Annotated in this window: 53 protein-coding genes, 1 tRNA gene and 2 rRNA genes (2 of these 56 cut by a window edge); 7 read left to right on the top strand and 49 right to left on the bottom strand. The window is 29.5% G+C overall.

Annotation, left to right across the window (positions count from 1 at the left end):
- From HH195_RS01795 to HH195_RS01715, 17 genes are all read right to left on the bottom strand, one after another.
- A protein-coding gene (locus tag HH195_RS01795) for a YfhO family protein (RefSeq protein ID WP_196371353.1) crosses the window boundary here: on the bottom strand, positions 1-1,464 show its 5' portion. It extends 1,143 nt beyond the left edge of the window; the window shows 1,464 of its 2,607 coding nt (coding positions 1-1,464); its start codon is at positions 1,462-1,464; its stop codon lies off the left edge, out of view.
- Between the two features lie 9 nt (positions 1,465-1,473).
- Positions 1,474-2,421: a glycosyltransferase family 2 protein gene (locus HH195_RS01790; RefSeq protein WP_055258140.1), complete on the bottom strand. Its 948-nt coding sequence runs from the start codon at positions 2,419-2,421 to the stop codon at positions 1,474-1,476.
- A gap of 52 nt (positions 2,422-2,473) precedes the next feature.
- Positions 2,474-2,818 (bottom strand): EamA family transporter, encoded by a 345-nt coding sequence (locus tag HH195_RS01785; RefSeq protein ID WP_196371352.1) that lies wholly within the window; start codon positions 2,816-2,818, stop codon positions 2,474-2,476.
- Complete coding sequence (locus tag HH195_RS01780) at positions 2,811-3,149, bottom strand: EamA family transporter (protein WP_055258135.1); 339 nt, start codon at positions 3,147-3,149, stop codon at positions 2,811-2,813. Before HH195_RS01780 ends, HH195_RS01785 begins: the two co-directional genes overlap by 8 nt.
- Positions 3,150-3,399: 250 nt before the next feature.
- Positions 3,400-4,122, bottom strand: coding sequence for an amino acid ABC transporter ATP-binding protein (locus tag HH195_RS01775; RefSeq protein WP_195923940.1), 723 nt, complete (start codon positions 4,120-4,122; stop codon positions 3,400-3,402).
- Positions 4,106-4,783, bottom strand: a complete 678-nt coding sequence (locus tag HH195_RS01770) for an amino acid ABC transporter permease (RefSeq protein WP_196371351.1) — start codon at positions 4,781-4,783, stop codon at positions 4,106-4,108. Before HH195_RS01770 ends, HH195_RS01775 begins: the two co-directional genes overlap by 17 nt.
- Before the next feature lie 29 nt (positions 4,784-4,812).
- On the bottom strand, positions 4,813-5,652 hold the full coding sequence (locus HH195_RS01765; protein WP_196371350.1) for a transporter substrate-binding domain-containing protein: 840 nt from the start codon (positions 5,650-5,652) through the stop codon (positions 4,813-4,815).
- Positions 5,653-5,842: 190 nt separating this feature from the next.
- Entirely contained in the window at positions 5,843-7,960 is a 2,118-nt protein-coding gene (locus HH195_RS01760; RefSeq protein ID WP_196371349.1) for a HelD family protein, read from the bottom strand.
- A gap of 155 nt (positions 7,961-8,115) precedes the next feature.
- Positions 8,116-10,236, bottom strand: a complete 2,121-nt coding sequence (ftsH, locus tag HH195_RS01755) for an ATP-dependent zinc metalloprotease FtsH (protein ID WP_055258127.1) — start codon at positions 10,234-10,236, stop codon at positions 8,116-8,118.
- 42 nt (positions 10,237-10,278) lie between these two features.
- Positions 10,279-10,815: a signal peptidase I gene (gene lepB, locus HH195_RS01750; protein WP_055258126.1), complete on the bottom strand. Its 537-nt coding sequence runs from the start codon at positions 10,813-10,815 to the stop codon at positions 10,279-10,281.
- Positions 10,808-11,032 (bottom strand): DUF3006 domain-containing protein, encoded by a 225-nt coding sequence (locus HH195_RS01745; RefSeq protein ID WP_055258124.1) that lies wholly within the window; start codon positions 11,030-11,032, stop codon positions 10,808-10,810. Before HH195_RS01745 ends, lepB begins: the two co-directional genes overlap by 8 nt.
- A gap of 116 nt (positions 11,033-11,148) precedes the next feature.
- Positions 11,149-12,444 carry a diaminopimelate decarboxylase gene (gene lysA, locus HH195_RS01740; RefSeq protein ID WP_196371348.1) on the bottom strand — a complete coding sequence of 432 codons (1,296 nt, stop codon included), beginning with the start codon at positions 12,442-12,444 and terminating at the stop codon, positions 11,149-11,151.
- A gap of 54 nt (positions 12,445-12,498) precedes the next feature.
- Positions 12,499-12,996, bottom strand: coding sequence for an NAD(+) diphosphatase (locus HH195_RS01735; protein WP_055258120.1), 498 nt, complete (start codon positions 12,994-12,996; stop codon positions 12,499-12,501).
- 285 nt (positions 12,997-13,281) lie between these two features.
- Positions 13,282-13,356 (bottom strand) — tRNA-Glu (locus HH195_RS01730).
- A 63-nt stretch (positions 13,357-13,419) separates the two neighbouring features.
- Positions 13,420-16,323, bottom strand: a 23S ribosomal RNA gene (locus HH195_RS01725).
- A gap of 198 nt (positions 16,324-16,521) precedes the next feature.
- Positions 16,522-18,031 (bottom strand): 16S ribosomal RNA (locus HH195_RS01720).
- The 16S and 23S rRNA genes sit together here with 1 tRNA gene alongside, the layout of an rRNA operon.
- A 284-nt stretch (positions 18,032-18,315) precedes the next feature.
- Complete coding sequence (locus HH195_RS01715; RefSeq protein WP_196371347.1) at positions 18,316-18,942, bottom strand: cysteine hydrolase family protein; 627 nt, start codon at positions 18,940-18,942, stop codon at positions 18,316-18,318.
- A 298-nt stretch (positions 18,943-19,240) separates the two neighbouring features.
- On the opposite strand from HH195_RS01715, the gene HH195_RS01710 reads away from it, so the two are divergent.
- A complete protein-coding gene (locus tag HH195_RS01710) occupies positions 19,241-20,335 on the top strand; it encodes an AI-2E family transporter (RefSeq protein ID WP_196371346.1) in 1,095 nt (364 codons plus the stop codon).
- A 113-nt stretch (positions 20,336-20,448) separates the two neighbouring features.
- Here the strand turns inward: HH195_RS01710 and HH195_RS01705 are convergent, their stop codons facing one another.
- Positions 20,449-20,781, bottom strand: a complete 333-nt coding sequence (locus HH195_RS01705) for a hypothetical protein (RefSeq protein WP_196371345.1) — start codon at positions 20,779-20,781, stop codon at positions 20,449-20,451.
- 317 nt (positions 20,782-21,098) lie between these two features.
- Between HH195_RS01705 and HH195_RS01700 the strand changes: the two genes are divergently transcribed.
- The 4 genes from HH195_RS01700 (at position 21,099) to HH195_RS01685 (ending at position 25,887) form a co-directional block, all read left to right on the top strand.
- On the top strand, positions 21,099-21,845 hold the full coding sequence (locus HH195_RS01700) for a DeoR/GlpR family DNA-binding transcription regulator (RefSeq protein WP_196371344.1): 747 nt from the start codon (positions 21,099-21,101) through the stop codon (positions 21,843-21,845).
- A complete protein-coding gene (gene pfkB, locus HH195_RS01695; protein WP_196371343.1) occupies positions 21,845-22,762 on the top strand; it encodes a 1-phosphofructokinase in 918 nt (305 codons plus the stop codon). Before HH195_RS01700 ends, pfkB begins: the two co-directional genes overlap by 1 nt.
- 17 nt (positions 22,763-22,779) lie before the next feature.
- Complete coding sequence (locus HH195_RS01690) at positions 22,780-24,684, top strand: PTS fructose transporter subunit IIABC (protein WP_196371342.1); 1,905 nt, start codon at positions 22,780-22,782, stop codon at positions 24,682-24,684.
- 396 nt (positions 24,685-25,080) lie between these two features.
- On the top strand, positions 25,081-25,887 hold the full coding sequence (locus HH195_RS01685) for a cation diffusion facilitator family transporter (RefSeq protein ID WP_196371341.1): 807 nt from the start codon (positions 25,081-25,083) through the stop codon (positions 25,885-25,887).
- 42 nt (positions 25,888-25,929) lie between these two features.
- Here HH195_RS01685 and HH195_RS01680 read toward each other — a convergent pair whose 3' ends face one another.
- From HH195_RS01680 to HH195_RS01645, 8 genes are all read right to left on the bottom strand, one after another.
- Complete coding sequence (locus HH195_RS01680) at positions 25,930-26,325, bottom strand: RrF2 family transcriptional regulator (protein WP_055260177.1); 396 nt, start codon at positions 26,323-26,325, stop codon at positions 25,930-25,932.
- A 98-nt stretch (positions 26,326-26,423) separates the two neighbouring features.
- Positions 26,424-27,203 carry a TMEM164 family acyltransferase gene (locus HH195_RS01675; protein WP_196371340.1) on the bottom strand — a complete coding sequence of 260 codons (780 nt, stop codon included), beginning with the start codon at positions 27,201-27,203 and terminating at the stop codon, positions 26,424-26,426.
- Between the two features lie 73 nt (positions 27,204-27,276).
- A complete protein-coding gene (locus HH195_RS01670) occupies positions 27,277-28,143 on the bottom strand; it encodes a DUF4434 domain-containing protein (protein WP_196371339.1) in 867 nt (288 codons plus the stop codon).
- 184 nt (positions 28,144-28,327) lie between these two features.
- Positions 28,328-28,582, bottom strand: a complete 255-nt coding sequence (locus HH195_RS01665) for an SHOCT domain-containing protein (protein WP_055260174.1) — start codon at positions 28,580-28,582, stop codon at positions 28,328-28,330.
- 164 nt (positions 28,583-28,746) lie between these two features.
- Positions 28,747-30,390 (bottom strand): hydroxylamine reductase, encoded by a 1,644-nt coding sequence (gene hcp, locus HH195_RS01660; RefSeq protein WP_196371338.1) that lies wholly within the window; start codon positions 30,388-30,390, stop codon positions 28,747-28,749.
- A 196-nt stretch (positions 30,391-30,586) separates the two neighbouring features.
- Entirely contained in the window at positions 30,587-31,624 is a 1,038-nt protein-coding gene (locus tag HH195_RS01655) for a M42 family metallopeptidase (RefSeq protein ID WP_196371337.1), read from the bottom strand.
- Between the two features lie 17 nt (positions 31,625-31,641).
- Positions 31,642-32,157 carry a PaaI family thioesterase gene (locus HH195_RS01650; protein ID WP_196371336.1) on the bottom strand — a complete coding sequence of 172 codons (516 nt, stop codon included), beginning with the start codon at positions 32,155-32,157 and terminating at the stop codon, positions 31,642-31,644.
- A 300-nt stretch (positions 32,158-32,457) separates the two neighbouring features.
- Complete coding sequence (locus HH195_RS01645) at positions 32,458-33,126, bottom strand: helix-turn-helix transcriptional regulator (RefSeq protein WP_195926895.1); 669 nt, start codon at positions 33,124-33,126, stop codon at positions 32,458-32,460.
- Positions 33,127-33,253: 127 nt separating this feature from the next.
- Here HH195_RS01645 and HH195_RS01640 point away from each other — a divergent pair, with 127 nt between their 5' ends.
- On the top strand, positions 33,254-35,017 hold the full coding sequence (locus tag HH195_RS01640) for a glycoside hydrolase family 13 protein (protein WP_196371335.1): 1,764 nt from the start codon (positions 33,254-33,256) through the stop codon (positions 35,015-35,017).
- A gap of 138 nt (positions 35,018-35,155) precedes the next feature.
- Here HH195_RS01640 and HH195_RS01635 read toward each other — a convergent pair whose 3' ends face one another.
- From HH195_RS01635 to ulaG, 13 genes are all read right to left on the bottom strand, one after another.
- The gene (locus HH195_RS01635) at positions 35,156-35,443 is read right to left on the bottom strand and encodes an ATP cone domain-containing protein (RefSeq protein ID WP_196371334.1); all 288 of its coding nucleotides are present in this window, start codon (positions 35,441-35,443) and stop codon (positions 35,156-35,158) included.
- Between the two features lie 53 nt (positions 35,444-35,496).
- A complete protein-coding gene (gene fsa, locus HH195_RS01630; protein ID WP_196371333.1) occupies positions 35,497-36,150 on the bottom strand; it encodes a fructose-6-phosphate aldolase in 654 nt (217 codons plus the stop codon).
- A 43-nt stretch (positions 36,151-36,193) separates the two neighbouring features.
- Complete coding sequence (locus HH195_RS01625; RefSeq protein WP_055260166.1) at positions 36,194-36,472, bottom strand: hypothetical protein; 279 nt, start codon at positions 36,470-36,472, stop codon at positions 36,194-36,196.
- A gap of 22 nt (positions 36,473-36,494) precedes the next feature.
- Positions 36,495-37,430: a transketolase family protein gene (locus HH195_RS01620; RefSeq protein WP_196371332.1), complete on the bottom strand. Its 936-nt coding sequence runs from the start codon at positions 37,428-37,430 to the stop codon at positions 36,495-36,497.
- Entirely contained in the window at positions 37,430-38,251 is an 822-nt protein-coding gene (locus HH195_RS01615) for a transketolase (protein ID WP_196371331.1), read from the bottom strand. Before HH195_RS01615 ends, HH195_RS01620 begins: the two co-directional genes overlap by 1 nt.
- Entirely contained in the window at positions 38,244-39,098 is an 855-nt protein-coding gene (locus HH195_RS01610) for an L-ribulose-5-phosphate 3-epimerase (RefSeq protein ID WP_196371330.1), read from the bottom strand. Before HH195_RS01610 ends, HH195_RS01615 begins: the two co-directional genes overlap by 8 nt.
- A gap of 3 nt (positions 39,099-39,101) precedes the next feature.
- Positions 39,102-39,806 carry an L-ribulose-5-phosphate 4-epimerase gene (araD, locus tag HH195_RS01605; protein ID WP_055260162.1) on the bottom strand — a complete coding sequence of 235 codons (705 nt, stop codon included), beginning with the start codon at positions 39,804-39,806 and terminating at the stop codon, positions 39,102-39,104.
- Between the two features lie 32 nt (positions 39,807-39,838).
- Positions 39,839-41,296: a PTS galactitol transporter subunit IIC gene (locus tag HH195_RS01600; RefSeq protein ID WP_196371329.1), complete on the bottom strand. Its 1,458-nt coding sequence runs from the start codon at positions 41,294-41,296 to the stop codon at positions 39,839-39,841.
- A 94-nt stretch (positions 41,297-41,390) separates the two neighbouring features.
- Entirely contained in the window at positions 41,391-42,422 is a 1,032-nt protein-coding gene (locus HH195_RS01595) for a hypothetical protein (protein WP_196371328.1), read from the bottom strand.
- A 52-nt stretch (positions 42,423-42,474) separates the two neighbouring features.
- Positions 42,475-42,765: a PTS sugar transporter subunit IIB gene (locus tag HH195_RS01590; RefSeq protein WP_055260159.1), complete on the bottom strand. Its 291-nt coding sequence runs from the start codon at positions 42,763-42,765 to the stop codon at positions 42,475-42,477.
- Between the two features lie 59 nt (positions 42,766-42,824).
- The gene (locus HH195_RS01585) at positions 42,825-44,306 is read right to left on the bottom strand and encodes a PTS sugar transporter subunit IIC (protein WP_196371327.1); all 1,482 of its coding nucleotides are present in this window, start codon (positions 44,304-44,306) and stop codon (positions 42,825-42,827) included.
- Between the two features lie 69 nt (positions 44,307-44,375).
- Complete coding sequence (locus HH195_RS01580; RefSeq protein WP_058994145.1) at positions 44,376-44,810, bottom strand: PTS sugar transporter subunit IIA; 435 nt, start codon at positions 44,808-44,810, stop codon at positions 44,376-44,378.
- Positions 44,811-44,839: 29 nt separating this feature from the next.
- A complete protein-coding gene (ulaG, locus tag HH195_RS01575) occupies positions 44,840-45,904 on the bottom strand; it encodes an L-ascorbate 6-phosphate lactonase (RefSeq protein ID WP_196371326.1) in 1,065 nt (354 codons plus the stop codon).
- 293 nt (positions 45,905-46,197) lie between these two features.
- Between ulaG and HH195_RS01570 the strand changes: the two genes are divergently transcribed.
- On the top strand, positions 46,198-46,980 hold the full coding sequence (locus HH195_RS01570; RefSeq protein WP_196371325.1) for a DeoR/GlpR family DNA-binding transcription regulator: 783 nt from the start codon (positions 46,198-46,200) through the stop codon (positions 46,978-46,980).
- A gap of 134 nt (positions 46,981-47,114) precedes the next feature.
- Here HH195_RS01570 and larB read toward each other — a convergent pair whose 3' ends face one another.
- The 10 genes from larB to HH195_RS01520 form a co-directional block, all read right to left on the bottom strand.
- Positions 47,115-47,861 (bottom strand): nickel pincer cofactor biosynthesis protein LarB, encoded by a 747-nt coding sequence (larB, locus tag HH195_RS01565; RefSeq protein WP_058994140.1) that lies wholly within the window; start codon positions 47,859-47,861, stop codon positions 47,115-47,117.
- A 21-nt stretch (positions 47,862-47,882) separates the two neighbouring features.
- A complete protein-coding gene (larE, locus tag HH195_RS01560) occupies positions 47,883-48,680 on the bottom strand; it encodes an ATP-dependent sacrificial sulfur transferase LarE (RefSeq protein WP_371811665.1) in 798 nt (265 codons plus the stop codon).
- Positions 48,677-49,921: a nickel pincer cofactor biosynthesis protein LarC gene (gene larC, locus HH195_RS01555; RefSeq protein ID WP_196371323.1), complete on the bottom strand. Its 1,245-nt coding sequence runs from the start codon at positions 49,919-49,921 to the stop codon at positions 48,677-48,679. The genes larE and larC overlap by 4 nt, the downstream gene beginning before the upstream one ends.
- Before the next feature lie 358 nt (positions 49,922-50,279).
- Positions 50,280-50,930: a peptidoglycan recognition protein family protein gene (locus HH195_RS01550; protein ID WP_058994134.1), complete on the bottom strand. Its 651-nt coding sequence runs from the start codon at positions 50,928-50,930 to the stop codon at positions 50,280-50,282.
- A 225-nt stretch (positions 50,931-51,155) separates the two neighbouring features.
- Entirely contained in the window at positions 51,156-52,799 is a 1,644-nt protein-coding gene (locus tag HH195_RS01545; protein ID WP_070101211.1) for a peptide ABC transporter substrate-binding protein, read from the bottom strand.
- Positions 52,800-52,828: 29 nt separating this feature from the next.
- On the bottom strand, positions 52,829-53,797 hold the full coding sequence (locus tag HH195_RS01540) for an ABC transporter ATP-binding protein (RefSeq protein ID WP_196371322.1): 969 nt from the start codon (positions 53,795-53,797) through the stop codon (positions 52,829-52,831).
- Between the two features lies 1 nt (position 53,798).
- The gene (locus tag HH195_RS01535) at positions 53,799-54,809 is read right to left on the bottom strand and encodes an ABC transporter ATP-binding protein (RefSeq protein ID WP_196371321.1); all 1,011 of its coding nucleotides are present in this window, start codon (positions 54,807-54,809) and stop codon (positions 53,799-53,801) included.
- Between the two features lie 12 nt (positions 54,810-54,821).
- Positions 54,822-55,760, bottom strand: coding sequence for an ABC transporter permease (locus HH195_RS01530; protein ID WP_196371320.1), 939 nt, complete (start codon positions 55,758-55,760; stop codon positions 54,822-54,824).
- Positions 55,761-55,771: 11 nt separating this feature from the next.
- Positions 55,772-56,701: an ABC transporter permease gene (locus HH195_RS01525; RefSeq protein ID WP_196371319.1), complete on the bottom strand. Its 930-nt coding sequence runs from the start codon at positions 56,699-56,701 to the stop codon at positions 55,772-55,774.
- A 248-nt stretch (positions 56,702-56,949) separates the two neighbouring features.
- Positions 56,950-57,671, bottom strand: the 3' portion of a protein-coding gene (locus HH195_RS01520; protein ID WP_055260146.1) for a Gfo/Idh/MocA family protein. It continues 268 nt past the right edge of the window; 722 of the gene's 990 nt are visible here — the last part of the coding sequence; its start codon lies off the right edge, out of view; the stop codon is at positions 56,950-56,952.

The raw sequence follows: 57,671 nt of genomic DNA, 5'->3' as shown, positions 1-57,671 counted from the left end.
TATTTCATTTACTAAAGGTTGAGAACTTATAATATTGGAATATACTTTGCTTCCTATAGAGCCCACATCATTATTTATATCACTTATATATAAAGCTGAGCTTAGTGTTAATTCTCCAAATATCATTATTATCATAAAAATTGAAACATTTTTCTTTAAGTCAGGTCTATTTTTATACAGATATAAAAGCACTACATATATTATCACCATTACTATATTACCTGCAATTACAAGCATTCCACCTGCACCTACATAAGTAAAAAGTAAATATACAAGTATGCAAATTAAAATAACTCCTGATATTATTATACTTTTATTTGAACTATATTTAATGTTTACAAATTCTTTATATGCGTAACTTAACATCATAAAAGAATACACAAAAGAAAATCTAAACATATACCATATAGGAGTTTCAAACCCTTGCCATGCTAAATCTACTATGGGCACTGTAAAACTTACAAACATCCCAATGTACATTAAAAGACTTATAATCTTTTCCTTTTGAGATATCTTTTTATTAAAAAAATATGGAATTAATAATATAAGTGGAATAAGCCCTATATATATATTGGGTTGACCATAGGAAATTGCTTCATATGTACCTGCAAAAAATTTTGATAAAAATAAATTAAAATTAAATGTATTTATAGGATTGCTAAGATATATCTGTGTTCCTGTATTTTTAATAGCAAAATATGTAGGAACAACTAATATACCAGAAATAAGAGCTGCGACAACAGCTGAAAATAAAAACCTAGCTAATGCTTTAATGAATTTTTTCCAATCTGTTACTTTATTTTCTGTAAAATATCTAGATAAAAAATAAAGCAAAGCAAATCCACCAACCATATATGATATATAAAAGTTATCTAATATCATAATAGCTAAAAATACAATAAAAAATGTTTTTTTCTTTTCTTTTATTAATTTTTCAACGCCTATTAAAACAAGTGGCAGAAGAATCACTCCATCTAGCCACATTATATTTAAATAATACATTACAACATATCCCATTAAAGCATACATTGTTGAAAAAAATACTGTGTATATATTTATTTTTTTGTACATGTATTTTATAAATATAATAAATGTTAATGATGATAATGCTACTTTTATAAGTAACAAAGTCATCATAAAATTTTGCATATCGGATTTTGGGAAAAGTAAAACTAAAAATGATAATGGACTTGCTAAATAATAAGCAAAAATTCCTATAAATCCTCCACCCAAACTTAATTTCCATGAATATAATAATTGAGAAAAATCACCACTAGATAATATACTTTTGTATAATGAATAAAAATTTGCATATTGATTATACATATCTCCAATTAAGATACTTCTAAAACCAAAAGCTCCTGCTCCAATAACCGTAAAAGCTATGTAAAGTATTAAAGCTGGCGCTATCATGCCAATGATTAAATATTTTACAAAAGTTTTTTTCTCTGTTGATTTATTCATATTTTTCTCCTAATCAAAATCTCTAACCTTTTCTCCATTATATTCTTCAACAAAATATAAAGGTCTTCTTTTCGTTTCATTAAAGACTCTTCCTATATATTCTCCTATAATACCTAGAGATAATAATTGAACTCCACCTAAAAATAGTATAACTGCCATAAGTGATGGATATCCTTTAACAGCTTCACCCATTATTAAGGTTCTTGCTATTATTATTACTATATAAACAAAGGCACAAAAAGAAATTATAACACCTAAAAAGCTAGAAATTCTAAGAGGTTTAGTGGTAAAAGACGTTATTCCCTCTATTGCTAAATCTATAAGTTTCCAATAATTCCACTTAGTACTTCCCGCTACTCTTGGGTCTCTATCAAATAGTATTTCCTTTTTATTAAAACCTATCCAACTAAACATACCCTTAGTATATCTCTCTGATTCTCTAAATTTTCTAAGAGCATCTACACATCTTCTATCTAATAATCTAAAATCACCTGTATTTTTTTGAATAGGTATTCTAGTACTTTTTTGTAACATCTTATAAAAAAGAGATGATGTGAATTTTTTCATAAAGCTTTCCCCAGCTCTACTTTTTCTTTTAGCATATACATCGTCATATCCTTGTTCCCAATATTTTAACATCTCTTCTATAAGTTCTGGAGGATCTTGCAAATCAGCATCTAATATTATACAACAATCGCCAGTTACATAATCTAATCCCGCTATCATAGCAGTCTCTTTTCCATAATTTCTTGATAAATTTATGTAACACATTCTTTTATCTCTTTTTCTTAGTTCTCTTAAAATATTTAATGTATTATCTTTGCTACCGTCATTTATTAACAACACCTCAAATTCATAATTGTTTAATTTATTTATAACATTTTCCAACCTGTCATAGAGAGTATATAAAACCTCTTCTTCGTTATATGCAGGTATCAAAATACTGACCTTTTTCATTTTTTTCCTCCTAATATAACTTAATATTAAATTAAACTTATAATATTTAATGCTATTTCATAGCTATAAAGATGGCACCAATTATTATTAATATAATACCTATAACCTTATCTTTATTAACTTTTTCTTTTAGCATCAATCTAGATATTATAATAGTCCATATATAAGTTATGGCTGTTAACGGCAACACTATACTGTATGGTAAATATTTTAAAGCTACTATGTTTAATACTGCTGCTATAACATATAATATTCCACCAATGTATAAATTTAAATTTAAAAACACACTTCTAAACACATTCTTAAAATCTAAATGAGCTGCTCCTTTTTTAAAAAAGAATCCACCTAAACTTCCCATCAGCGTCATAATTGGAAATAATAAATATATTTTATTCATTTTTACCTCCCCTAGCTATGGAAATAACTCCTGCTATTATAATCACAATTCCTATTAATTCCATAGGAGATACAACTTCACCCAAAAATATATACCCAATTATAAGAGCAAATACATAGCTTACACACATAAGAGGCTGTATAACTGAAAGCTGTCCAAACTTAAGAGCCACTATCATGAGAAGAGCTCCTATTCCATACAAGAAAAATCCTATCAATAAATATAAAATATTTATACTGCTTATTTTCCAAAATAATTGTCCAAAAGATGTACAAACTGCTGACAGTATTATTAGAGTTATACCCAGTGTCATATTATTCTTTTTTTCCATACTACTTTTCTCTCCTATTTTTTTCACACTCTAAGTATTTCTTGTTTTCAATTTTAAATTAACAATTTTATAAATTAAAAGTTTTAATTTACATATTACTAACAAACCTATTTAATTATAACACTTATTTAAGATTTGCAACAAAAAAAAGTCTAAAAATGATACTAACTAGATTATTATATCATCTTTAGACCTTGAATTACTAACAGAAATGAATTTTTTTTGATAAATTATTAATTGTATCGTATATTTATAATATTTTAGATAAAAATTCTCTAGTTCTTGAATTTTTTGGATTAAAAAATATCTCATTTGGTGCACCTTTTTCAATAATTTTTCCATTATCCATAAAAATTATTCTGCTTCCAACCTCCTTAGCGAAGCCCATTTCATGAGTTACAACCACCATAGTCATCCCATCTTTTGCTAATTGTTTCATAACATTTAAAACCTCTCCAACCATTTCTGGATCTAATGCAGATGTTGGCTCATCAAAAAGTATAACATCTGGCTCCATAGCCAATGCCCTTGCAATTGCTATTCTTTGCTTTTGCCCTCCTGATAATGAACTTGGATAACTATTTGCCTTGTCAGAAAGTCCAACCTTTGCTAGAAGTTCCATAGCTTTTTCAATAGCTTTTTCTTTTGATATCTTTTTGACCTTAATAGGTGCCATAGTTATATTTTCTAAAACTGTTTTATGTGGAAATAAATTAAACTGTTGAAAAACCATACCCATTTTTTCTCTTATTTTATTTATGTCACACTCTTTATTTGTTATAGATTTTCCCTCAAAAGTTATTTCTCCAGAAGTTGGTTTTTCTAAAAGGTTTAAACATCTTAAAAATGTACTTTTTCCAGAACCTGATGGTCCTATAAGCACTAAAACTTCACCTTTTTTAATATGCTCATCTATTCCTTTTAAAACCTGAGTTTCCCCAAAACATTTATAAAGGTTATTTACATAAAGCATCTGTATTCATTCTCCTTTCTATATACTTTATAACTCGTCCTAAAGTATAAGTTAATACAAAATAACAAATTGCTGAAATTATAAGTGGCTCAAAAGACCTAAATATTCTTCCAGTAACCTTATTTGCAGCATACATAAGCTCTGCAACCCCAATAGTTGATGCCATTGATGATTCTTTTATAACTGCTATAAACTCATTTCCAATGGCAGGTAATATATTTTTTATTGCCTGTGGAATAATTACCAAAAACATTGCCTTAGAATAATTCATTCCTAAACTTCTTGCAGCTTCTAATTGCCCTTTATCAACTGCCTCTATCCCAGCTCTTATAAGTTCTGATACATAAGCTGCTGAATTTAATGATATTGCAAGTATACCTGACGCTATGGCTGGCATATCTAAATTGAAAATTTGATCCACTCCATAATATACAATCATTATCTGTAAATAAAGAGGTGTTCCTCGCACCACTTCAATATAAGTGCTTGATAAAACTTTAAAAATATTTATTTTAAGTATAGTAAATTTGCTTTTTTTCATTGCATATAAAACTATTCCAAACAAAGTCCCCAAAAACACAGAAATTAAAGATATAAATAACGTTAATTTTATTCCATCTATAAAATACATATAGTAATCTGACAAAAAGCTAAAATCCATAAAACCCCTCCATGTATGATTTCCAAATATTAATTACAAACCATTGCATTTGCATTTACAACAAATTCATCTATTTTCCCGTTGCTTATTAACCCATCTATTACATTATTAACTTCATCTAATAAATCACTTGAGCCTTTTTTAACAGCAATAGCTGCCCCTCCGTCATCATACTTAACAGGTATTTCAGTTAAAAATAAATCTTCATTAGTAGTTAAAATTGTTTCAGCTACTGGTTTTTCAACTACTACTGCATCAACCTTTCCTGACTTTAACTCCGTAATTAATTGATCAACCTTTGTAAGCTCTGTTATATTAGCATTTTCTATTTGTTCTTCTGCTATACTTGCTTGAATAGCTCCCATTTGAACTCCTATTTTTTTATTAGCCAAATCATCTAAACTTGTATAAATATTCTTATTGCTATCTAAGACTAAAATAGATTGAATTGCTTTATAATATATATTAGAAAAATCAACACTCTTCTCACGCTCTGCATTAGGACTCATTCCTGATATAACCATATCAATTTTTCCAGATTGAAGTGCAGCTAAAAGCATTCCAAAATCCATTTCTCTAATCTCAAGTTCTACTCCTAAACTACTTGCTATTTCATTTGCAACATCAACATCAAATCCTACAATTTGATCTTTTCCATCTATAATTGTATGAAACTCATAAGGTGCATAATCAGCACTCATCCCAACAACTAATTTCCCTGTATTCCTTATATTATCTAAAGAACTTGACTTACTAGATGATGTACTTGCAGTACCACTATTAGATGAACAACCTATCAATAAATTTAATGCAACACCCATTACAGATAAAGCTAAAACACCTTTAAAAAATCTCTTTTTTATTTTCATTTAAAATCCCCCACTTTTTTAATATTAACTATTAATAAGTTTATTAACTATCATCTTGATATATGAATTATTATACATTTTTTTGAATTATTATGCAATAGTTTAAATTTATTTATCATTAAATTGCTTTTGATAAATAAAAAAACTTGCTAACTATCTCTAGTTAGCAAATTTTTAAAATTTAAGATTTTTATTCTAATGTAATGTCTTTTAATCTATGAAGGGCTCTAGTCGCCATTATATATTTTATTAAATCCTCTTCTTTATTTTCTTTAGAAGATTCTTTTATTTCAGCTATTATAACTCCATCAAATTCCAATCCTTTTGCTAAGTAAGACGGAATTATTACAACACCACCCTTATAAATTATATCTTCTCTATTAAATTTAACTACATGAATTTTCTCTTTTATAATATCATATATTTGTTCTAATTGATTTTGGTCTTTTGTTATAATAGCTATACTATCTAACTTATCACTATTATATTCATTTATACAATTTATTATCTTATCTCCAAAATCATCTTTATTTTTTACGTTTATAACTTCAACATTCTTTCCATTTCTAACTAAAGGTGTTATTGAAGTTTCTTTTAAAAATTTATTTGCATAATCTATTATTTCAAAAGTACTTCTATAACTCCTATTTAAGTTAAAAACTTCAATATCATCTAAATTTAAAATATTATCTAAATTAAGCATAGCAGGAATTTCTGACACTTTATTTATTCTTTGATTTACATCTCCAACTATTGTGAAATACTTGCTTCCTGTCAATTCTTTTATTACTTTAAATTGAATTGGAGAATAGTCTTGTGCCTCATCTATTATTACATGACGATAACTTTGTTTTGCCTTTTTACCTTCAAGATTTATCATCAAATATAAAATAGGTGCTAAATCATTAGTTGTTAATATTTTATTATTATTAAATTCATTATATATTTTAACTATGCTTTTCTTTCCAAGCCAAGTTTCTATTTCTTGCCTTGAATTCATAACTTCTTTAACAATTTCCCTAACTTCTATACTTCTTTTAAACTCTATATTATTTTCTTCAATTAAAAGTTCTTCTGGCTTTAATGAAGATTTTAATTCATTTACTTTTTTATTTAATTCTCTAAACTTTTCATCTCTCTTATCTTTAATTTTAGAGATTAATATTCTTTTTATCTTTTCACTTCTCCTAAACAAAGGCATATATGCATAATGTTTTTCAAACATTTCTTTTATTTCATCTACCCCAACTACCTCTTCACCAAAATATTTAGCAGGTTCAATCTTAAAATAATTTAAATCCATATTCCTTATTAAAATATCTAAATCATCTATTATTTTTGTTGAATTTTTATACTTAGTGTCTTCTACAATTTGCTTATTACCAGAAACTAAAGCATCTAAATATTCCTCAAATCCTGCTATTTCTATTGGCTCTTCCAATTGCTCTGCTGCAAAATCTAAAAATGTCTGTTGTTTAACTTTTGATTCTCCAAGACTTGGTAACACCTGTGATATATATTCCATAAATATGTGGTTTGGACCTAAAATTAAAACTTTATCCTCAAGTTCTTTTCTATAATTATATAAAAGATATGCCACTCTATGAAGAGCTATAGTAGTTTTACCACTACCCGCTACACCATTTACAACTATATTCTTAGTTCTTTCTTTTCTCATTATGTCATCTTGTTCCTTTTGTATAGTCATAACTATATCTTTTAATTTTTCAGAGGAATTATTACTCAAAATTTCTTGTAAAATTTCATCTTTAATATCAACTTCAGAATCAAATATTCCCTTTAATTCACTCTTTTTAACTATTATTTGTCGTCTTTTTAAGATATCAGTTTTAACTTTCCCATCAGGTGCTGTATAATATGCTTCTCCTAAACTTCCATGATAAAATAATGATGCTATCGGTGCTCTCCAGTCAACAATTAACGGTTCAAAATCTCCTTCTGGAATAACTCCAAATCTTCCGATATACATTTCTTCTTCATCATCAAAATTAGAATCAATAAAATTTATCTTACCAAAATAAGGGGAACTTTTTAATGTAGTAAGTTCTTTTAATTTTTTATCTATAGAAGCAAAAGCCTGCTCCTTCATATATCTCTCATGATCAAAATATTCTATTAACTTATCTTCATCATCTCTATACTCTTCTATAGCATTTTTTCTATAATCTAATATATATTCTGTTATTTCTTTTCTTTTATTTATATAATTTAGAACCTCTTTGTTTAATATATTTAAAGTATCTTCTAAATGCTTGTTCTCTATTAAAAAATCATTATTCTTTTCCATTTTTTCCTCCTCATAAATTTATTAATTTTAAAGAAAAAATATTTAACTGTAAAACTTTTCTATCAAATTAACAAAACCTAGAATTAATAATAAAAGTGAGCTATGTATTAGCATAACTCACTATATTGTAACTTACTTTGTTTTTAAAATTAGAATTAGAATAAATTATTATTTGAAGAATTGTCTTCATCATCTTTATTTTTTAATTCAAAATTTTCATCTGACAAATTTTCATTATCATTAGAACTTTGAATAGTCATATCTGACTTTTTAAAATCTAATTGCTCTTCATTTTCTTTTTCTAATTTTAATGTCGATTCTTCTAAAGCTTCTTCCTTCAAAGCCTCTTCTCTAGCTTTTTGAATAGCTTCTTCCTTTTCTCTTCTCTTAGCCATAGCTAATTCTCTCAACATTTCTTTTTCATGCTTAGCTTTTTCATAAGCTTCTCTTTTTTCTGGATATTTTCCATAAACTATTTCCATGAACTCATCGCCCATTATAGTTTCTTTTTCTAATAAAACATTTGAAATTTCATCTAATAGATCTTTGTTTTCACTTAATATAGTTCTTGCCTCTTTATGAGCTGTTCTAATTATAGCTAAAATTTCTTCATCAACTATAGTAGATGTTTGTTCTGAACAATTTCTAGAAGCCCTCGCATCCAAATATCTGTTATTTATAGATTCTAAAGCCATCATATCAAATCTATCACTCATACCATAAAGTGTAACCATATTTCTAGCAGATTGAGTCGCTCTTTCTATATCATTAGATGCCCCTGTAGTTATACTTCCAAATTTAACCTCTTCAGCAGCTCTACCTCCAAGCATAACAGCTATTTGATCTATCATTTCATCCTTAGATACTAAATATTTTTCTTCTTCTGGAAGTTGCATAGTATAACCTAATGCTCCCATTGTTCTTGGTATTATAGTTATTTTATGAACCGGATCAGTATTATTTAAAAGAGCTGCCACAAGAGCATGACCTACTTCATGATATGCAACTATACTCTTTTCTCTAGGAGACATTATCCTATCTTTCTTTTCCTTACCAGCTATAATAACCTCTACAGCTTCTTCTAAATCTTCTTGTATAACTTCACGTCTACCATGCTTAACTGCCCTTAAAGCTGCTTCATTTACCATATTAGCAAGGTCAGCTCCAACAGCACCTGGAGTAGATTTAGCTATAGCCTTTAAAGATACATCATCTGCAAGTTTTACATCTTTTGCATGTACCTTTAAAATAGCTTCTCTACCAATAAGGTCTGGACTATCAACTATAACCCTTCTATCAAATCTACCAGGTCTTAAAAGTGCTTTATCTAAGACTTCAGGTCTATTTGTAGCTGCAAGTATTACAACTCCTTTTGAAGAATCAAATCCATCCATTTCAGTTAAAAGTTGATTTAGAGTTTGTTCTCTTTCATCATTTCCTTGAATAGCACCATCTCTACTTTTACCTATAGCATCAATTTCATCTATAAATACTATACAAGGTGCTTTTTCCTCTGCTTGTTTAAACAAATCTCTTACTCTTGAAGCTCCCATACCAACAAACATTTCAACGAAATCAGAACCTGACATTGAGAAAAATGGTACTTTACACTCTCCTGCAACAGCTTTTGCAAGGAGTGTCTTACCAGTTCCTGGAGGCCCAACTAAAAGAGCACCCTTAGGTAGTTTAGCTCCAATTGCAGTATACTTTTGAGTATTATGCATAAAATCTACAATTTCTTTTAAAGATTCTTTTGCCTCATCTTGACCTGCAACATCATCAAAAGTAATTCCTGTTTCATCTTCTGCATAAAGCTTAGCATTATTCTTTCCAAAAGACATAACGCCTCCACCCATCTTTTTATCTATCTTTCCAAACATAAATCTTCCTAGTAGGAAAAATATTAAAAGCGGTGCTACCCAAGACAATATAAATTCTAAAATAGGATAATTTTGAGGTTGACTTACTGTTATTTGCACATTAGCTGAAAGTAATTCATTTACTAGCCCATCATCCTTAAGTCCTGCAACAGCAGGATTTGTTGTATAAAGAATTTTTCCGCTTTCTTGAGTATTTGCCTTAGGTTCAATTTGAATTTGATTACCCACAAAATCAACAGATTGTATTTCTTTATCTGAAATCATTTGTTTAAATTGAGTATAATCTATGCTTTGATACATCATTTCCTGTTTAACCACATTAAACATAAAGATTATACCAAAAACTATAGCAACATATATAAGTATATATCTAAGTTTTTTCTTATCTTTAAACATATTCCTTATCTTTTACTCCTTTTCTTATAATTAATTATTTAACTAGGTAAGAAATCCTATTTTATTAAAAGGATATATCCTAAATCCAGCAACCGCTACTATGCTAGATGCTTTAATAAAAGGATCTGACCAATATCTTGAATCATAACTGTTAGCTCTATTATCCCCTAACATAAAGTAACAGCCAGCAGGAACCTTCCATTCACCATATTTTCCTCCTGGATATTTTACATAAGGCTGATTTAAAAGTTTACCATTTATATAAACATCTCCATTTTCATCTACAACCACTTTATCTCCAGGCGTTCCTATCACACGTTTTATAAGAAGTTCATTTGAGTAATTTGATTTAAATACCACTATCTCACCAGTTTTTAAATCATTAGCGTTAAATAATCTACTAACTAGTATTTGATCTCCAGCTTCTATAGTTGGAGCCATAGATGATGTAGGTACCACTATCTTAAATACTACAAATTTATTTATAAGAAATGCTAATCCTATGGCTGCAATAATTGGTATTATCCATCCGATTATAAAAGACTTTTTTTTAGTAACCTTAGTCTTATTATCACTCATCCTTTTGCCACATACCTTTCATCAATTCTTTTATTTTTTTGTTCCTTTCTATAGTTTTTTTCTCATCTAGTATATATTTTTCTTTTTCTTTTCTAATTATATATCCTTCTTTTAAAATTCCTACTATTAATTCTTTATTTATTTTTATAGTATTGAAATTTTCATCTTGACATATAACTAAATTATCCTCAATCCTATCTATTACCCAAAAATTCATATACTCTGAGACTCCTTTAAAATAAAGTATCACTTATAAGTATACCACATTACAACATTTTTTTATCATTTATTATAGTATTTTTTTCATCAGTTTACATTGCTATTTTAAATTTTTTACACACAATCATTTCTTATAATGTCATCATAAGATTCTCTTTTACAAGCTAATTTACTTTTTCCATTTGATACCATAACTACTGCTGCCCTTGGTATTCTGTTATAATTGCTTGCCATAGAATACCCATATGCTCCCGTACTTAAAACAGCTAATATATCTCCTGTTTTTGGTTCATTTAATCTTATATTGTCTATTAATATATCTCCAGATTCGCAACATTTCCCCGCAATAGTCACATCTTCAAACTTATCCCCTAAAACTCTATTTGCGATTAAACATTCATATTTAGCATTATAAAGAGCTGGTCTTATATTATCTGCCATTCCACCATCTACACACACATATTTTCGGATATTTTCTATTTCCTTAATAGCACCTATTGTATATAAAGTTGTTCCTGCATTTCCAATTAAACTTCTTCCAGGCTCTACTGAAAACACTGGTCTTGGGAAATTCAACTCTTCACAAACTTTTTCAGCAGTATCTAAGATAGCACTACAATACTCTTCAATTTCCTTTGGCTTATCTTCTTTAGTATAATAAATTCCGAAGCCACCTCCAAAATCTATCTCCTTTATAAGATGACCTGTTTTTTTATAAATATTATTAGCTAAAGTAACCATTATTTTAGCATCATCTTTAAAAGGTTGTAAGTCAAATATTTGAGATCCTATATGACAATGAATTCCTGTTAATTCTATGTTCTCCAATTTTAAAACTTCATTTACCACATGTATTATTGATTCTTCAATTAATGGAAATCCAAATTTAGAATCTAATTGACCAGTCTTTATGTACTCATGAGTATGTGCTTCTATTCCTGGTGTTATTCTTAAATATATTTTTTGCACTTTATTATAAGATTTTGAGATACTATTTAAAACATTAAGTTCACAAAAATTATCAACAACAAATCTACCAACCCCAAGTTTAACACCAAGCTCTATTTCATCTCTTGTTTTATTATTTCCATGAAAATATACATGTTCCAAAGGGAAATTTGCTTTATATGCCGTATATAATTCTCCACCTGAAACAACATCTAAATAAAAACCTTCTTCTTTTAAAATATTACACATATACATATTTAAAAAAGCTTTTCCTGCATAAGTCACTCTATTTTTCTCAGATTCACAATAAAAAGCTTTATAATACCTTTTGCAATTGCTTCTTATAAGTTCCTCATTCATAACATATAGAGGAGTATTATATTCATTAACTAATTCAGAAATTTTAACCCCTCCTATAATTAATTCATTATCTTTAATATTCATAGCCCCAAATAATTTCATTATATATTCCTCCAAATTAATACAGTATTTTTTACTTTAAATAATATATAAAATCTAATTATTTTTCAAATATTTTAGAATTTTTTCAACAACTTTTTTACCTACTATATCTTCTTGCATTACTGACAAAGCTTCATCTAATTTCACCCATCCCATATCTTCAACTTCATCTGATTTTACAATCTCACCACTTTCATAGAAAGCCATATATGTTAACATTAAAATCTCCTTGCCTTCTACATAATCACTTCCTAAATATTTTATACCATTTACATTTAAACCTGATTCCTCTTTAACTTCTCTGATTGCAGCTTCTTCTGCTGTTTCATCAATTCCCACGTATCCAGTTAATAACACTTTAGAATTTTTAAATATATAACTTTGTTTCAATAATAATATATGATTTTCTTTCACAACTCCAATCATAATACATGGTTTTGGTAAATTAAAAAATAACTCCTTATGAGTTTCACAAAAAGGAACACCACCTTCATCCCAACAGTATTTTATCACCAGTTTTTTCCCACATAAAGGACAATATTTATATTGCATAAACTCTCCTCACTTTTATAACTTTATTTTCACAGAAGTTAGAAAATTAAATTTCTAATTTCTACACTATATAATTATATGCAAATATGTTTATTCTAAATTCTTTAACAAATTCAGTACATCTTAAAATATAGAATATATTTAAATGCTTATAATTATCTTATAAAAACTTATTTTATTATGTTTTATCATTATAATAAAGCAAAATATTATATTTATAAAGCACTAATTTATAAATATTTGACAAAAAGCTCCATAAGCATTTGCTTATGGAGCATATATAATTGGTGACCCATAGGAGAATCGAACTCCTGTTACCACCGTGAAAGGGTGGTGTCTTAACCGCTTGACCAATGGGCCTTATAAAAAATATTTAATTATATATTCTCTCAAAATTACACTAAGCATTAAGATAAAGTTAATTAGGTCAAGCCCTCGACCTATTAGTATCAGTCAGCTAAATATGTTACCATACTTACACCTCTGACCTATCAACCTTGTGTTCTTCAAGGGGTCTTACTAGCTTATGCTATGGGAAATCTCATCTTGAGGTGGGCTTCACGCTTAGATGCTTTCAGCGTTTATCCCTTCCCGACTTAGCTACCCAGCTGTGCTCCTGGCGGAACAACTGGTACACCAGAGGTCAGTCCATCCCGGTCCTCTCGTACTAAGGACAGCTCCTCTCAAATTTCCTACGCCCGCGACGGATAGGGACCGAACTGTCTCACGACGTTCTGAACCCAGCTCGCGTGCCGCTTTAATGGGCGAACAGCCCAACCCTTGGGACCTACTTCAGCCCCAGGATGCGACGAGCCGACATCGAGGTGCCAAACCTCCCCGTCGATGTGGACTCTTGGGGGAGATCAGCCTGTTATCCCCGAGGTAGCTTTTATCCGTTGAGCGATGGCCCTCCCACGAGGTACCACCGGATCACTAAGCCCGACTTTCGTCCCTGCTCCACTTGTGGGTGTCGCAGTCAGGCTCCCTTCTGCCTTTGCACTCTTCGAACGATTTCCGACCGTTCTGAGGGAACCTTTGGGCGCCTCCGTTACTTTTTAGGAGGCGACCGCCCCAGTCAAACTGCCCACCTAACAATGTCCTGTGACCAGATTCATGGCCGCCAGTTAGAACTTCAGTACTATCAGGGTGGTATCCCAACGTCGACTCCACTAAGGCTGACGCCCTAGTCTCTCAGTCTCCCACCTATCCTGTACAGACAATACCGAAATTCAATGCTAAGCTACAGTAAAGCTCTACGGGGTCTTTCCGTCCAATCGCGGGTAACCAGCATCTTCACTGGTACTACAACTTCGCCGGATTTGCAGTTGAGACAGTGCTCAAGTCATTACGCCATTCGTGCGGGTCAGAACTTACCTGACAAGGAATTTCGCTACCTTAGGACCGTTATAGTTACGGCCGCCGTTTACTGGGGCTTAAGTTCACACCTTCGCTTACGCTAAGTGTTCCCCTTAACCTTCCAGCACCGGGCAGGCGTCAGCCCCTATACATCAGCTTACGCTTTAGCAGAGACCTGTGTTTTTGCTAAACAGTTGCTTGAGCCTATTCTCTGCGGCCTACTCTCGTAGGCATCCCTTATTGCTAACTTACGGGATCAATTTGCCGAGTTCCTTAACTGCAATTCTTCCGCCGGCCTTAGGATTCTCTCCTCACCTACCTGTGTCGGTTTGCGGTACGGGCACTACTTCTCTCTCTAGACGCTTTTCTTGGCAGCGTGGAATCATGTACTTCGGTTCCGTAGAACCTTCCCCATAACATCTCATCATTATTACAACGGATTTGCCTATTGTAACTGACTAAATGCTTAGACTAGCATCCAATAGCTAGCACACACTATCCTCCTGCGTCACGCCATCGATAATAACGATGGTAGTGGTACTGGAATATCAACCAGTTGTCCATCACCTACGCCTTTCGGCCTCGGCTTAGGTCCCGACTAACCCTCAGCGGACGAGCCTTCCTGAGGAAACCTTAGGTATTCGGCCTGTAGGATTCTCACCTACATCTCGCTACTAATGCCAACATTCTCACTCGTAATCAGTCCACCACTCCTTACGGTATGACTTCAGCCCGATTACGACGCTCCTCTACCGCTTGAATAAATTCAAGCCCGTAGCTTCGGTGGTAAGTTTTAGCCCCGAACATCTTCGGCGCAGGATCTCTCGACTAGTGAGCTATTACGCACTCTTTTAATGAGTGGCTGCTTCTAAGCCAACATCCTAGTTGTCTTAGAAATCCCACATCCTTTTCCACTTAACTTACACTTTGGGACCTTAGCTGACGATCTGGGCTGTTTCCCTTTTGACCACGGATCTTATCATTCGTAGTCTGACTGCCGAACTTATAGTATATGGCATTCGGAGTTTGATAAGGTTCGGTAAGCGCTATGCCCCCTAGCCCATTCAGTGCTCTACCTCCATTACTCATATTCGACGCTAGCCCTAAAGCTATTTCGAGGAGAACCAGCTATCTCCGAGTTCGATTGGAATTTCTCCGCTATCCACAGCTCATCCCATGCTTTTTCAACAGCAACGTGGTTCGGTCCTCCACGAGGTTTTACCCTCGCTTCAACCTGGCCATGGATAGGTCACCCGGTTTCGGGTCTACGACATGCAACTAGTTGCCCTATTAAGACTTGGTTTCCCTTCGGCTCCGTACCTTAAGTACTTAACCTTGCTACATATCGTAACTCGTTGGCTCGTTCTACAAAAAGCACATCATCGCACACATAAGGTGCTTTGATCGGTTGTAGACATATGGTTTCAGGTTCTATTTCACTCCCCTCCCGGGGTTCTTTTCACCTTTCCCTCACGGTACTGCTTCACTATCGGTCATCAGGTAGTATTTAGCCTTGGGAGGTGGTCCTCCCTGCTTCCCACAAGGTTTCACGTGTCTCGTGGTACTCTGGATTAGAACTTGATTACTCTAACTTTCACTTACAGGACTATTACCTTCTACGGTAGAGCTTTCCAGCTCTCTTCAATTAGTTATAGTTTCTCGTTATGTTCTATCCACAACCCCGGAAACAAGTTTCCGGTTTGGGCTCTTTCCCTTTCGCTCGCCGCTACTTAGAAAATCGATTTTTCTTTCTCTTCCTCTAGGTACTTAGATGTTTCAGTTCCCTAGGTTTACCCTCGTTAACCTATTTATTCAGTTAACGATACATGGGGTTTCCCATGTGAGTTTCCTCATTCGGAAATCTTTGGATCTCAGACTATGTGCGTCTACCCAAAGCTTATCGCAGCTTATCACGTCCTTCATCGGCTCCTGATGCCAAGGCATTCACCATACGCCCTTTGTAGCTTGACCTTTGTTTCTATCTTTTAGATAGTTGCAATCAATTTTACAAAGAATAGTAAATTTAATTGGCTTTACTCTATTTATTAATACTTATGTGTAATTTTCAAAGAACATAATTTTGAAAGAACTTAGTCTTTCAAAATTAAACAGATATTTAAGAAGCATTCTTTATTATCATCTTAGTTTTCCTAAGATGTTCTTCCTTAGAAAGGAGGTGATCCAGCCGCAGGTTCTCCTACGGCTACCTTGTTACGACTTCACCCCAATCGCTGACCCTACCTTCGGCCGCTGCCTCCTTACGGTTAGCTTACGGACTTCGGGTATTGCCAACTCTCATGGTGTGACGGGCGGTGTGTACAAGACCCGGGAACGTATTCACCGCGACATTCTGATTCGCGATTACTAGCAACTCCAGCTTCATGTAGGCGAGTTTCAGCCTACAATCCGAACTGAGACAAGTTTTTGAGTTTTGCTCCACTTCACAGTATTGCTTCTCTTTGTACCTGCCATTGTAGCACGTGTGTAGCCCTAGACATAAGGGGCATGATGATTTGACGTCATCCCCACCTTCCTCCCGGTTAACCCGGGCAGTCTCGCTAGAGTGGTCAACTTAATGGTACCAACTAACAATAAGGGTTGCGCTCGTTGCGGGACTTAACCCAACATCTCACGACACGAGCTGACGACAACCATGCACCACCTGTGTTCCTGTTCCCGAAGGAACTTCCCACATTACTGGTAATTCAGGACATGTCAAGTCTAGGTAAGGTTCTTCGCGTTGCTTCGAATTAAACCACATGCTCCGCTGCTTGTGCGGGTCCCCGTCAATTCCTTTGAGTTTTAATCTTGCGACCGTACTCCCCAGGCGGAATACTTAATGCGTTAGCGGCGGCACAGAGGCTTGGGGCCCCTACACCTAGTATTCATCGTTTACGGCGTGGACTACCAGGGTATCTAATCCTGTTTGCTCCCCACGCTTTCGAGCCTCAGCGTCAGTTACAGTCCAGAGAATCGCCTTCGCCACTGGTGTTCTTCCTAATCTCTACGCATTTCACCGCTACACTAGGAATTCCATTCTCCTCTCCTGCACTCTAGATATCCAGTTTGGAATGCAGCTCCCAAGTTAAGCTCGGGTATTTCACATCCCACTTAAATATCCGCCTACGCTCCCTTTACGCCCAGTAAATCCGGATAACGCTTGCCACCTACGTATTACCGCGGCTGCTGGCACGTAGTTAGCCGTGGCTTCCTCCTTAGGTACCGTCATTATCGTCCCTAAAGACAGAGCTTTACAATCCGAAGACCTTCATCACTCACGCGGCGTTGCTGCATCAGGGTTTCCCCCATTGTGCAATATTCCCCACTGCTGCCTCCCGTAGGAGTCTGGACCGTGTCTCAGTTCCAATGTGGCCGATCACCCTCTCAGGTCGGCTACGCATCGTCGCCTTGGTGAGCCGTTACCTCACCAACTAGCTAATGCGCCGCGGGCCCATCTCATAGCGGATTGCTCCTTTGATTGTTAAAAGATGCCTTTCAACAATATTATGCGGTATTAATCTTCCTTTCGGAAGGCTATTCCCCTCTATGAGGCAGGTTGCCCACGTGTTACTCACCCGTCCGCCGCTAGAAAAGCTCCGAAGAACTTTTCTCGCTCGACTTGCATGTGTTAAGCACGCCGCCAGCGTTCATCCTGAGCCAGGATCAAACTCTCAAATTAAAATATACTAATTTCTTAGTTTTTATTTGAGTTTAATCTACTCATATTACTTATAAAAGAATTGCTGGTTTACTTAAATTATCTGTTTAATTTTCAAAGACCATTGTTTTTCTTTTTTCTTTATCGCCCTCAAGCGACTTTCTTAGTTTAACATCTAATGAAACACTTGTCAACAAGTTTTTTTAATTTTCAAATCTTACTCTTGACTTTTAAACTAAATATTTTCTTGCGACAGGTGTTATCTTATCATTTTTTTAATACATTTGTCAATAAATTTTTCAAAATTATTTTTTGATTATATTTTTAACTATTTTTATTCCACATGCATTCATCTCATAAAATGAAAATAGGTTTATTATATCAGCGTTATGCTCTGGTGAATCATAAGTATCTACCGAATTTATAGGCACTATTACATTTATATCTTTATCTATAACATTTAAATAGGCTTTTAATGTCTGTGCAAATTGCTTAACACAAACTTCCGTTATACATCCGCATAATACAAAATTTTTATAACCATCTCTAACAAAACTATCTATATATTTTTTTGTTTCTTCTTCTAAAAAAGCATTAGTAGATGATTTTTTTATTAGCATAATATCATTAAATTGTTTTATTTCATCTACTATCTCACTCTCATAACTGTTTTCTAAACAGTGCATTGGATATGATTTAAATTCTAAACATTCCTTTTTATGTGAATCAGTAAATGCTATTATAGGATTATTAAAACTATTAAAAATTTCTATATCCTCTACTATACTTGGTATTAGTTTTTCTACTCTCTTGCTACTTAAAGGGCCACTTTTAGCAAACCCGTTATTCATATCAATAATAAATAAGACTGATTTATTATCTATACAAAATTCTTTAACATTATTTAACTTAATAAAATTTAAATCACTCATAAAATTCTCCTTTACTTTCCATAATAATCTGATTTTATAAAATTAAACTTTTGTAGTATCATTTATAAAAACCTACTATAAAAATTATATGTTGTTATGTTTTATAAATTCAATATTTTAACTATCTTCAACATTGCTTTTTCTCACTCTTTCCTATATTATTTTAATGTATATATTCATATAATATATAAATACTATTAATAAGCACAATTATATAAATAATATTTATCAATGGAATTTAAATTATTATGATTTATTAGAACTATTATTTAATTATAATTTTTAGGGAGGAAAACAAATGAAAAACATTTTTACAAGTAATAAAACTTATATAAAGTTATTTTTTGTAATAATTGCTTCATATGTATGTATATCTATTATACAAAATATATTTTCTAATGAATCAATTTTTCAAACTATTTATAAGATAATAGCTCCTTTTCTGTTTGCCTTCATTATTGCTTATATTTTAAATCCTATAGTAAATTTTTTAAATAAAAAACTAAAAATTAATAGGTATCTTAGTATAGCTATAACATATGTATTATTTTTATCTGTAATAGCTATTATTTTAATGATTTTAATACCTAAAATATATACTAGTTCAATAGAAGTTATACATAACATTCCTAATATAGAAAATTACTTTAGAAATATGTTTGGTTATGGTAATTCTCAACATAACAACTATTCTAATATATTAATTTCTGTTAAAAATAATCTACCCACATTAAGCAGTAAATTAAGCTCAATTTCAGGAATATTAATTAGTCGAGCTATTTCATTTACAAGTTCATTAATTCATCTGCTTTTTGGATTTTTAATATCAATATATGTATTAATTGATAAAGATAGATTTTTAACTTTTTCTAAAAAACTAGCTTTTATTATTTTAGGAAAAAGATTTGGACGTGAAGCAATATATTTTGTAAAAACTGTTCATTATATGATTGGTAGCTATATTGGAATAAAAGCTATAGATTCAGCTATAATAGCTGGTATGGCTTTTGTAGGTCTTAGCTTATTAGGTTCTCATTATGTACTTTTAATAACAGCTATAGTTGGAGTAGCAAATATGATTCCTTATTTTGGTCCATTTATAGGAATGGTAAGTGGTGCTTTAATAAATCTTTTCTTTGACCCTATTCAAGCTATTATAATATTTTTATATATTTTAGCACTTCAACAATTTGATGGCTGGTTCTTAGAGCCTAAACTTATAGGAAACAGACTTGGACTTAGACCATTTCTTGTTATATTAGGTGTTATAGTTGGAGGTAGCTTATATGGACCTATAGGAATGCTTCTTGGAAGCCCTATCATGGCTGTTATAAAAATTTATACTATAAGATTTCTCAATAAATTCAAATACAAATATGAAGACGAAATTTAATTAATAAAAAATGAAGTAAGTTCTCTCTTGCTTCATTTTTTTAATCTTTTAATTTATAAATATTTATCAAATACACTCTCCATATTTATTGCATAAATAATTTTACTTCTCCACTAATTTTTTATTTTTAAAATTACCATATCTTCTTTTTCATAACCACAATCAATTTTAAATATTACATCTCCTTTAAATAATAAAGAACCCTCTGTAACAAAACATTCTATATTGCCTTTAATAATCTCTTTATTGTTTAAATATAGAAAAAGCATATATCCATCATATGTTTTAATTATAATTTCAGCATTATAGCTATCTATCTTTTTTACTACTCCAGATACTGGAGATAATAATAATTTATTCTTTAACACTATTTCATTTTTATTTAATATATTATTTTCTTTGCTATAATTATACGATATAGTATTTCTACCATAAAAAGCTTCCACATAAAACACCTCTCTACCTATTTTACATTTATATAATATTAACTTTTTTATCCCTAGTGATAGTACAAATTAATACTATATTAATTTAAAATATAATCTATGTATTATATATACGTTTTCTCAAAATGTTTTATAACTTAAATTATATGCTATTTATCAATGTATATGTTATTGGTTTATTTTTAACTTTTTTTACTAATTTTAAATGTTTTTAAAAGTTTTTTATTTTTTTTAAATGTTTTTGAAAGTTTTTGCTTGATTTTTACTTTTCATTGTTTTATAATAATATCGTAAACAGTTACAAAGAGGTGAGCTTAATGCTAACAGAGAAACGATATGAAATTATATTATCATTACTAAAAGAAAAAGGATTAATTAAAGTAACTGAACTTATGGATTCTACAAATACGTCAGAATCAACTATTAGACGTGATTTATCTACTCTTGAATCTAAAGGATTATTACAAAGAATACATGGTGGTGCAAAAAGCATTAATTACACGTCAAAGGAATTAAGCTTTAAAGAAAAATCAACCAAAAACATTCATGAAAAAAACATTTTAGCAAAATATGCAGCTTCACTTATTGAAGATGGTGAATGTATATTTTTAGATGCTGGTACATCAACTTATGAAATTATTAAATATTTACGTAATAAAGATATTTTAGTTGTTACAACTGGATTAAATCATATAGATGCATTAGTTGATAATGATATTAGATGTTATATGATTGGAGGAAGCGTAAAGTTAAACACTAAAGCCATAGTTGGTTCCCATGCTATAAAATGCTTAAATAAATTTAGATTTGATAAATGTTTTATTGGTACTAATGGAATCGATTTAAAAGCAGGATTCACAACGCCAGATTGTGAAGAAGCTAGTATAAAAAGTTGTGCTATAGATAATTCAAAAATATCTTTTATTTTAGCTGATAACTCAAAATTTAATGAAATTAGTTTTGTAAAATTTTCTGAATTAGAAAAATGTATAATAATCACTAATAAAGAAAATGGTATAAATGAGTATAAAGAAATTACAGATATAAAGGTGGTAGTTAAATAATGATATACACTTTAACTTTAAATCCTTCTATTGACTATGTGGTTAATGTAAATAATTTAACGTTAGGAAAAATCAATAGAACTTTAGAAGATATAAAATTCCCTGGTGGAAAAGGTATAAATGTTTCTAGAATATTAAGTAATCAACATGTTAGTAATGTAGCCCTTGGTTTTATAGGTGGATTTACTGGAGAATTTGTTGAGAAATCATTAAAAGATTTAAATATCCATACTGATTTTATTAAAGTTTCTGGAGATACAAGAATTAATGTAAAAGTTAAATCTAACACAGAAACTGAAATAAATGGTGCTGGTCCTAAAATAACCGACTCAGAACTTCAAAGTTTATTTAATAAACTTTCAGAATTGAAAACTAATGATATATTAGTGCTTGCTGGAAATATACAAAATACTCTTCCAAGCACATTATATTCTAAAATTCAAAATTTAGTTTCTAAAAATGGTGTTAAAGTTGTAGTTGATACTTCTGGAAATGCTTTATTAGAAGCAGTAAAAAATAAACCTTTTTTAATAAAACCAAATAACCACGAAATTGAAGAAATATTTAATGTAAAGATTAATAATACTGATGAACTTGTAACCTATGGAAAAAAACTTAATGAAATGGGTGCTGAAAATGTAATTATTTCTCTTGCGGGTGACGGAGCTTTTCTTATATGTTCTCAAGGAGTCTTCTTTGGAAATGCTCCTAAAGGAGAGGTTAAAAATTCAGTTGGTGCTGGTGATTCATTAGTTGGGGGCTTTCTAGCAGAATACTCTAAATCCTCTGATTTATTGAAAGCATTTAAAAATGGAATAGCATCTGGTAGTGCTAGTGCCTTTTCATTAGATTTATGTGAAGAAGAATTTGTAAAAAAATTATTGCCAATTATAAATATAGTTCCATATAAAAATTAATTAGGAGGATAATTAATATGAAAATAGCTGAATTATTAGGTAAAGACACCATTAAGCTAAATTTAAAAGCAAATAGCAAAATGGAAGTTTTAGACCAATTAGTAGATGTTTTATATGATGCAGGTCGCTTAAATGATAAACAATTATATAAAGAGGAAATACTTAAAAGAGAAAGCTTATCATCAACTGGTATTGGTGAAGGAATTGGAATTCCTCATGGTAAAACATCAGCAGTAAAAAAAGCTTCTCTTGCTCTTGGAATATTTAGAGATGGTGTTGATTTTGATTCATTAGATGGTGCACCTGTTAATATAGTTTTTATGATAGCAGCTCCAGAAGGTGCAAATAATGAACATTTAGAAACATTATCTAGGCTATCAGTACTTCTTATGAATCCTGAATTTAAAGAAGGATTACTTTGTTCTAAAGTTCCTGAAGACGTATTCAATCTTTTGGATAAATTTGAAAAAGAAGATGAAGATGAAGCTAAACCTAACGATGAAATATCAACAGAATCTGATAGTTCAGATCAAAAATATATAATTGGAGTAACAGCTTGTCCAACCGGTATAGCACACACCTATATGGCAGCTGAATCTTTAACTAAAACAGCTCAAGAAATGGGATATAAAGTTAAAATAGAAACAAACGGTTCTACTGGAGTTAAAAACGGTTTAACTGCTGAGGATATAGCTAAAGCAGATGGTATAATTGTTGCAGCTGATAAAAAAGTTGAAATGGATAGATTTCTTGGCAAGAAGGTTGTAATAGTTCCAGTTGTACAAGCTATGAAAAGACCTAAAGAACTTATTGAAGAATCACTAACAACAGCACCTATTTACTCTAAAGATGCTAAAAATGGAGAGACTTCAATAGCTGGAATGCTAGGAGCTGATAAGAGGGGTGGTGTATATAAACACCTTATGAGTGGTATCTCAAACATGTTGCCATTCGTTATTGGTGGAGGTATCCTAATCGCATTATCATATGCTTTTGGTATTCATTCAGCTGATCCTTCAAGCCCACAATATAACTTCTTTGCTTATATTTTAAATACCGTAGGATCTAAATATACATTTAGTCTTATGATACCTGTGCTAGCTGGTTTCATTGGTTCAAGTATTGCAGATAGACCTGGATTCGCACCTGCTATGGTTGGTGGATTTATCGCCTCTTCAACAGATGCTGGTTTCCTAGGCGGTATTATAGCTGGTTTCCTAGGCGGATATGTTGTATTAATGTTAAAGAAAGCATTTGCTAAATGGCCTCATTCATTAGATGGACTTAAACCTATGTTAATTTTCCCAGTTTTAGGTGTACTTATAACAGGTGCCTTAATGATAATTGTAGTTGACCCTCCTGTTGCTGCTATAATGCATGGTGCAGAATCTTTATTAACTAGCATGGGTACTGGATATTTAGTATTACTTGGTGCAGTAGTTGCTGGTATGATGGCAGTTGACATGGGTGGTCCTGTTAACAAAACAGCTTACACATTTGGTCTTGCAATGTTAGCTGCTGGAGATAATGCTCCAATGGCTGCTATAATGGCAGGTGGTATGGTTCCTCCTTTAGCTGTTGCTTTATCTTCAACATTTGCTAAACACAAATATAGTGAAGGTGAAAGAACTGCTGGTAAAACTGCATATGTACTTGGATTATCATTTATTACAGAAGGAACAATTCCTTTCGCCGCAGCAGATCCTGGAAGAGTTATTCCTTGTTGTATAGCTGGTTCAGCAGTTGCTGGTGCATTATCAATGTTATTTGGTATAACAATGCCTGCTCCATTTGGTGGAATATTCGTAGTTCCATTAGCTGGTGGAAATCCTTTATTATATCTACTTGCAATTGCAATAGGTTCAGTAGTTGGTGCTATTCTTCTATCAATTGTAAAAAAACCAGTAGATCAAAATGCCTAAAATATAAAATTTAAATACAAAAAGCACTTACAAATAATTTTGTAAGTGTTTTTTTACAACAAACTATGTTTTATTTGTGAATTTTTATTACAAAAACTTAATATCTATGTTAATTTTTATATATATTAGGTACTATTCAGAGTTATTTTAAGTACTTTTATGCTATTTGTACAATTATACCATTTTAATATTCCCCTCTATTAGTAATTTTTTTTAAGCATTTTAATCATTATATTAATATATATTTTTATCTATAATAAAATTAATAACAATTATTGAAATTTTAGAGGTGTTAAGATTATGAAAGTTGAGAATAAAATATTAAGTTTTTCTGTATGTGGTGCTTTATTCTTTGCACTACTTGGAATTACATGGGGATGAGCGATAGATTCTCAAATGGTTTTGTTTGATGGAATGTATTCATTAGTTAGTTTAATTCTATCAATGATGTCTTTATTTATAAGTAGCTATATTGCTAAAAAAGACCAAGAAAAATTTCCATTTGGAAAAAACATATTAGAACCAATGGTAATCTCATTAAAATCTTTTGTTATTGCAGCTATGTGCATTTATTCTCTTGTAGATGCAATCAGAACTATAATCTTTGGTGGAGATAGAATGGATTTTGATTTTGGACTTATCTATTCATTTATTTCTGTTGTAGGTTGTTCTTTAATTTATAAATATCTTGATAAAAAAGGTAAAAAATTATCTTCTGATTTAATAAATGCAGAAAGTTCACAATGGCTTATGGACACAATCTTAAGTATTTCAGTATTAATTGGTTTTACAATAGCAATTATCCTAAGCTTTACAAAATTTAGTTTTATAAATAATTATATTGACCCTGCAATGGTTATAATAAGTTCATTAATATTTATAAAAGTTCCTGTTACAACTTTTATAAGTAGTTTTAAAGAAATCCTATGTTGCAGTGCTAATGATGAAATAAATGAAGATATTTCAGTCATGGTCAAAGAAATCGAAAAAGAATATAAATTTCAAGAGTCTATAACAAGAGTTTCGAAAATAGGACGTGCTCTTAGAATAGAAATAGACTTCATATACAACAAAGATAGTAAATTAAATAATTTAGATGATATGGATTTTGTTCGTGAAAAATTATCTAAAGAAATGAAACATATAAAATATAATAAATGGCTTAATATTTCATTTACCGGAGATAGAAAATGGGCTGTTTAAAAAAATAAAGCATGACAAAAATTGTCTTGCTTTATTTTTTAACTAAATTATATCTTGCAAACTATAGTTTTTAAATTCATCTATAAAAGAGCCTAAAGCATCATATATTACCCTTTTAAACTTACAATTTTTATTTAAATTACAAGTATTGCTTTCTTCACAAAAACATTCAACTATATCTAAATTATCTTCAGTTATTTCTAAAACTTCTCCAAGGTTAATATTTTTAGGGTCCATACCTAATGATAATCCTCCATTACGCCCCTTTATTGATGTAATATAATCAGTTTTAGCTAATTTATGTACTATTTTTTTTACATGATGTTCTGATATTTGAAAGCTATTTGCTAACTCCTCTACAGTGCATAGTTTGTTTTGATTTTTAGCTAGGTGTATTAGTATTCTAAATGAATAATCAGAAAACTTAGATAAATACATATTAATCACAACCTTTTTATATTATCTATCTAATTATATCAAATATATAAACAAAAAATAATTAAAGTTTGGATTAAAATTTTTATATATAATAAATTCTATTCTAATTCTGCCTTATTCAATTTATCTTTTTCTATAATTGTCTTATACTCAAGCTTAAAATTAGCATCTATTTCCCACAATATAAATTTTATTAAAAAGTAACTAATTCCTATTGATAAATTTATAAAAATTAATGATAAAACAATATAATTACTTTTAGATAATATATTATAAATAACAGATATATTACCATTTATAAAGTTATAATTATTATCTAAAATAGTTCCTAAAGATATTAAAAATACAGAATAAATATTAGTAAAAATTAAAATATTTTTTAATATTTTTTTTTCTAACTTAAATCCTTCTATAGAAATGATATATGTTATTGCACACACTAAAATCATATATCCAAAATAATTTAAACCTTCATATATATAATTTTTTTCAAATATATTGGTAACCATTAGAGAATATATACCTATAAAAAACCCTAAACAACATGACATATTTTTCATAACTGAGTTATTTTTTAATATGGCTACTACTAAAAGCACAATTGATATCCTTGATATACATAATGGAAACAAATCTAAAACATTATTTGTTGGTAAAAAAATATTTTGTATAGTTAAAAATACTTGTTGCAATATCAATAAACTTATAAATAAAATATTTATTTTTTTATTAAGTTCCAAATTTTTTCTTAAGGTTCCACTATTTCTAATTATTATGTAACATATAAGTAACGTTGCTAATATAATTATTACTTTTCCAAGTGAATTAAATGTATAACTTGTTCCTTGATTTATAAAGAATAATTTCATTGATTTCATAATTCCTCCTATTCGTATAACCATTGTTCTTAATATTATTATTCCCTATAAATTGTCATATATATTCTATAATTTAATTTTTATCATTCTGATAATGATTTATACTAAAAGCTATATGTCCTTTAACATAATTTTTAATTATATTAGCTCGCTCTAAAAATTCTTCTTCACTCGCCGAAACAAGTTTACCTCCTTTCTTTTTAAATGTTTCAGTATCAGCATATAATATTACATCCAAATCATCTGTAGCTCTTTTTGTATGTAAAAATAACTTTTCTATATTTTTTAATGTATTAAAACCTGCTCCTATACTATCTTGCAATGCTAAAATATCTATTTTACATTCCCTTAAGGCTTCCTTTAATGCTTTTTCCCATGCTCTTATAGTTAAAATTCTAGGTCCTCGTATATTAAAATATGGACTTATCATTACACTTAAATCGCTTTTTCTCTTTATATTTTCGCTTATTTCTTTTAAAAATTTATTTATATTTTTTCTTTGTGTTTTAGTAGCTATAAAATAATCTGATAATTCATATGGGATATACCATCCAGATATAACTTTATTATCTCCGTATTTCTCAAAAATTTCATTAAAAAGAATATTATTTGTGTATGCTTCTTTTAAAATCCATCTACGGCTTAAAGGACCTAATATCCACCACAGTTTACTTTCCCCAAGACCTATTCTTACTTTTGAATTAGTTTCTTTTGCCGCATCTAAACAATTTTTTATCATATCTACACTATTTTTTTTAAATTCTATATTATTGGTTTCATAAAAACATACCTTATTCAAGGTATCAAAAACACTTTGAAGAATTATCTCATTTATATTTTTTTCCTTTAACATACTAAATTCATCTATCCATCTCTTTTTAGAAAAATTTTTAGCATACCACGCCTGAATAAAAGATGATTCAAAATTTATATTTTTCAAGTTAAGTTCCTCCATTTTGATTTTCTTTTGTTAAATAAGTTAAAAGCAGATACAAGTAATCATTTTACCCCGTATCTGCTAAAGTGTATATATTATATAATTGTGGTTTGTTAGTATCTTTTTTATTCTTAGTTAATCTTTTTTTTACAATATATTTTTTATTAATTTAAAAGCATTTGAATTTTTATTTTCGTAATTGTTCTTTCTTGTGAGCATATTCCTCTTCTGAAATCTCACCTCTTACATACCTTTCATCTAAAATATTCATAGCATTTCTATTTACATTATTTGTATTATTACTTTCATTAGTCATATCTTTTTTATTATTAGAATTCATGGACAACTTCACTATGAAATACACACCAACTAAAATAACTAATACTATTATAAAAATAGTCATTCCATTTCCAATTATTCCATTTCCATAGTACATCATCATTTAGCTTCCTCCTCTCCTTTGTATAAACTTTAAATATTCCCAAATGTCTAAAATTCATTATTTCTACTATAAAAATCATACCTTACTTTTGTTACAATTTTGTGAATAAATTCTTTATTTTAAAAGTAAAGTGCAATAATCAATTTGATTATTGCACTTTATCATTAATTTAATGTAGTTTGTAAATCTTTATCTGGTGTACTTATTGGTCGTAAATCAAATGTATCTACTAAGTATTGCAATACATTAGGAGATAAAAATGCTGGAAGTGTTGGTCCTAAGTACATCCCCTTAATTCCTAATGAAAGCAATGCTAAAAGGTCTGCTACTGCTTTTTGTTCATACCAGGACAATATAATTGATAATGGAAGTGAATTTACATCTGTATCAAAAGCATCTGCCAAAGCCAATGCAATTCTTACAGCTGAATAAACATCATTACATTGACCAACATCTAATAATCTTGGAATACCATCTATTGTTCCAAAATCTAATTTATTAAATCTGTATTTTCCACAAGCTAAAGTAAGTATTATACAATCTTTTGGTACCATTTTTGCAAAATCTGTATAATAATTTCTTCCAGGTCTAGCTCCATCACATCCTCCAATTACAAAGAAATGTTTTATTTTTCCCTCTTTAACTAGCTTAACTATTTCCTCAGCATGAGCTAGTGTTGCTTTGTGACCAAAACCTACTAATATTTCTTTTGTTTCTTCATCTTCTTTAAATCCACCAAGTTCCAAAGCTTTATTTATTATTTCTGTAAAATCTTTTGTTCCATCTTCTTTAAATGGTACATGTTTTACACCTTCCCAACCAACTACATTGGTTGTAAATATTCTATCTTTATAACTATCCCTAGGTCTCATGATACAGTTTGTGGTCATAAGGATACACCCTGGAATTCCATCAAATTCTTTTTGTTGATTTTGCCAAGCTCCTCCAAAGTTACCAACTAAATGTTTATACTTTTTAAGTTCTGGGTAGCCATGAGCTGGCAACATTTCTCCATGAGTATAAATATTGATTCCTTTATCTTTTGTTTGTTCTAATAATTGTTCTAAATCTCTTAAATCATGACCTGATATTATTATAAATGGACCTTTTTTAATATTTACATTAACTTTATGTGGAGTAGGACTATTAAATTTTTCATTATTGGCTTTATCTAAAACCTTCATAACTTCAATACTAGCCTCTCCTGCTTTCATTGTTAGAGTTATTAAATGTTCAACTGTTAATTTATCATCAGTTAAAGCCTCTAATGCAGTTATATAAAACTTATCAACAAAATCACTTTTATAGTTAATATATCTTGCTTGATGTCCATATGCACTAATTCCCTTTAATCCATATAATATTGTGCTTCTTAGAGAACGAATATCTTGATCTATTGTATCATCATACATTATTCCAGCTTTTTCTGCGTCTTTTAACATTTCTGATTTTGTAGAACTTAAATTATATGTAGCTTGTTCTCTATCAATTTTATCTGTTACTTGCTTTCTTAAATCCTCTTTTATCTCTTGAGATTTTTTAAGAAGATTTATATGAACATCACTATCAAAATTTACATTGGTTAATGTTGTAAAAAGACAATCTTCAATAAACTTTGGAATACACTCTGGAACTTCTTTTCCATTGTCTAGCATATTCTTTGCATAACAAGCTATACCCTTTAATTGATATATTAATAAATCTTGCATATTAGCTATTTCTGGTACCTTACCACAAACACCTACTCTTGTACATCCTTTTCCACCTACTGTTTGTTCACATTGGTAACAAAACATTGCATTTTCCAAAACAATTCCTCCATCCCTTTTTTAACATATTTTAATTAATACAATCTTAGTATTAATTAAACACATTACTTTTATACTATGTAATGTGTTTTTTATTTTAGTATAATGCTTACCTCAAACAATAAACTGTACAAAAAATACGTAAACTTATCTAAATCAATAATTATTTTATAAATCTACCAACTCTAAATTATCATTATTTTGTTAAATAGAAATATAAAAGTTTCATAGTATTTTCAATAGCACTATAATGTGTTCTTTCCATACCATGAGATGCATTTACTCCAGGTCCAATCAAAGCTCCCCTTATGTTATTTCCTCCTCTTAAAGCTGCACCTACATCAGAACCATATCTTGGATATATATCAACTGCATAACCTATATTATTATCCTTTGCCAAATTTATAAGATCAGTCGTCATATTAAAATCATAAGGTCCTCCAGAATCTTTAGCACATATACTAACCATTTCCTCTGTACAACCTAAGTCATCTCCAATACACCCCATATCAACAGCTATCATTTCTGTTATATCTTGTGGAATATATGACGCCCCATGTCCTACTTCTTCATAAGTTGATATAATAATTTTTGTTGTATAACTTGGAACTATTTTTTGCCTGCTCATAGCCTCCAATAAGCCTATTAAAGCTGATACACTTCCCTTATCATCAATAAATCTAGATTTTATAAACCCACTTTCTGTTATAGTAGTCTTAGTATCAATAAATATAAAATCACCTGAACATATATCTAATTTTTCAACATCCTCTTTTGAATATACCAATTCATCAATTCTAACTACCATATTTTTTTCATCACGATTTCTTGTTGAACTATCATCAAAAACATGCGCTGCGGAACTTTCACTCAAAAATGTTCCAGTATATATTTTCCCAGACCTAGTTCTTATCTTACAATACTCACCATCTAATGTCGGTAAAATAGGGCCTCCAAGACTTGTAAATCTTAAATTTCCTTCGCTTGTTATAGATCTAACCATAGCACCTAAAGTATCAACATGTGCAGAAAGTCCTACAACTTTATCGTCCTTTTTTCCTTTTACAGTAATTACTCCGCATCCTTTGTTAGTGGTTTCAAATTCATATCCAAACGACTCTACTATATCCTTTATATAATCCATTATTTCAAAACAAAAACCTGTTGGACTATTAAATTCCAATATCTTTTTTGCTGTATTTAATACATATTCTTTATTAATTAATAATTCCATATCTTCTCCTTAAATTACTATATATTTTGTGGAATGTCTATTTCCTTTAAATCATTATCTGTTATATTTAAAGTCCATTCATCATCATCTAAACTTTCACCCGATATCTTCTCTATTGGCATCTTTATATATTTCCCTGTCGCAGTAACTGCTATATCTCCATTCTCTAATATAATTTCTCCCGAACCTTCAAATATCTTTCTAGTATTTCTTGTTATTCGTCCTATCGCTTTTATCTCTTGTTCTAAAGGAACTGGTTTTTTATATTTGATATTAAGCTCAACAGTAACCCCCCAAATTCCTGGCTCTTTAATTGCAATAGCCCTTGCTATAACCTCATCTAAAATAGCAGATGATACACCTCCATGCACTCTTCCTGGATAACTTTGATGAAGTTCTCCTGTTTTACAAAGAGATAAAAGTTCACCATTTTCTAATTCATAAAACTCACTTTTTAAACCAAATTCATTTTTCAAACCACATACAATACATTTTTTTCCATTAGCCTGTTTTTGAACTACATTTACTTTCATCCTCTAAACCTCCCTTTTAATATATCTACATATAATTATAGACGAAATATCATAAAAAAGTGATTTAAATTTTATATTTGTGGAAATAATTAAAGCAAAGAGGTGATATTTATGCTAAATAATAACAAATTAAATCAAGGTAATTTATTAATCATTTTTATTCTAAATTTTATTATCTGTTTAAGTTTCATTTTAGGAATGTATTTGGTTCCTTATATGCTTTTTAAATAGAAAAGTCCTTGGATAATTCTCCAAGAACTTTTTTTATGTAAAAAGTATTTTATTTCTACATATAATCCTTTAAAAATAATGTGTATTTCTATATTCTGTTGGAGTTATACCAACTATTTTTTTAAAAACTTTCGTAAAATGACTTTGATCATAAAAACCTAAAATAATTGATATGTCTAAAATACTTTTAGTAGTCCTTAATAACAACACCTTTCCTCTTTCAATTTTTAATTTTCTTACATACTCCATAAGAGATATTCCCATATATTTTTTAAATAAATTAAATGCATATCCCTCTGAAATATTTACAGCTTTAGCAATGTCTTTTGCGTGTATATGATTCTCAATACTTACGTGAATCACTTGTAAAATTTTATTTAAAATAAAATTTTCAGTAACTTGTACATCCTTTATTAAAAAATCCAGATAACATATAGCCATATTTATTTCTAATTTTTGTAAATCTTTTAATTTATCTGTATTTTGAATAATATTATAAAAATCATTATATATAGGATGCAAATATTTTTTCGAAATACCTTCTTTTATTATCTCTTTTACATAAATAGCATTCCATATGATTAAATCATTTTTCTTATCTAAAATATCTATATTATTAATTATTTCTTCTATGTGTTTATCATTTATAACTTTTAAAATAACGTTTTTTTCTTTATTCTTTATTAAGGCATCTATATCATTGTTAAATATATAATAATCTGATTTAAAAGTTCCCATAAAATCTCCTTAAATTTTAGATAATATATATACCAATTATATTGTAAATATACAAATTTTTTCAATATATTTTGATATAATTACGTTATCTTATTGTTATATAAATAAATTTAAGGAGATAAAACCCATGAACAAATTTGGAATACTTCATTTATTAGATATCCCATACACTTATGCTGAAGATTCTAATACACTTACAATCAGAATTAGAACCTGTAAAAATGATATTAAAAATTGCAAAATATATTATAAAGATAGATATGACTATCATTTACCCTATAAATCAAAAGATATGTATATAGTTTCGGAAACAGACCTTTTTACTTATTATGAAACCTCCATATCTGTCAAATGGAATCGATACAGATATTTTTTCGAGCTAACTGATTTTAATAATTTTACAACTCTTTTTAATGAACGAGGATTTATTGACGAAAAATATGATAATACAAACCAACAAAGCAAAACATCTAATACGCTTCTAATAAATGCTTTTCAATTTCCTTACATTGCTAGAGAAGATGTTTATAATGAGTCAAAATGGCTTCAAGAATCTATAATTTATCAAATATTCCCTGATAGATTTTGTAATGGTAATTCTGTGATAAATCCAAAAAACACAAAACCTTGGGGATATCCACATGTAGATTATCACTCAAAATTTGGTGGTGATATTCAAGGAATTATAGACAAATTAGATTATTTAGAAGATTTAGGTGTAAACGTTGTTTATTTAACTCCAATATTTAAATCATCTTCAAATCATAAATATAATACTCAAGACTATTATACAATAGACCCTGAATTTGGAAGCAATGAGCTTGTGAAAGAATTAATTGATAAATGTCATAAAAAAAACATAAAAATAATTTTTGATGCTGTGTTTAACCATTCTGGAGATGATTTTTTTGCATTTAAAGATGTGTTGAGAAATCAAAAAAACTCCAAATATAGTGATTGGTATATCATAAACAGCTTTCCAGTTTCAACTGAAAAGATAAATTACTACGCTTTTGGAAATGCTCATAAAAATATGCCTAAACTAAATACAAGTAATCCTGAGGTCACAAAATATCTTTTAGATGTAGCAAAATTTTGGATTAAAGAATATAAAATAGATGGTTGGCGATTAGATGTTTGCGATGAGGTTAGCCACACATTTTGGAAAAAATTTAGGGATACTATTAAAAGCGTTAATAAGGATGCTGTAATAATCGGCGAAATAATGCATGAAGCTAATAATTTTTTGAAAGGCGACCAATTAGATTCTATAATGAATTATCCAATAAAATTTGCTTGTGTTGATTTTTTTGCTAAAAAAAATATTACTGCTAGAGAATTTTTGAATATTTTAGGTCAAAATAGAATGCTTTATATGAATAGTATAAATAAACAATTATTAAATCTTATAGGAAGTCACGATACTGCAAGATTTTTAACTGAATGTCATGATAACATAGAAAAAATGAAGCTTGCCATTTGTTTTCAATTTACCTATATTGGCGTTCCATATATCTATTACGGTGATGAAATTGGTCTGTGTGGTGGAGAAGATCCTCAAAATAGAAAATGTATGATTTGGAATGAAAAACTTCAAAATCATGCCCTATTAAACTTTTATAAAAAAATGATTACTATCAGAAAAAAACATCCAACTTTTGTATATGGAGATTTTAAAGAAATATCTGGAGAAAATAATATCCTGTCTTACTCCAGAGAATATAATAATGAAAAATATATAATTATTATTAATAATAATGACGATAGTGAATATATTGATTTAAATTCTAATTATACTTGCACAAATCTTATAACTAATAAAATAGAAATATTAAATTCTAATACACTTTTAAAGTCAATGGAATTTAAAATTTTACACGTAATTTCATAAAATTTTTATTATAAAGTATTATATAAGATAGACAAATAGGTATACCTTAGTATCATTAAAAACCTATTTGTCTATATTTAAAACTTAATTAAGTATACATATCATTTTTATTCTACAAGTTCATTAATTTAAATATATTTACGAATATTTTCTAAAAGCAATATCCATATAAGATTCTGCTACCTCTGAAAACCCTTCATTAATTAAAGCACAATAAACCATCCCTTTAAGTTCATATGTTGAAATTACACGTGACAAACTATCCTTATGAACTTTTGTTATCATGTACAATATTTCATGAACTAATAACTTAATATCAGATTCTGTAAGAAAAATTCCAACATCATTAGCAGAATTTATAATACTATGCTCTATTTTAATAGTTTTAAAATTACGTATAAATCCATTTCTTTTTCTTACTTGCATTATCACCAAAACCTTTCCGTTAACATTTAAAACTATTTGAATATATAATATTTTTATTTTCCAAAAACCTTTTCATAATCTTGTTGAAATTTTAATATTCCCGCATCAGTTAAGGGATGTTTTGTCATTTGTTCTATTACACCATAAGGAATGGTTGCTATATCTGCTCCAGCTAATGCACATTCTTTTACATGTATAGGATTTCTTACGCTAGCTGCAATTATTTCTGTATCAAAATTATATATTTTAAATATACTAGATATTTCTTTTATCAATTCTATACCTGATTGAGATATGTCATCTAAACGACCTAAAAATGGTGAAACATAAGATGCACCAGCCCTTGCTGCTAAAAGTGCTTGATTTGATGTAAATACCAAAGTAACATTTGTTTTAATCCCTTCTTTTGAAAGAACCTTAACAGCTTTTAATCCTTCTATTGTCATAGGTATTTTTACAACCATATTTTTGTGAATAGATGCAATTTCTCTTCCCTCTTTAATCATTCCTTCTACTGAAGTAGTTGTCGCTTTTACTTCTCCACTTATAGGCCCATCAACTATCTGCGTAATTTCGGTAATAACTTCTTTAAAATCTCTTCCTTCTTTTGCTATAAGCGATGGGTTAGTAGTTACCCCACAAATTACTCCCATATCATTTGCCTTTTTTATATCCTCTACTTTAGCTGTATCTACAAAAATTTTCATAATATATTTCTCCTTATCTTTATATCTAAATATCTTCTAAATTTTAATTTTTTTGTTTCATTTTTTCTCTAAGTTTCATTGCTTTATTTGTTTTATATAAAATAAATATGGTGTATAATATTACAACAGCTGATATAATATTCGGTATAATTGTAGTAAATCCTAATATTAGAGCTATGAAATCAAAAATAATTATAGCTACAATTGATTTAACTTCAATTTTCCTAATATACCTTGAGCCCCCAATTTTTTTAACTGAGTAAAAAATTACTCCCACTAATAATATTAAATTTACAATGTTAACTACAAAAAAATTAGGCATTTTATATCAACTCCTTATCCCTTTAACCAATAACCTTTTTACAAGCAGAAACAATATTTTCAGAAGTTAAACCATAAGCTTTTAGAAGTTCATCCGGTTTACCACTTTCACCAAACTTATCATTAACACCAATTCTTACAACTGAAACAGGTCTTTCTTCACACACAACCTCAGATACTGCAGAACCTAATCCTCCTATTATACTGTGCTCCTCAACTGTAACTATTGCACCAGTTTCTCTAGCAGCTTTTAGTATAATTTCTTTATCTATAGGTTTTAAAGTGTGTATGTTTATAACTCTAGCATTTATACCTTCTTTAGCTAACATTTCTTTAGCCTCTAAAGCAACATCTACCATTATCCCTGTTGCAACTATTGTTACATCATTACCACCTGCAAGTTCAACACCTTTTCCAATTTCAAAACTATATCCATCTCTATCATTTATAACATTTACTGCCGCTCTTCCAAGTCTTACATAACAAGGCCCGTTATATTTTGCAACAGCTCTTATTACAGCTTCAGTTTCAATTGCATCTGATGGACATATAACTGTCATGTTTGGTATACTTCTCATTAAAGATAAATCTTCAATAGCTTGATGAGATGCACCATCTTCTCCTACTGTAAGTCCTGCATGAGTTGCACATACCTTTACATTTAAATTAGGATAACATATAGAGTTTCTTATTTGTTCAAAAGCTCTTCCTGCTGCAAACATAGCAAAAGTACTAACAAAAGGAATCTTTCCACAAGTTGAAAGTCCTGCTGCAACTCCCATCATATTTCCTTCTGCAATTCCCATATTGAAAAATCTATCCTCTGCTACCTTTTTAAAATCCGCTGTTTTTGTAGACTTTGAAAGATCTGCGTCTAATACTACTATATTTTCAACTTCTTCAGCTAATTTTGCTAAAGTTTTTCCGTAAGCTTCTCTTGTTGCTATTTTATTTGCCATTACTCTTGTCCTCCTAACTCTTTAAGTGCCTTTGCACATTGTTCTTTACTTGGAGCAGTTCCATGCCATGCTGCTTCATTTTCCATAAATGAAACACCTTTTCCTTTTATAGTATTTGCAATTATACAAGTTGGCATATTTTTAGTATTTCTTGCTTTTTCTATAGCATCTATTATTTCCTCATAGTTATGTCCATCTATTATAAGAATATTCCATCCAAAAGCCTCAAATTTTTTATCTATTGGTCTTGGATTCATTACATTTGTAACATCTCCATCTATTTGTAACCCATTTGAATCTACGAATATTGTTAAATTATCTAATTTATAATGAGCTGCTGCCATTGCTGCTTCCCACACTTGTCCTTCTTCAAGCTCTCCATCTCCTAAAACTGCAAATGTTCTATAAGATTTATTATCAAGCTTTCCTGCTAATGCCATTCCAACTGCTGCTGATATCCCTTGACCTAATGAACCTGTTGACATATCTATCCCTGGTAAATCATTCATGTTTGGATGTCCTTGAAGCTTTGAACCTATTTTTCTTAAAGTTTTTAATTCTTTAGCATCAAAAAATCCCTTTCTTGCTAAAGCACTGTATAGAGCTGGTGCTGCATGCCCTTTTGATAAAACAAATCTATCTCTATTTTCATCCTTTGGATTTTTAACATCTATATTCATTTCCTTAAAATATAATGTTGCCATTATATCTGCTATTGATAATGATCCACCTGGATGTCCTGATGCTGATTCTGTCAACATCTCTACAATATCTTTTCTTATTACTCTTGATATCTCTTTTAAACTTTCTATACTATTCATGTGCTCCTCCTACATTATCTATTATCTCTCTTAAAAATTTATTAGCTTCTTTAATATTATCTTGCCAATTCTCCTCACCATGATACCAAAACTCTCCAGTAAATCTTCTAACACCTAACTTCCATACTTCTCGTATAACTTTTTCAAACTCTACGCTCCCATATCCAAATCTTATATCTCTATATTTTCCTTCAACCGTATCTTTCAAATGACAAGCAAATAGCGAACCCTCTCCACTTTTTAAGTCATACACAATACTCTTCTTATATATTTTAGATGCATTAGTTAAATTCCCTATATCAGGATAAACCTTTAAATATGGAGAATTTATAATATTTACATACTTCATAGCTTTTTCTACAGTATCCATAAAAGGAGTTTCCATTGTTTCAAATCCTAAAATCACACCATTTTTTGACGCTATTTCTACACTTTTTCTTAAATTCTCTAAAAATAATTTTTCTGTTTCTTCATTATGTTCTTCATAATAAACGTCATAACCAGCTAATTGAATTACCCTCACACCTATATCTTTTGCAAGCATTATTGCTTTTTCCATTATCTCCATTGACCTTTTTCTCACTTCTTCATCTAAGCTACCCATAGGGTATTTTCTATGAGCACTTAAACACATAGAACTTACTCTAATGCCCACCTTAAATTGAGTTTCTAAAAATTTCATACGTTCATCTTGTGTCCAATCAAGCCTTCTTAATTTTTCATTTGTTTCATCTATACTAATTTCAACAAAATCAAACCCATTTTCTTTAGCACAACTTAATTTTTCTTCCCATGTAATATCTGATTTCATTGCTTTTTCATATAATCCTAAACTATACTTTTTCATAATTTATCTCCTATTTTTTTGTCCATAATATGCATTCTTTCCATGCTTTCTTAAAAAGTGTTTTTCTTCTAACACACTACTCATAGTTTTAAAATCCTTTTCACTAAGAAGTTTAGTATGCATTGCCATATTAGCAACCTCCTCTAATACTATTGCATTATATACTGCATCATATGGACTTTTACCCCAAGTAAAAGGGCCATGAGAATGAACTAATACCCCTGGAACATATAATGGATTTTTATCTTTAAATGTTTCAACTATAACTTTACCTGTTTCAAGCTCATAATCCCCTTTTATCTCTTTCTCAGTCATTTCTCTAGTACATGGTATATTTCCATAAAAATAATCTGCATGTGTTGTACCAAGAGGGGGTATATCTTTTCCTGCCTGTGCCCAAATTGTTGCATATCTCGAATGAGTATGGACAACACCCTTTATATCCTTAAATTTATTGTATAATTCAATGTGCGTAGCTGTATCTGAAGATGGATTAAGGTTTCCCTCTACTACTTTTCCTGTTTCTAAACTAACTACTACCATATCATCAATTTTCATTTCATCATAATTCACACCTGATGGCTTTATAACCATATATTTTCTACTTTCATCTATACCTGATACATTTCCCCAAGTTAATACAACTAAATTATTTTTAGGTAATAAAAGATTTGCTTCAAATACTTGCTTTTTTAATTCCTCTAACATAATTCAACTCTCCTTTTTAATATAAAAATACATCAACTTGCCCACTCTTCATCAGCACTAGCTCTATCATTTTTAGCCGCCTGTCTTTCTATATATTCATGTATTTTAGCTTTCTTTGTTTTTACTATAATAAAACATATAAAGTAAACTACTATTACAACGCCTATCCATATAGGATTTTGTGTTAAAAATGCAAAGAATATTGCTCCTGCTATTGGCTGTGCCATCATATTAAAACTTGTTATCATAAGTGCACCTGATGTTAAAGCTATTCCTGCTACTTCTGCTGCATGTGTATAATACGGTGCAGTCCATGTACACATATATAAACCAGCTGAATACCACATTGTAGCTGTTATTATTACTTTTATCATGTTTCCATTTGTAAGAGCTATTATTGATTCAATCATAAATGGTAACGATATCAAGTCAACCATAGGTAGTGTTTCATTACCTGGTAAAATCAAAGCCATACACAACATAATAGGTATTAGGATAGTTCCTGTTAATAATGTAGCTGGTTCACCATATCCTGTAGAATCATCTACACCAATAAACCACTTTTTAACATTTTTAACAGTAGTTTTATCATTGTTGTTTCCCTCTTCTGTATTTCCACCAAGTATACTTTTATTTGCAGCCTCAGCCATAGGCTTAAATGCTTGTCCAAATATACCTGCAATTTTAGGAAATATAAGCATAAGTGCTGCTAAAACTATTCCTAATTTAGTTATTTGTCCCCATGCCACTAAACTATTAAGCCTATCCATATTTCCTAAGAAACCTATAAACAAACCTACAAGCAATCCTAATGTAGCTGGTTCACCAAATACTCCTAATTTCTCTCTTAATCTCTTAGGATTTATTTTAACTTTATTAAGTTTAAAAAAGTTAAGTAGTGGATCAATTAATATTAAAAATAAACTAGCCTCGGTGTTATGCATTGATACAATAGTGCAATTAGGATATTTATAATACTTTGACCATCTATTTGATATAACTTCAAATATAAGTATGCTAAAAAGGTTTAACATAACCATAAGACCAAATGATAATATCCAATTTCCAGTTGCAACATACAACATTGCACCCCAAATCATATATGTATAGTTCAACCATAAATCTGATGGTAGAAATATATCAGTCCATTTTATAAAAAATAAAAACACTTGAAATAGTATTGCAAAAGCAAAGAATGCTAAGCCAATTTCACTTGAGTAGGCAAATACTGACGCTGTTTGCCAACCTAAGTCTATTATTGGTAAATGTATTCCTGTGCTATCTACCATTTGTTTTACTATTGGACTTACTATCGGAGTAAAGGCATTTATTAATAACATAAAGCCCTCTAAACCAATACCAGCGTATAAACCTGATAAAAATGCTTTTTTAGTTTTCATTTTTAGCACTTTACATATTATAAATATAATAACAGGTAAAAATGCTGGAGCCGTTATATTAGTAAAAAAAGAATGCATGAAATTTACCATAACTAATGCCTCCTTAAAATAATAATTAATAATATGCTTGTATATTTAGTATAAACTAAATATACATAATTATTAGTAGCATATTATTTAAAATTTACTCTGTAACAATATATAAAACCGCTTGTCCAACTTCTCTATTTGCTGATATTATAATATCTCTATCTTTTTCATTTATAACATGCACATTGCTTGGACCTACTCCTGACTCTATAACTTTTGTATCAAATATCAATTTTTCTTTATCTACACATTGTATATAAAATAAATCTTTATCTTCTCTCCTATATCCACCAATTATTGTAGGAATTCCTCTAAGTTTTCCTCCCCACACTACATGACCAAAATCCATCTTTTTCTCATATTCATAAATTATTTTATATTCTTTTCCACACTTTTTATTAATTCTAAAATGTTTTCCATGAAATTCTTCTATAGTTACTAACTCATCTTCTCCATCTTCGTCAATATCTATAACAGCAACATCACTTGTTGGTCTATCTATTACTTTTTCAACTCTCCAATCATTATTTTCATAAGGAGGAATCACTCTAAATACACCCTCTTGTGATGTCACATAAGAGACCACCTTGCCATTATATTTTGCTCTACAATATCCATGATTTTTAGTTAACCCTTCTTTAATAACCTTAAATTCAAAAGGTTTAGTTAAATCATTTGGAATTTCACTTACACAAATTTTTCCTGGGTCACTCCAATCATCTTTAAATTTCTTACTATTACACAAAATAGCTCCTATAAAATACAGTTTTCCATCTGCATCTAATATATCAAAACGATGTAAATATGGTAATTTAAATAAAACTTTAATTTCCCATTTACCATCAATATATTTTCCCCATACTATTTGAGATTCTTCTGCTTGAAATGTTGGGAAAAAATTTTGCACAGCTAAAAATTCTCCCTCTCTTTTTGGAATTGGAACTATTGACATAGTTCCTCCAGGCCCATCCCATACAGTTGATTGTTCAAATGTTTTAGAATCATACATAAAACATGAACCTTCACCTTCAGTTGCTACAAGTATCTTTTCCTCTCCATTTATAGTTACACTACTAGTTGCATAACATCTATGTAAATCAGTCAAAAATTTTCTTTCAAACTTCATTAAAAACACTCCTCACTTTAAATTAACATTTACTATCTATACCTAAGATAAATTATTTATTCACTACGTTTTCAAGTATTTTTTCTTCAATTTCTTTTTCTGATAATATATTTTTAAGTCCTATAATTATAGTTCCTGATTTTTGTGCATTAGCAAAATTATCTTTTAATGCTTCTGAACAAAATACCACATCATAAGTTGATGCTTGTGTCTTTGCCACTCCTATACTTGTATGAGTGATTGATACTGGAACATTTAATTTTTTAAAAATCTTCTCTATTTTCATCTTTATAATTTGACTTGATCCCATTCCATTTCCACATGCTGCTATTACTTTTAACATAAATATCTCCTCCTAAAATCAACTTTATTTAATATTATTTTTCTATATAAAATTTATAATTATATGCTATTTTGTTTATTGTTTTCTTTATCTTCTAAATATCCCTCATAATCTTCAACAATTTTAAAATAACCTTTTCTATTTTTAAAATATTGAATTTGAGGAATTAAAAGCATAACTATGAGAGCTATAACTACTCCAACATATTGCAATTTATTCATCAAAAATCCTATAACTGGCCATAATGTAACCCAATCAAAGTTTCCACTATACCCTCCAAAATGAGCCAATCCAAAATAATATGCTGCAAAAGCACCACAAGCTATTTGAATAAATCCTGACAATAAAGGTATTATCATTGAGGCTTTTAAACCACCTTTCTTATATGCAAACACCGCAAATGTAGCGTTATCAAAAAACAAAGGTATAAATCCTGAAATTGCAATTACTGGACTTTTGAAAATCACAAGACCTATTATTGCAATAACTTGTCCAATCACCCCGAATAAAAAACCTATTGTCAATAAATTTGGATGACCAAACCCAAATATTGTTGCACAGTCAACTGCTGTGACTGCTGAACCTGAGAAAAGTTTATCTGATATAGCTTGGAATATTTCCACAAACTCTGAAATAAACATCCTAAGTCCAAGTTGTAATATACTTAAATACACTGTAAAAGTTAATGATTTTTTTATTATGTAAAATACAAAATTTGTATTATTTCTAAAATTCGGATCGAGTTTATGCATCATATTAGGTCCAATTAATAACATTATAATTCCAAAGAAAATTGTAACTATTATGCTAGTTGCGACAACGTTATCATTAAACAAAGATAAAAATTTAGGAAACTTTATATCTCCAATATCCTTTGCATCATTTTCACATTTACCAAACAAACCTGAAATTTTATCTGTAATCCAAACTCCTAACATTTGTTGATGACCAAACGCAAAACCTCCACCTTGAGTAAGCTCTTGACAAGGTTCTACTGTAAGATTAGAAAATACTGCCCAATAAGTTCCCAAAAGTAAACCTAAAATAAGTGCTACCACTATATTGTTTAAACTAGGGAAACAGAAAAATATTAACCATAAAGCTATTGATGATTGTTGTACCATTACCTGTCCTGTAATAAATACAGTCCTCACTTTTGTATATTTTTTTAATAATACAAGAAGTAAATTAAATGCAAATCCTATAACCAAAACAATTATCATCATAGAAAAGGATCTTCCAGCTTTAGTTATAGCTTCCTGGGCTGCAATTTGACCAAAATATGGATCCATAACAGCCATTTGCAAATGAAACGTATCTTTAAGACCTAAAAGAATTGGAGTAAAATTGTTAAAAAAACCGTTTACTGCAACGCTAAAAATTAGATACCCTACAATTGCCTTTATTAACCCTGATATAGCATCATAAATAGGCTTTTTAAGTATTAAGTAGCCTATAAATACTATAAGTCCAACAAGAAATGGCGCACTATCTAATATATTATTTTGAAAAAATTGCCAAGTGTAATTAATGTAACCCATAAAACTTATCATCCTTTTCGTATATTTTACCACTTCTTATAAATATAAAAAATAATAAAATACTATTCTTTAAATTAGTTTCTTTAAATCCTCCACAGACTTTGCATTTAAAAGCTTATCTACTACCTCTTCATCAGATATCAACTCTACCATCTTCGTAAGATTTTTAAGATGAACTTCATTATCTACTGACGCTAATACAAAAAATAACTGAGCATCATATTCTTCACTATCTCCAAAACTAACAGGAGTATTCGTTTTCATAAAGCATATAGATGTTTCATTAACCGCTTTTCCTTCTTGTGCATGAGGTATAGCAATTTTAGGTGCAATTACTATATATGGACCATGCTTTTTTATACTTTGTATTATTAAATCAGAATATTCTTCTTCAATGGCTTTTTGTAATACTAAGGGAGTACATGCAGCTTTCACTGCATCCTCCCAATTATCAAAGCCTTGATGAAAAGAATATCTTTTTTTTTCAATTATCTCTTTTAACATAAACTTTTCCTCCTAGCTCTTTATAAATCTTATAAAAATGATTTATATGGTAAATTAATATCTACTTCAAAACAATCATCAAATCCTCTTGGATAATGATATTCTCTGTTATCTTTGTCACTTGGGAATGTAAACTTTCCTCCAACTTGCCATATAAATGGTTTAAATTTATATTGCAATCTGTACTTTTTCATATCGTACAATGCTAGTATTTCATTAGTATCTGCTTGAAAGTTTGACCATATATCATGATGGAACGGTATAATCACTTGTGCTTTTAATGCTTCAGCCATTCTTAAAATATCAACAGAAGTCATTTTATCCGTGATACCCCTTGGATTTTCTCCATATGAGCCTAATGCTACATCAATTTTGTAATCATTTCCATGTTTAGCATAATAATTTGAATAATGTGAATCTCCACTATGATATAAATTACCAGCAGGAGTTTTAATCAAATAATTAACTGCCTTATAATCCATATCAACTGGCATTTTACCTCTCAAATCACCATCTGGTGGAGCCGTAATTAATGCAGTTCTATCAAAAGATTCTAATACATGTATTTCAATATCTTTAATCTTTATTACATCACCTGGTTTAACCACTACACATCTTCCCTTTGGCACTCCCCATTCAATCCATTTATCTACACAAGCTTGTGGTCCAATAAATGGAACATTATTAGAACAATTTTTAAGAACTGCTGCTGCTACATTTACATCTATATGATCATTATGATCATGTGTAGATATTATAGCATCAACTTCTTTTATTGCAAAAGGATCCAATACAAATGGAGCAACTCTTAAATTAGGTTGTAATTTTTTTCCTCCACACATTCTTGCCATTTGATGTTGTGGATTTATGTATGGATTTTTTTTGGTTTTTTTACCACTTCCACACCAAAAGTCTATGCATATATTTGTATTCCCCTCTGATTTTAACCAAATTCCTGTACAGCCAAGCCACCACATAGAAAATGTTCCCGGTTTAACTATTTCGTTTTCTATTTCTTCATTTAACCATGTTCCCCACTCTGGAAACGTATTTAAAATCCAAGATTCTCTTGTTATTTCACTCACTTTATTCATAATTCCCCTCCATATTTTCATTTTATGTTCTTTTTGAACTTTTTTTGTTTTATTTAAGTTATTTATTGATTTAATTATAAATTAAAATCGTTTTCTTTTCAAGTGATTTAATCAAAAAAATTATATTTTTATAAATAAAATCTTTTTTATATTCGTTTTTTATTTTTTATGTTTGTTTTAAATTATTTTATTAATATTTTATTGATTTTTATGTTATACTTATACTATATATAATTATTGTTTATAATAATTAATGCGAATAAATAGAGTATTTTAAACTCAAGGAGATTATAATGAAAAATACAAAAAACTTTATTTTAAAAAGACAAGAAGCTATATTAAAATATTTAGAAGAAAATAATTTCGCTAAAACAGAAGAATTAGCTAAATTTCTAAATACTTCTAATGTAACTATAAGAAGAGATTTTCAAATTCTCGAAGAAAAAGGTCTTATTATTAGAAATCATGGCGGAGCACAAGTTTCGCAAAATATTTTAAATAAGAAATTTTGTGACAATGCTACAAATAAAAATGAAATTTTAAAGTCATCAATTGCTAAAAAAGCAGCTGAATTTATAGAAAATAATGATATCATTTTTATAAATTCAAGTTCAACAGCTATAAAAATTTTACAATATATTGGTGATAAAAGAATTGTTGTCATCACTAATAATGGAAAAGTTTTAGGTATGAATCTTTCTCCTAAAATAGAAGTAATACTTACGGGAGGTGAAGTATACGGAAGAAAGCAATCAATGATAGGAGATATAGCTACACAGATAATTTCAACAATTACTGCAACTAAATGTTTTATTGGGGTTAGCGGTATAGCTTCTCATTGTGGAATAAGCACTTCAGTATTTCAAGAAACGACCATTAACATGAAAATGCTTGAAAATTGTAATGGACCAACATTCGTATTAGCCGATAGTTCAAAAATTGGAATCCATCATAATTTTTCTAGCGGTAGTATTGATAATGTCAATTATGTTATTACAGATAAAAACGCAGATGAAAGTGAAGTTAAAAAACTTGAAGAAAAAGGAGTTAAAGTAATATTTTCAGAAGAAAATTAATCTTTGCTGAAAATATTAAACTTAGATTAAACCATCATAAATTAAAACAATTGTTAAAACTTTATCGACTCGTTTAAACAACTGTTTTAATTTTATGAGTTTCTTATTCTATTTTTTATAATTTTTCATTAGTACTACAATTTATTTATCATACTTGCATTATATCCAGCACCGAAACCATTATCTATATTTACAACGCTAACACCACTTGCACAACTGTTTAACATTGTTAAAAGCGCTGAAAGTCCATTAAAGTTTGCACCATATCCTATACTAGTTGGAACAGCTATTACAGGTTTATCAACTAATCCACCAACTACGCTAGCTAATGCACCCTCCATTCCAGCTATTACAATTACTACTTTTGCACCTCTTATAACATCGACTCGATTAAATAATCTATGTATTCCAGCAACACCTACATCATATATTCTCTTTACATTATTTCCAAATATTTCAGCAGTTATTGCAGCCTCTTCAGCTATTGGAATATCTGATGTTCCTGCTGTAACTATTGCTATATAACTCTCTGTTTTTTCTATTTTTTGTCTTTCAACTGTTATAGTTTTTGCTAACTCATTATATTTAGCATCAGGACATATTTTTAAAACTTCATCATACATTTCTTTAGAAGCTCTAGTACCTAATATATTATTATTTCCTAAAGACATGTTTTTAACTATACCAACTACTTGTTCTATTGTTTTTCCAGCACAATAAATAACTTCAGGATATCCAACTCTCAATGTTCTATGATTATCTATTTTTGCATATCCCAAATCTGTAAATGGTAACTCTGCTAATTGTTCAATTCCCTCATCTATAGATATAGTATCACTTTTTACAAGTTCTAAAAGTTTCTTTAAATGAGCTTTATCCATAAAAATCTTCCTTTCAAATCATTATTTTTCTTTATTTAAGCTTCCCATTTTATATCCACTCATATCTAACGTTACATATTTAAATCCAAACTCTTTTAATTTTTCTGATATCTTATTCATTATATCAACATTAAATAATTTTTCTCTATCCTGTGGTTGAACTTCTATCCTTGCTAAATCTCCATGATTTCTAACTCTTATACCAGTTAAGCCTAAAGAAAATAAATAACGCTCTGACTTCTCTATCTTTCTTAACTTTTCTTCTGTTATTTCTTCTCCAACTTGAAGTCTAGTTAAAAGACATGCATAGGCTGGTTTTGACCATGTTTCAAGATTCAACTCTTTAGAATATCCTCTTATATCCTTTTTAGTAAATTCAAGATCTAGCAAAGGACTTTTTACCTCAAGCTCCTTCAAAGCTTTCATCCCTGGTCTATAATCCTTTGTATCATCTAAATTTGTTCCATCTATAATATAATCTATCCCTAAACTTTTAGCCTTATCTTTTAACAAAGTAAAAATTTGTTTTTTACATAAATAACATCTATCTTCTGGATTATATTTAATGTTTTCTGGAATAGAAACTTCTATAAATTGATGATTTAAATTAAGCTTTCCAGTAAGTTCTTTTGCTTCTTCTATCTCCCATCTTGGTATATATGGAGAAACTATAGTTATAGCAACAGCATTTTCTCCTAAAACGTCACCACATACTTTAAGTAAAAAGGTACTATCTACACCACCTGAAAATGCTATTGCAACTTTACCTAATTCTTTTATATAATCTTTTAAACTTTCTAATTTATCCATAAGAATCACCTACTTAGAATTATTTTTTTAGATTTTGTATATTCATACATTATTTCATTATATACTTTATTTATTTCAATTCCTCTTTCTTTAGCTATGTATTTACATATATCATATTCTGGTTTAACTCTTATTTCCTCGCCATTTAAATATGATATTTTAACTGGAACATCTCCATATTTACAAATAACTATTTCTTCTCTTCTCTCTAATTTTTCTCTACTTATCTCATAATATCTAACACCAATTGTTGATGAATTTAAAAATATAGTTTTCTTAATATTTTCTAGAACATCAAAAGCACACAAAACAGATATTTTAGTTGCTGGTCTATCTTTTTTCATATGTATTGATGTATAGAAAACATCTAATGCACCTTCTTCTAAAAGTCTTTCCATTAAAAGTTGAAATTCTTCGCCTCTCATGTCATCTATATTACATTCCACCATATATTCTTTACTTGTATTATCATCAGATTCACCTAAAAATGCTCTTAACACATTAGGAGCTTTTTTACCTTCCTTTTCACCTAATCCATAACCTATTTTTTTAATCATAAAGTTTTTTTCATAAGTTATTTCCCTTGCCATCGCCTTTATTATGGCAGCTCCTGTGGGTGTTGTTGCTTCAAAAGGAACATTCTTTGAAATAACAGGCATATCCTTTAATATTTCTGCTGTTGCTGGTGCTGGAACTGGTAATATTCCATGAGCACATTTAAGTGTTCCATATCCAACCTCAACCGGTGAAGATATTATTTTATCTATATTCAAATAATCTATACAAATAGCAGCCCCTACTATGTCTACTATCGAATCAATAGCTCCAACTTCATGAAAATGAACTTCTTCTATAGTTTTATTATGTACTTTAGCTTCTGCCTTTGCAACTTCATCAAAAATTTTTAATGATATTTTTTTCACATTTGAATTTATTTCTGAATTACTTATTAATTCTTTTATATCATTATAATTCCTACTTCCATGACTATGTTCATGATTATGTTCGTCATGGTTATGCTCATGATTATGTTCATGTCCATGTAATTCATTCATATCATAAACTTTTACACTTGTTCCTGTAATACCTTGTTTTGTCCCTTTCTCTATATGAATATTATATTCATTACTAACATTTAATTTTTTTAACTCTTTTAATAAATAATCTCCAGGAACCCCTAAATCAACTAAAGCTCCTAAATTCATATCTCCACTTATTCCTGAAAAACAATCATAATATAGTATCCTCATTTTATCTATTGCTAGTAAACTATAAATTTTAATTAAACACTAACAAATATCTAAATTCAAAGTTTATTAGCAACAGTTCACCTCCTTATCATATAAATCTAGTACTAAAATTGATACTCTCTACAATAAAACTATACTACATAATTCATTGTTAGTGTATATAAATTATAAGTATTATACTAATATTTTAAATATTTATATAATTATTTTAAATTTTTTATTTCATATAATATAAAAAAACACAATAAATTTCTATATATAAAATAAAAAAACAACAAGTTGATTTTCTCGTTGTTTTTTACATAAACTATAATTATGGTTATATTTATGAATATGTGTAAGCATATGCTCATGGTTTTTAATTTATATTCTTTATTTTCTCTATAATAGAATTTTTTATACTTTCAAAAGGAAATAGTTTTCCCGGACACTCTGTTACCCCTAAATCATTATGTCGTACAATATCTGATATATCATATTTTAAAGTTAGATATGTTGCTAAATTCACTAAAGACTCTAACTGCTCCCTAGGCACTCCCTTTTCCTCAAAATTTCCTTCAAGACATATACCTAATGTATCCGTATTATTTCCATATACATGAGAACCTATTTTATTCTCATTCCTTCCTTTAAAGATAGTACCATCACTCCTTATATAAAAATGATATCCTATACCTGTCCATCCCTTGCTTACATGCATTTCATGAACTTCTTGTGGTGACAAATTTTCCGCCGCAGCATGATGGATTACTATCTTTTTAGGATTATTTCCACTAATTAATACTCCATTCCATTTATAATCTATTTCCTGTATATTTAAGTTTTCCTTTATTATATTAAGTTCTTTTTTATTAATACTAACATCATATATCTTTTTATAACTATTGTTATTACATAAATTTTTTATAAGAATATATCCTAAAAAAACTATTAAACTTAGTATTAAAAATATTATTATTTTCATTATAAATTTTTTATTTAATTTCATTGCTTTAAATTTATTTTTCATAAACCTCTGTAAGAATATAAAAATTCTCTTTATCCTCTCTGAATAATTTATAACTCAAATATTTACTAAATACCACTAACTACAATAAATTTCCTCTATTTTTATAAATACTCATATCAAAATTTATATCTCTATAAAAATATAAAGTACTAAGATTTAATGATTAAATCTTAGTACTTTACTATAATCTATTTCAATATTTAATTATTATTAATTTTATAACCTCTATTCAACATAAGCCTGTCTAAACAACATACTACCTAAAGGTGATTTTACATATCCCTTTACATTATCATTAGCACAAACTATATTTGTATAATAATATATTGGAATTATTGCCATATCATCCATAAGTATATCTTCTGCTTTTCTTAAAAGCTCTGTTCTCTTTTCTCCATCTTGTTCTGACTTAGCTTGAGCTATTAAAGAGTCATATTCTTCATTTGAATATCCCGCATTATTTTGACCACTTGCTGTTACCCACATATCTAAAAATGTCATAGGATCATTATAATCTCCAATCCAACCATGTCTACAAACTTCATATTGAAAATTATTTCTAGTTGTTTGGAATACTGCCCATTCTTCATTTTTAAGTTCTACATTTATTCCTAAATTAGTTTTCCACATATCTTGAATAGCTTGTGCTATCATTTGATTGTTTGAAGCTGTATTATAAGTGAATGTAATAGTTGGGAAACCTTGACCATTTGGATATCCAGCTTCCTCTAAAAGCTTCTTAGCCTCTTCTATATTAGTTGTTACACTAGAATAATCTTTATGAAATGTATTTCCTTGTGTATCTTTAACGCCTTCTGGAACATAACTAGTTGCAGGAATTTCTCCTCCCATAGAAACTTTTTCAGTAATTAAATTTCTATCTATTGCAAGCGATAAAGCCTTTCTAACCCTTACATCTTGAAGAGCATCCACTGCTTCTGAAGACAAACCTTTACCAGATACATTTACCATATAAAAATAAGTTCCAAGATAAGGATATACTTTAGCTACCCCTTCATCTATTAATGATTGTATTTCAGTAGTTGGTGGTTGTTCCATAATATCTAATTCACCATTCTTAAAAGCTGAAAGAGTAGTAGTTTGATCATCTATAAGTCTAAAAACTAAAGTTTCTAATTTCACATTATCTGCATCCCAATAATTTTCATTCTTTATGAAAGTCATACTTTCCTTTTCACTCCACTCAGTCATTTTAAAAGGCCCATTTGATACATAAGTTTCTGGACTAAGTGCCCATTTATCTCCATTTTCTTCTATTATGTCTTGCCTTACTGGATAATATACTGGCATTGCCAATAGTGATACGAAATATGGCACCGCACTCTCTAAAGTTACTTCTATAGTCTTATTGTCTACAACCTTAATTCCTACATCATCTGCTGAAGCTTCTCCTTTATTGTACGCCTCACCATTTTTTATATAAAATAATTGATAAGCATATTCTGCTGCTGTATTTGGATTTAATGCTCTCTTCCAAGCATATTCAAAATCTTTAGCTGTAACGTCTTCCCCATCTGACCATTTAGCATTATCCCTTATATGAAATGTATAAACTAAACCATCTTCTGACACCTCATACCCTTCTGCTATACCATTTTCTACTTCCCCATTTTCTATTTCTCTCATTAATCCTTCAAACGTATTGCGTATAACCTTTGAGCCATCAACTGCTGAGTTTAGTTGAGGATCTATTGTTTTAGGATTTGCATCTATATTATATACTATTTTTTGTTCAACATTTCCTGATGATACAGTGTTCTCAGTACTTCCACATCCTAAAAATGTACTCCCTACAAGTGCTGTTAAAAGTGTCATAGCTAAAATCTTTTTTAATCTAATTTTACTCAAATAAATTCCCCCTTAAATAGTATAATTTTTTATGAAATATGACATGCTACAAAATGATCTTTAAAAACCTCTTTAAGTTTTGGCTCCTCTTCCTTGCATATAGGTTTTGAATATTTACACCTTGAACAAAATCTACATCCCTTTGGTGGATCTATTGGTGATTGAATATCCCCCTCTAAAATAATTCTTTGCTTTGTCTTTGCAATTTTAGGATCTGGCACAGGTATGGCTGATAAAAGAGCTTTTGTATACGGATGTACAGGATTATAATACACTTCATTACTAGTTGATATTTCTACTAACTTACCTAAATACATTATTCCAATTCTAGTAGATATATGTTTTACCATGGATAAATCATGGGCTATAAATAAGTATGTTAATCCTAGCTCCTCCTGTAAATCCTCCAACATATTTATAACCTGAGCTTGAATTGAAACATCTAGTGCCGATATTGGTTCATCACAAACTATAAATTCTGGATTAACAGCTAAAGCTCTTGCAATTCCTATTCTTTGCCTCTGTCCACCTGAAAACTCATGAGGATATCTACTGATATGACTTGAGTTTAATCCAACTTTATTTAAATAATGCTTAATAAGCTCAGTTTTATCTTTTCCTGTTGCTAATCTATGAATATCTATTGCTTCACCTATAATATCCTTTACCGTAAATCTAGGATTTAAAGAAGCATACGGATCTTGAAATATCATTTGCATATGCTTTCTATATTTCACAATATTTTTTCCCTTCATAGAACTTATATCTTGCCCCTTATAAACAATTTGTCCACTAGTTGGTTCATAAAGTTTTAATATTGTTCTCCCTAAAGTACTCTTTCCACACCCAGATTCTCCAACAAGACCTAAAGTTTCACCTTTTTTAATATCAAAAGAAACATTATCAACCGCTTTTAATATTCCTTTATTTTTTGAAAATATGGATTTACTAGTATTAAAATACTTTGATAAATTTTTTATTTCAATTAATTTTTCCATTTTATAAACCCACCTCCCTAGACCTTGCTCTTATAACTTTTGGCGCTTTCTCATCACTTAGCCAACAAGAAACCTTATGTTTTTTAGAAACCTCATAAAATTCAGGCATTTTTTCTCTGCATATATTCATAGCAAACTTACATCTTGCATAAAAAGGACATCCTTTAGGCGGTTTTAAAAGGTCAGGTGGCTGTCCCTCTATTGGTTTAAGTCTTTTTCTTTCCTTTTGTACACTAGGAACACTATCTAACAATCCCCAAGTATATGGATGCTTTGGATTATCAAATATATCATTTATCCCCCCTTTTTCTATAATAATCCCACCATACATAACATTTACTCTGTCACAAATATCAGCTACAACACCTAAATCATGCGTAATAAAAATTATTGATGTTCCTAGCTTATTTTTTATATTTTTCATTATTTCAAGTATTTGTGCCTGTATAGTCACATCTAGTGCCGTTGTTGGTTCATCCGCAATTATTAGTTTAGGATTACAACTAAGAGCCATAGCAATCATAGCTCTTTGCCTCATTCCTCCAGAAAATTCATGAGGATATTGCTTCATTCTCTTCTCTGGATTTGGAATATTAACAAGCCTTAAAAGTTCTACCCCTTTTTTAAACGCTTCTTTTTTTGATAATTTTTCATGTATTATTAAAGGCTCTATTATTTGATTACCTATTGTAATAAGCGGATTTAAAGAGGTCATAGGATCTTGGAATATCATTGCTATATCATTTCCTCGAATTTTTGACATCTCTTTTTCTGTAATTTTACTTATATCTTTTCCTTCAAAAAATATTCTTCCATCCTTTATAGTTCCATTTTTATCTAACAACCTCATGATAGACATCATTGTTATGCTCTTTCCACAACCTGACTCTCCAACTACGCCAACAACTTCACCTTTAGTTAACTGAAAAGACACTCCTCTAACTGCTTGTACTTCTCCAAATTTAGTATTAAATGAAGTTTTTAGCCCCCTAACATCTAATAAATTCTCCATAAGCTCCCCCCTTTATTTCTTAACCTTAGGATCTAATGCATCTCTTAAACCATCTCCAAGTAAGTTAAATGATAATATTGTTAAGCATATTGCTAAAGTTGGGAACAATAATTGATATGGATAAAGTCTTAAACTTTGAAGTGCATCATTTGCAAGTGTCCCCCATGATGCTGCAGGTGGTGCTATTCCAAGACCTATAAAACTTAAAAAAGCTTCTGTAAATATAGCAGTTGGTATTTGAAGAGTTAGTGTTACTATTATTGAACCTAAACAGTTGGGTATTAAATGCTTAAATAATATTCTTTTTCCTGATGCCCCTAAAGTTTTTGCTGCTAAAACAAATTCCTGTTGTTTAAGTTGCAATATTTCACCCCTAACAATTCTAGCCATACTTATCCAATATGAAACTGACAAAGCTATTATTATATTAAAAAGCCCACCTTTCTCAAACATAACCATTAAAAGTATTACATAAATAGTCATTGGAATTGAATTTATAATATCTACAATCCTCATCATTATATTATCTAGCTTTCCACCAACAAATCCTGCAATTCCTCCATAGATAATACCAATGAAAAGATTTAAAAAGGAAGCTACAAAACCTATAATTAAAGAATACCTCGCTCCATACATAACCCTTACAAAAATATCTCTTCCTAATTGATCTGTACCAAACCAATGGATTAACGACGGAGCTTCATTAGTTATTGACAAATTATTTTCTGCATATCCATATTGTGAAAATATAGGAACAAATATAGCCAAAAAGCCCATCAAAACTATAAATAAAAATCCCATAACAGCTAATTTATTACTAATTAATTTACTTAAAGCTTCTTTCCAAGAAGGAATACTAGGTCTTGTTATATCTTCTGTATGCTTTAGATTGTTTTCTACAAATGAAAAATCTGATTGCTCTTTTAAATTATTACTACCATCTAACTCCATAATTTTCCCCCTTATTGTTTAATATCATCTAACTTTATCCTTGGATCTATAATTCCATACAACAAATCAACTAAAAGATTGCAAATAATTAATATTGAGCTATAAAAAACTGTAACCCCCATTATAACTGTATAATCTCTATTGCTTATAGTATTAACAAACTCACGTCCAAGCCCTGGTATTGCAAATATTTTTTCAACTACAAAACTACCAGTAAGTATTCCTGCAATTAATGGTCCAAGATATGTTATTATAGGAATAAGTGTGTTTCTCAAAGCATGTTTAACTATAACTTTAAATCCACTAACACCTTTTGCCCTAGCTGTCCTTATATAATCAGAATTTAATGTTTCCAAAAGTTTCGACCTAGTTAATCTAGATATAAAAGCTATAGAATAACCTCCTAAAGCTAGTGCAGGCAATATATAACTTACAGGGGTATTAAGTCCGGTTACAGGTAATAGTTTATATTTAACACCAAATATATACATTAATACAGTTGCTAAAACAAAACTAGGTATAGTCACCCCTAAAGTCGCTAAAACCATACATAAAGAATCTGGCCAACTATTATATTTTAAAGCAGCTATAATTCCTAAAGTAATTCCAAAAATCAACGCTATACTTATTACCACAACTCCAAGCTTCGCAGATGATGGAAATGAATATGATATTATTTCACTTACCTCTTTTCCTGCATATTTCATACTTTCTCCCAAATCTCCTTGAAGTAAATTTTTTAAATATAGCCCATATTGTTCAAAAAGTGGTTTGTCTAATCCATATTTTACTTCTAAATTTTGCATAATAGCTTCTGGTATATTCCTTTCACCAGTAAAAGGCCCCCCAGGTAATAACCTAAGCATAAAAAAAGTAATTGTTATAACAGCCCATAAAGTTATAATGCTTGTAGCTATTCTCTTTAAAATGTACTTAGCCACTTTTTCACCTCCTTAAATTTTTTATTAAATGTTTTTATGTATACACAAATAATTATTGTTTTATTCCATATTTTTATTAAAATAATAAAATTTTCTTTATTTAAACGTTATACTAATTAAAAATATAGGTTTAAATTGATAAAAGAGTAATTTATACCATATAAATTACTCTTTTAATATCACATAAAATCTTAAAAATATCTTCTAATAAATTTAATAAAAAAGAGCATCAAAAATTTGATACTCTACTACATATTTATTTCATCTGCAACAAATTTTAATCCTATTTGTTTTCTAATTTCAGTTATTATTTCATGAACCATCAATGATATCTCATGAGTATTTGTATTTGACTGCTGTTGTCCTAATTTAACTACCTTCATAAATTCATCAATTTCATAAAACATATTATCACCAATTTGACTTCTTGTTAAATTTATAATATGTCTGCTTTTATCATATAAAGTTATTTTAGATGGTGAATTTATATCATCTATTACTATAGTTCCATCTTCACCTTGTATTTCTGAAGGCAATGTTGTATCAGTAATTTTTGAATGCATAAGTATTACTTCTTTATCATCATAAGATAAAATAACGCTTCCAATTCCGTCTACTCCACTTTCTAACATAATTGCATTACCATATACCTTTTTAGGCATACCAAATAAAGTTACAGCATTAAATATACTATACACCCCAATATCCATAATTGAACCATTAGACATCTCTGGCTTAAAAGCATTTAATATTATTCCTTCTCTATAAGCATCATATCTAGAAGAATACTTACCATAGTTAAAAATTGCACGTCTTATTTTTCCAATATTATTTAGATTTTCTTTTACAGCAATAAAATTAGGCATCAATGTTGGTTTCATAGCTTCCATAAGAACAACACCTTTTTCAATAGCTTTATTTATCATAAGCTTAACCTCATGAATATTACTTGCCATAGGTTTTTCACATA

The sequence above is a fragment of the Candidatus Sarcina troglodytae genome (genome assembly GCF_015708635.1).
Classification (GTDB): domain Bacteria; phylum Bacillota; class Clostridia; order Clostridiales; family Clostridiaceae; genus Sarcina; species Sarcina ventriculi.
Note: the sequence above shows the minus strand (reverse complement) of the source record. Positions and strands in the feature narration are given on the sequence as shown.

Excerpts from the sequence above, each read along its gene's own strand:
- HH195_RS01790 (WP_055258140.1), bottom strand. The coding sequence starts at position 2,421 with ATGAAAAAGGTCAGTATTTTGATACCTGCATATAACGAAGAAGAGGTT.
- HH195_RS01785 (WP_196371352.1), bottom strand. The coding sequence starts at position 2,818 with ATGAATAAAATATATTTATTATTTCCAATTATGACGCTGATGGGAAGT.
- HH195_RS01780 (WP_055258135.1), bottom strand. The coding sequence starts at position 3,149 with ATGGAAAAAAAGAATAATATGACACTGGGTATAACTCTAATAATACTG.
- HH195_RS01775 (WP_195923940.1), bottom strand. The coding sequence starts at position 4,122 with ATGCTTTATGTAAATAACCTTTATAAATGTTTTGGGGAAACTCAGGTT.
- HH195_RS01770 (WP_196371351.1), bottom strand. The coding sequence starts at position 4,783 with ATGGATTTTAGCTTTTTGTCAGATTACTATATGTATTTTATAGATGGA.
- HH195_RS01765 (WP_196371350.1), bottom strand. The coding sequence starts at position 5,652 with ATGAAAATAAAAAAGAGATTTTTTAAAGGTGTTTTAGCTTTATCTGTA.
- HH195_RS01760 (WP_196371349.1), bottom strand. The coding sequence starts at position 7,960 with ATGGAAAAGAATAATGATTTTTTAATAGAGAACAAGCATTTAGAAGAT.
- ftsH (WP_055258127.1), bottom strand. The coding sequence starts at position 10,236 with ATGTTTAAAGATAAGAAAAAACTTAGATATATACTTATATATGTTGCT.
- lepB (WP_055258126.1), bottom strand. The coding sequence starts at position 10,815 with ATGAGTGATAATAAGACTAAGGTTACTAAAAAAAAGTCTTTTATAATC.
- HH195_RS01745 (WP_055258124.1), bottom strand. The coding sequence starts at position 11,032 with ATGAATTTTTGGGTAATAGATAGGATTGAGGATAATTTAGTTATATGT.
- lysA (WP_196371348.1), bottom strand. The coding sequence starts at position 12,444 with ATGAAATTATTTGGGGCTATGAATATTAAAGATAATGAATTAATTATA.
- HH195_RS01735 (WP_055258120.1), bottom strand. The coding sequence starts at position 12,996 with ATGCAATATAAATATTGTCCTTTATGTGGGAAAAAACTGGTGATAAAA.
- HH195_RS01715 (WP_196371347.1), bottom strand. The coding sequence starts at position 18,942 with ATGAGTGATTTAAATTTTATTAAGTTAAATAATGTTAAAGAATTTTGT.
- HH195_RS01710 (WP_196371346.1), top strand. The coding sequence starts at position 19,241 with ATGAAAAACATTTTTACAAGTAATAAAACTTATATAAAGTTATTTTTT.
- HH195_RS01700 (WP_196371344.1), top strand. The coding sequence starts at position 21,099 with ATGCTAACAGAGAAACGATATGAAATTATATTATCATTACTAAAAGAA.
- pfkB (WP_196371343.1), top strand. The coding sequence starts at position 21,845 with ATGATATACACTTTAACTTTAAATCCTTCTATTGACTATGTGGTTAAT.
- HH195_RS01690 (WP_196371342.1), top strand. The coding sequence starts at position 22,780 with ATGAAAATAGCTGAATTATTAGGTAAAGACACCATTAAGCTAAATTTA.
- HH195_RS01685 (WP_196371341.1), top strand. The coding sequence starts at position 25,081 with ATGGTTTTGTTTGATGGAATGTATTCATTAGTTAGTTTAATTCTATCA.
- HH195_RS01680 (WP_055260177.1), bottom strand. The coding sequence starts at position 26,325 with ATGTATTTATCTAAGTTTTCTGATTATTCATTTAGAATACTAATACAC.
- HH195_RS01675 (WP_196371340.1), bottom strand. The coding sequence starts at position 27,203 with ATGAAATCAATGAAATTATTCTTTATAAATCAAGGAACAAGTTATACA.
- HH195_RS01665 (WP_055260174.1), bottom strand. The coding sequence starts at position 28,582 with ATGATGATGTACTATGGAAATGGAATAATTGGAAATGGAATGACTATT.
- HH195_RS01655 (WP_196371337.1), bottom strand. The coding sequence starts at position 31,624 with ATGGAATTATTAATTAATAAAGAATATGTATTAAATACAGCAAAAAAG.
- HH195_RS01650 (WP_196371336.1), bottom strand. The coding sequence starts at position 32,157 with ATGAAAGTAAATGTAGTTCAAAAACAGGCTAATGGAAAAAAATGTATT.
- HH195_RS01645 (WP_195926895.1), bottom strand. The coding sequence starts at position 33,126 with ATGGGAACTTTTAAATCAGATTATTATATATTTAACAATGATATAGAT.
- HH195_RS01640 (WP_196371335.1), top strand. The coding sequence starts at position 33,254 with ATGAACAAATTTGGAATACTTCATTTATTAGATATCCCATACACTTAT.
- HH195_RS01635 (WP_196371334.1), bottom strand. The coding sequence starts at position 35,443 with ATGCAAGTAAGAAAAAGAAATGGATTTATACGTAATTTTAAAACTATT.
- fsa (WP_196371333.1), bottom strand. The coding sequence starts at position 36,150 with ATGAAAATTTTTGTAGATACAGCTAAAGTAGAGGATATAAAAAAGGCA.
- HH195_RS01625 (WP_055260166.1), bottom strand. The coding sequence starts at position 36,472 with ATGCCTAATTTTTTTGTAGTTAACATTGTAAATTTAATATTATTAGTG.
- HH195_RS01620 (WP_196371332.1), bottom strand. The coding sequence starts at position 37,430 with ATGGCAAATAAAATAGCAACAAGAGAAGCTTACGGAAAAACTTTAGCA.
- HH195_RS01615 (WP_196371331.1), bottom strand. The coding sequence starts at position 38,251 with ATGAATAGTATAGAAAGTTTAAAAGAGATATCAAGAGTAATAAGAAAA.
- HH195_RS01610 (WP_196371330.1), bottom strand. The coding sequence starts at position 39,098 with ATGAAAAAGTATAGTTTAGGATTATATGAAAAAGCAATGAAATCAGAT.
- araD (WP_055260162.1), bottom strand. The coding sequence starts at position 39,806 with ATGTTAGAGGAATTAAAAAAGCAAGTATTTGAAGCAAATCTTTTATTA.
- HH195_RS01600 (WP_196371329.1), bottom strand. The coding sequence starts at position 41,296 with ATGGTAAATTTCATGCATTCTTTTTTTACTAATATAACGGCTCCAGCA.
- HH195_RS01595 (WP_196371328.1), bottom strand. The coding sequence starts at position 42,422 with ATGAAGTTTGAAAGAAAATTTTTGACTGATTTACATAGATGTTATGCA.
- HH195_RS01590 (WP_055260159.1), bottom strand. The coding sequence starts at position 42,765 with ATGTTAAAAGTAATAGCAGCATGTGGAAATGGAATGGGATCAAGTCAA.
- HH195_RS01585 (WP_196371327.1), bottom strand. The coding sequence starts at position 44,306 with ATGGGTTACATTAATTACACTTGGCAATTTTTTCAAAATAATATATTA.
- HH195_RS01580 (WP_058994145.1), bottom strand. The coding sequence starts at position 44,810 with ATGTTAAAAGAGATAATTGAAAAAAAAAGATATTCTTTTCATCAAGGC.
- ulaG (WP_196371326.1), bottom strand. The coding sequence starts at position 45,904 with ATGAATAAAGTGAGTGAAATAACAAGAGAATCTTGGATTTTAAATACG.
- HH195_RS01570 (WP_196371325.1), top strand. The coding sequence starts at position 46,198 with ATGAAAAATACAAAAAACTTTATTTTAAAAAGACAAGAAGCTATATTA.
- larB (WP_058994140.1), bottom strand. The coding sequence starts at position 47,861 with ATGGATAAAGCTCATTTAAAGAAACTTTTAGAACTTGTAAAAAGTGAT.
- larC (WP_196371323.1), bottom strand. The coding sequence starts at position 49,921 with ATGAGGATACTATATTATGATTGTTTTTCAGGAATAAGTGGAGATATG.
- HH195_RS01550 (WP_058994134.1), bottom strand. The coding sequence starts at position 50,930 with ATGAAAAATAAATTTAAAGCAATGAAATTAAATAAAAAATTTATAATG.
- HH195_RS01540 (WP_196371322.1), bottom strand. The coding sequence starts at position 53,797 with ATGGAAAAATTAATTGAAATAAAAAATTTATCAAAGTATTTTAATACT.
- HH195_RS01535 (WP_196371321.1), bottom strand. The coding sequence starts at position 54,809 with ATGGAGAATTTATTAGATGTTAGGGGGCTAAAAACTTCATTTAATACT.
- HH195_RS01530 (WP_196371320.1), bottom strand. The coding sequence starts at position 55,760 with ATGGAGTTAGATGGTAGTAATAATTTAAAAGAGCAATCAGATTTTTCA.